The sequence below is a fragment of the Blastococcus sp. LR1 genome, assembly GCF_020166105.1.
In the GTDB taxonomy this organism is placed as follows: Bacteria; Actinomycetota; Actinomycetes; order Mycobacteriales; family Geodermatophilaceae; genus Blastococcus.
The window spans coordinates 56,718-113,288 of the sequence record NZ_JAIUJY010000007.1; the positions used below are offsets into that span (position 1 = coordinate 56,718).

The window sequence follows — 56,571 nt, forward strand, 5'->3', positions numbered from 1 at the left end:
CAGGCTGTCGGCCGGAGCGGGGCGGCCGGTGAGGGCCGCGGTCATCCGGTCGCGCAGCTGGCCGACCCGGTCCTGCAGCGTCCGCATCCACTCCCCCGTGCCGACGAACTCCTGCCAGCGGGCGAGCACCTCGCCGCGCAGCAGGGTGCCGCTGCGCACGCCCTGGTCGACGCCGTCGCGGGCGGTGTCGTAGGCCGCGGCGGCGGCGGCACGGAGCGCTCCGGCGGCGACCGCCTGCTCCTCCACCGCCGCGACGACGACGCCGGTCCGCTGCTCCAGGCTGGCGAGCGCGCCGACCAGCGTCTGGCGCACGACCGCGGCCCGTTCCTCCTGGTCCGCGGCGAGCGCGTGGAGCCAGTTCCGCAGCGGGCCCACCTGCGCCTCGGGGAGCAGACCGTCGGCCAGCGGCCCCTCCTCCACCACGAAGAGCCGGGCCCCGGAGAGGCCGGCGCGCTCCAGCATCCCGCCGAGGTCGGCGGCGATCTCGGCGCTCGCCTCCGGCGGCACCCGGTCCAGGACCACGGCCAGCGCCGTCCCCCGTTCCTGCGCGGTGCGCAGCAGGTCCCACGGAACGGCGTCGGCGTACCGGGCCGCCGTCGTCACGAAGACCCACAGATCGGCGGCCGCCAGCAGCTGCGCGGCCAGGTCCCGGTTGGTGGCGACCACCGAGTCGACGTCGGGGGCGTCCAGCAGCGCGAGCCCCTCCGGCACGTCGTCGCGGACCACGAGCTGGACCGTGCCGGGGCCGCCGTCCCCGCCGGTCACCCGGGCAAGCCCCGGGAGCACCCGCTCGCCGGAGAAGCTGGCCGCGTCGGCGCGCGAGCAGACCAGCACGGGGGCGCGCGTGGTGGGGCGGAGCACGCCCGCGGTGGTGACCGGCGTGCCGACCAGGCTGTTGACCAGCGTGGACTTGCCGGCGCCCGTGGAACCACCGACGACGGTGAGCAGCGGCGCGTCGAGATCGCGCAGCCGCGGCAGCAGGTAGTCCTCGATCTGGTCGACGACGCCCCGGGCCGCGCGGACGGCGTCGTCGCGCGCGGGGGTGGCCAGCAGCAGCGGAGCTCCGGCCAGCCGGTCCCGCAGCTCGGTCAGGGCCTCGGGCAGGCGGGGCGGTGAGGTCACGCCCCTGCACTGCCCCGGGAGGCCGCCCGCTACCCGCCGCTCACTCGGCCAGGCGGGCCCGCTCCTCGCGCAGCGCCTGGAAGACCCGGCGGCGGATGCGGTCCTGGTCCTTCTCCTCGATGGAGGAGAACGTGATGCTCAGCGTCCAGCGCGTTCCCCGGGTCTGCAGGCGGACGACCTCGCCCGAGGCGCGCAGCGCGCCGTCCCCCAGGGCGATGGTGAGCGACAGGGCGGTGCCCGCCTCGGGGGCCAGGCCGAACCCCTCGAACTGCGCGCGGGTGCCCCCCTCGCTGAGGTCCATGGTCTCGCCGGTGAGCTCGATCCCGGCGATCTCCGCCACGACGGGAAGGACGAGGCGACCGCGCACCGCGTCACGGCGCTGGCTGTGCTCGGCCGGTCCGGTGATGGTCAGCCGCCAGCGGACCACGCTGCCGTTCTCGACCTCGAGGACCTCGGCGGGAAGGGCGCGGTGGCCGTCGCCGGTCATCCAGTAGACCTCGACCAGGTCGCCGGCCGCGACGATCGAGCCGACGAAGTCGCCGGCCGAGGGGCGCACCGAGATGACACCGTCGTGGACGACCTCCACCCGCGCCGTCACCGAGACGTTGGCGCTGGCCAGCCTGATGTCGACCTCGCTCTGCTCAGCAGGCTGGTCGACGCCGGGAACGCTGTTCATGGGTCCTCTCCGATTCGGTGCTCGGGCAGCGGCAGTAGGCACGGCTCGCCCGCGGGGGGAACCGTAACCGGCGCGTGTACAGGGGCGCTTCCCCTCCGGGGTGACGCGCCGGTCGTGACACCCCGAGGGGGGAGGCGCTGGCAACACCCCTGGACCGCGCCGGCCGGCTGCCCGGCCGCGCGGTCCGGCGGTCAGCTGTTCCGGCGGGCGGTGAACCCCGCGACGAAGTCGCGCAGGCTCCGGGTCGGACGCAGCCAGGCGCCGTCCGCAGGCAGTGCGTCGAGGCGGACCCGGTCCAGCGGCTCGGTGAACGCGCCGGGCACGTCCTCGATGTCGATGAACTCCAGCAGGTCCGAGCCGATCGCGTACCCGGCCACCTCGCTGAAGGCGACGACGACGACGTGCGTGCCCTGCCGGGCGAGCTCCTCCAGCGGCTCGGCGAAGTTCCGCCCGTCACCGGAGAAGACCAGCAGCCTCCGCAGGTGGTGGCTGTGCGCCCGCACCGCGATGTGGTCGAGCATGTCCTGGTCGATGTCGTCGTCCGGCTGGCTCTTCGGCCGGGCGAACACCGAGTAGCCGAACCCGCGCAGAGCCTCGACCCAGCGCTGCAGCGAGCCGGGCTGCGGCGGGATGTTGGCGAAGACGCACGCCTCCACGTCCGGTGCGCCGGAAGCCATGGCTCCCCCGCCCACCCCACCGGCCCCCTCCACGAACCAGGCCGCGATCGCGTCGAAGCGCGGACGGGAGGCCGCCGTCGGGCGGGCGCCGATGACCGTCGACAGGGTCATGTCGATGTTCGGCGCGTCCCAGATGAGGAGGTCCAGCGCCGGGCGGCTCCGGCCGTCGTCGACGGCGGCAGCGCGGTCGGCCTGTTCGCCGTCGAGGGTCTCGGGAGTGTCCAGCACGGGGTCAGTCTGCCCGTCGGGGCCGGCGGGCGGGACCACGGGCGGCACTCCGACCCACTCCGGCCCATCCGGCGTCGCCGGTCGATCGGCTCGCGGTGGGCCGACGGGGGAGGTCGCCCGCCGCACACGGCGGCGGACGTTCACCCGGAGACGGGCACGGCCCGGCCGGCCTCGGCGAGGGCGCAGACGTCGCCACCGGCCTGCTGGATCTGGCGGACCCAGTCGATCAGCCGGTCGGCGGACATCGGGTGCCCGAGCAGCCAGCCCTGGGCCAGGTCGCAGCCGGCCGCACGCACCATCCGCAGGTGCTCCGGCGTCTCGATCCCCTCGGCCACCGACCGGATCCCGAGGGTCCGGGTGAGGCCGACGATGGCGGCGAGGACCGCGCCGGTGTCCCCGGCGGCCACCCGTTCGGCGGCGGCGAGCAGTGACCTGTCGATCTTGAGCGTGCCGATGGGCAGCGAGAACAGCTGCGCCAGCGACGACCAGCCGGTGCCGAAGTCGTCGATCGCCACCCGCACCCCGAAGCTGCGCAGCACCGAGAGCTGGTCCTCGGCGCGGGTGGGGTCCTCGGCGACGCTCGTCTCGGTCAGCTCGAGCACCAGCTGGTCGGCCGGCAGGCCCGACTGCTGCAGGGCGACGCGCACGTCGCGCACCAGCGTCTCGGCGGAGAAGTGCCGGGCGCTGATGTTGACCGACATCCGCAGGCGGAACCCTTCGGCGGCCCACTCGGCGGCCTTGCGGGTCGTCTCTCGCAGCAGCCACCGGGTGATCGGGATGATCTGCCCGGTCTCCTCGGCCACCGACAGGAAGGTGTCCGGAGGGAGGAGGCCGCGCTCCGGGTGCTGCCAGCGGACCAGCGCCTCGACGCCGTCGATCCGGCCGGTGTCCAGCCGGACCACCGGCTGGTAGTGCACGACCAGCTCCCCGATCGCGTCACCGCGCAGCCGGGTGGCGACCTCGAGCCGCCAGCGGGCGGCCTCGCGCAGCGACGGGGAGAACAGGTGCACGCGGTCCCGCCCCGAGCTCTTGGCGGCGAACATCGCGGCGTCGGCGTCGCTGAGCAGGTGGTGCGCGTCGGTCACCTCCGGCCGCGCGACGGCGACGCCGATGCTGGCGCTCAGCGGCACGGTGATCGCCCCGACCTGGAACGGCAGGGCGAAGACCGTCTGCAGGCGGAAGGCCAGCGCGGCGGCCTCGGAGGCGTCGCACCCGTGGGCGAGGACGACGAACTGGTCCCCTCCCAGCCGGGCCACGGTGTCCCCCGGCCGGATCTCCTCCGAGAGGCGACCGGCCACCTGGCGCAGCAGCTCGTCACCGATCTGGTGGCCGAGCGAGTCGTTGATGGTCTTGAAGCCGTCCAGGTCGAGCATGAGCAGCGCGCCGTCGGTCCGGCCGGCCTCGGCGAGGGCCTCGCCGGTCAGCTCCAGCAGCCGCGAGCGGTTGGGCAGGCCGGTCAGGTCGTCGTGCCGGACCTTCCACTCCAGCTCCTCGCGCGCCCGAACCTGCTCGGTGACGTCGGTGTGCGTGATGACGACGCGTCCACCGTGGTCGACGCGGGTGGCCCGGAGGTGGAACCACACGGTCCCCCGGGGGCTGTCGGCGGAGTAGTCGAGAGAGAAGGACCGGCCGTCGGAGCGCGAGGTCTCCGACAGCAGCTCCCGCAGCCCCTCGGTGAGCTCGGCGTGCGGCCGGGCACCCAGACCACGGGTCATGGCGGTCAGGTAGTCCTCGCCGGGGCGCCCCGGCCAGGCCGGCCCGGGCAGCACCTCCACCCCGCTGCGAGCCCAGGCGCCGTTGGCCGACAGGATCCGCCCGTCGGGGCCCACCAGGACGGTGGGCGAGGGCAGCGCCTCCAGGACGGCACTCAACCCGCGCAGCTGGTTCTCGCGCTCCTCGTCGCTGCGGCGCCGGCCGTCGATGTCGCGGAAGAGGACCGCGGCTCCTGCTGGGTCCGGGAAGATCCGGACCTCGAACCAGCGGCTGCTCGGCTCGTAGAAGTACTGGAACTCCCGGGACCGGCCGTCCTCGAGCACCTGCTGGTACTGCTCCTGGGCGAGCGAACCGCGCAGGGCCGGGAACTCCTCGACGGCGGCCCGCCCGATCAGCTCCTCCGCCGTCCGGCCGAGCATCTTCTCGGCAGCGGCGTTCACGTAGGCGAAGCGGCCGTCCGGGTCCAGGCGGTAGACCGCGTCCGGGACGTTCCCCAGCGGGTCTGGCCGGCCTCCCGGGGGCCGGTCGTCACCTGGTTGCACGCTGCCCGCTCTCGTCACTCATCCGGCCCGCAGCTGCGGGGTCCGGGCACGCGCCGCCCACCCCGGAGGAACGGGCAGCACGTGGGTCGCTCCCGAGCGTAGTAGCTCGCGGCCCTCGTCAGGGTGCCGAGACGCCAGCCCGTTCCACGATCCCCGGAACGGCGGGGGTCGCGGGCAGCATGCCCAGCACGCTCCCGGCCTCTCCGCCCAGGCGGGAGGCGCAGAAGGTGTCGGCGACGGCCGTCGGCGCGTACCGCAGGAGCAGCGAGCCCTGCAGGCAGAGCGCCAGCTGGCCGGCGATGCGGCGGGCCCGGAACGGCAGCCCCTCGCGGTCGCCGAGCTCCGCCGAGAGCCGCTTCACCGCGTCGTCGAAGCGCCGGTCGGCGCCGCGGGCGAGCTCCAGTTCCGCGACGACGGCCGCCAGCGACTCCTCGGAGCGCTCCAGGGCGCGCAGGACGTCGAGGGCGATGACGTTGCCCGAGCCCTCCCAGATGGAGTTCAGCGGCGCCTGCCGGTAGAGCCGCGGCAGGCCGGACTCCTCGACGTACCCGTTGCCGCCCAGGACCTCCATCGCCTCGGCGACGACGCCCGGCGTCCGCTTGCACACCCAGTACTTCGCGGCCGCCCCCGCGAGCCGGAGGAACGCCGCCTCGCCCTGGTCGACCGCGGCCGCCAGCCGGATCGCCAGCGCGGTGGCCGCCTCGCTCTCCACGGCGAGGTCGGCCAGCACGTTCTGCATCAGCGGCTGGTCGACGAGCAGCGCGCCGAAGGCCGACCGGTGACGGGCGTGGTGGATCGCCTGGGTCAGCGCCGCCCTGACCGTCGCCGCGGAGCCGAGGACGCAGTCCACGCGGGTCATGTTGACCATCTCGATGATCGCCGGGACGCCGCGACCGGGCTCTCCCACCAGCCAGCCGGTGGTGCCGTCGAACTCGACCTCGCTGGAGGCGTTCGACCGGTCGCCCAGCTTGTCCTTGAGACGTTGCACGGAGAACACGTTGCGGCTGCCGTCCGGGAGCACGCGCGGAACGGCGAAGCAGGAGACCCCGTCGTCCAGCTGCGCCAGGACCAGGAACAGGTCGCTCATCGGGGCGCTGGTGAACCACTTGTGGCCGGTGAGCGCGTAGCTGCCGTCCGGCCGGGCGACCGCGCGGGTGGCGTTCGCCCGCACGTCGGAGCCGCCCTGCTTCTCGGTCATGCCCATGCCGGCGATCAGCCCGGCCTTGCCGGTGGGCTCGGTCAGGCCGAACTGGTAGGCGCGCGCGGTCAGGCCGGGCTCGTACCGGGCGGCGAGCTCCGGGGCGCGCCGGAGCGCGGGGACGACGGCGTAGGTCATCGTCACCGGGCAGCCGTGGCCCATCTCCACCTGCGTCCAGCCCAGGTAGCCGACAGCGCGGCGCACGTGTGCGTGGCGCGCCCCCGCGGACTGCTCGGCCCAGGGCGCGCCCGCCAGGCCGTGCTCGACGGCGCTGCGCATGAGCTCGTGCCAGGCGGGATGGAACTCCACCTCGTCGATCCGGTGGCCGTAGCGGTCGTGGGTGCGCAGCCGGGGCGGGTTCTCGTTCGCCAGCCGGCCCCACTCCTGCGCCTGCTCGCTGCCGGCCAGCCGGCCGAGGTCGGCCAGGGAGGCGAGGGTCCCGGCGTCCGCGTGCCGCACGCAGGCCTCGGCGAGGGCGGCGTCCCCGGCGATCGGGTCGTGGCCCGCCAGCGGGGGGACCTGGTTGAGGACCTCGTGCGTCGCGCTCATGGGCGCACCGTAACGCGGCCCGGCTGCGATCCGGCTCCTTCAGGCGGGCGGACCACCCAGCAGCAGCTCGCGCAGCAGGTGCATCGCCATCGTGACGGATCGGTCCCGCACGGCCGACCGGGAACCGTGCAGGCGCAGCGCCCGCTCCCGGACCCCGTCGGGGCCGACCACGCAGACGTGCACGGTGCCGACCGGCTTGTCCGGTGTTCCGCCGCCGGGGCCGGCGACGCCGGTGATGCCCACCCCCACGTCCGCGCCGAACCGCGCCCGGACGCCGTCGGCGAGCGCGCGGGCCACCTGCGGGCTGACCGCCCCGTGCTCGGCCAACAGGTCCGCCGGGACCTCCAGCAGCTGCTGCTTCGCCGAGTTCGCGTAGGCGGTGACTCCGCCCAGCACGTAGGCCGAGGAGCCGGGACGCTCGATGAGCCGGGCGGACAGGAGCCCCCCGGTGCACGACTCGGCGGTCGCGATCGTCAGCCCGCGGTCGGCGAGAGCTCCGGCCACCAGCTCGTCGAGGGTGGGCCCGGTGGAGAAGAGGGTGTCCGCGTACCGCTGGGTGAGGACGTCGGAGAGCCGGTCGTAGACCGTCTGCGCCTCGGGCGCGAACCGGGTGACGATCTCCAGCTCGCCCTCGCGCAGGCAGGTGGTGACCTCCAGGCCGTCGAGCCCGGCCCCGGTCCCGGCCTCGCGCAGGGTCGACGCCAGCTGGGCCTCGAGCGTCCCCCACAGCCGCAGGGTCCGCTGGCGCAGCTCCGGCGCGCCCTCGAGCAGCTCCCGGACGCCCGGCGCGGCGACGGCTGCGGGCCACATCCCCTGCAGCTCGCCCGGCGGACCGGGGAGCACCACCACCGGCGGTCCGTCCCGTCCCTCGGCCGGCGGCACCACGAGGCCGGGCGCCGTGCCGACCGGCTCGAGCACCGTCGCGCCGTCCGGGACCACCGCCTGCTTGCGCACCCCCGCCGCGGTGGCGTCCGGATCGGCCCGCCAGCCCCGGCGGGCCATCAGCCGCTCGACGACCGCGGCCACCCGCTGCTCGAGCGCCGGGTCCACCGCGGTCGGACGGCCCTGGAAGTCGGCGACGACCTGCGCGGTCAGGTCGTCCGCGGTCGGGCCCAGCCCACCGGAGGTGATCAGCAGGTCCGTGCCGAGCCCGGCGAGGAAGCCCAGCGTGGCGCGCAGGTCCTCGGGCCGGTCCCCGACGACGACGACGTGGCCGACGTCGACCCCGAGCAGGCGCAGCTGCTCGGCCAGCCACGGCCCGTTGCGGTCGGTCACCCGGCCCGTGAGCACCTCGGTTCCCGTGACGACGATGCCGGCGCGCGTGACCACGGGGCCGACCCTAGGTGCGGCGGCTCCGGGCGGCAGGCCCGGGCCGTTAGCGTGGGAACGAAACCCGCACCGACCGGCGATCCGCCGGAGCCCGCGAGGAGGCACCGATGAGCACGCCGTCCGACCCGCAGTCCCCCGACTCGCCTCCCGGCCCGCGTCAGCCCAGCACGCAGGAGATCCCCGTGGTGACGCCGCAGCCGGCGGGGGCCACCTCCGTGCAGCAGCTCCCTCCGCCGTCGGCGCCGGCCCACGCGGCGGCGCACGCGGCACCTCCCGTGCCGGCAGAGCCGCAGCCGATCGCACCTCCGGAGCCGACCGCACCCCCGGAGCCGAACCAGCCCCCTCAGGCGACCGGCCCGGTGGACTTCGTGCCGGGGCTCCCCGAGCTCGGCACACCGCCGCCCCCGCCACCCGCGGCCGAGGGCTCCTGGCCGCAGACGCTGGAGAGCGACGCCGCCACGGCAGCGACGCCGAAGAAGGTCCGCGCCCCGCTCGACCGGACGCAGCTGGCCGCGGCCGGACTGGTCGTCCTGTCGCTGGTGCTGCTGCAGCTCGGACTGTCGCTGGAGTTCGGGACCGAGCGCTTCTGGTCCGCCGTCCCGCTGTGGTCGGCCTTCGCCACGCTCTGCGTGGTCCTGGGGCTGGCCGCCGTCGCCGAGCTGATCCCCGGCGCGCGCCGGCTCGGCAGCTCGGGGTGGACCATCGCGGCCGCGGGCCTGGTCGGGCTGGCGATCTTCTGGGTGCTCGTCGTGCTGCCGAACGCCGACAGCGACCGCGGCTTCCTGCACACCGCGGCGCTGGGTGCCCTCGGCGTCGCCCTCTGGCTCACCGCCGGACGACGCCCTGCCTGAATCCGGGGCCTGAACGGGCCTGGTCAGCCGTCCTTGCCCCGGCCGTTCCCCTTGCCGTTGCCGTTGCCGTTGCCGTTCCCGCGGCCGTTCTCGCTCCCGCCCCGCTCCCCGTTCCCCGCGACTGGGGCCGGAGCAGGAGCGGGGGCAGGCGCGACGACCACCGGCACCGGGACGGGAGCGGGCGCCGGAACGGGCGCCGGGGCCGGCTGCACCGGAACCGCCGGCGCGACCGCGGAGACGACGGTGACCACCGTCCCCGGGGACAGGGGGCCGACCGGGCCGACCTCGATCACCTGACCGGCGGGGATCTCGGCCGTCTCCCGGCCCTCCCGCCGCACCCCGAGGCCGCGATCGACGAGCTCGGCCGCCACCTCGTCGACAGGGCGCCCGACGAACTCCTCCGCGGCGATCGCGACCGACGTCGGCTCCGCGGCCTCGGCCACCGCCTCGGCGGGCGGGGCACCACCGAACTGCAGGGCAGCGACGCCGAGGCCGACGCCCGCGAACAGTGCGACGGCGGGGACCAGCAACCGCCGGCGCAGTGACGGGCGGCCGCTGCCGGGAGCCGTGAACGGACGGGTGCGCGGTGCGCGCGGAACCGGGGCCAGCGGACGCCCGGCCCGGACGTCCTCGACGGCGTCCCGGAAGGCGGCCGCGTCGGAGAACCGTTCGGTGGGGTCCTTGAGCAGCGCCCGCTCCACGAGGAGGCGGACCTGCTCGGGCACCTCGTCGGGCAGCGGCGCCGGTACCTCGCGCAGCTGACGCAGGGCGATCTGCACCGAGTTGTCGCCATCGAAGGCGCGGTGCCCGGCCAGGCACTCGTAGCCGATCATCCCGAGCGCGTAGACGTCGCTGGCCGGGCCGGCCTTCTCACCGGCCGCCTGCTCCGGCGAGAGGTAGTGCGCGGTGCCGACGACCTGACCGGTCTGGGTGAGCGGGGCGCTGCCGGCCGACCAGGCGATGCCGAAGTCGGTGACCTTCACCGTGCCGTCCCGCGCGACCAGCAGGTTGCCCGGCTTCACGTCGCGGTGCACCAGCCCGGCGACGTGCGCGGCGGCGAGACCCGCGGCCGCCTGTTCGAGGACGGCGAGGGTGAGGTCGGCATCCAGCCGGCCCTGACGGTTCAGGAGCTGGGCCAGCGACTCGCCCTCGACCAGCTCCATCACCAGGTAGGCCAGGTGCTCCCCGTCGGCGGCCGGTGTCTCGCCGTAGTCGAACAGCGCGGCGATGTTCCGGTGGGCGAGCGCGGCGGTGTGCTGCGCCTCGGCCCGGAAGCGGGCCAGGAAGGTGGCGTCGCCGGTGTACTCGCTGCGCAGCACCTTCACCGCGACCGGACGGCCGAGCACGGTGTCCCGGGCCCGCCAGACCTGGCCCATCCCGCCGGTGGCCAGCAGTGAGAGGAGCTCGTAGCGGCTCCCGAGCAGCGGAACGCCGTCCGGGTCGAACCGGCGGGTCACGGCTCTTGAGGCGTCGAGGTGACCGGAGCGGTGGTGGCGGGCGGCGGGGTGGAGGTCTCCGACGCGGTCGACTCGGCCGGCTCGCTGGGCTCGGGCTCCTCCGGGGTCGGGGAGGCGGCCAGGGTCGGGGTGGGGGACGACTCGGCCGGAGTGGGCTCGGCCGGCGCCGGCTCCTCGACGGACTCCTGCGTCGCGGGTGCGACCCGGTCGACGGCGGCGCCGGTCATGGCCGACCCGGGGTTCTCACTGCGCCGCTGGGCAGCGGCGGCGTAGTAGACGACCACCCGGTCGCCGGCCTGCATCCGCTCTCCGGCCGGCTCGATGCCGGTGACGCGGTCCGGCACCACGTCGTCGCGCACCTCGGCGCGCACGGTGACGATCAGCCCGAGCGCGGTGAGGCGGTCGGTGACCTCGCCGACCGGGCGGCCGACGTAGTCGTCCTCGGACAGCTCGAAGCTGCCGTTGATCCGCTGCTCGGCCACGGTCGTGGTGGACGACGGCGGGTCCGAGGTGAGCGCGTTCAGCACCGCCGCGGTGATCCCGGCACCGGCCAGCAGGCCGACCAGCGGGAGGAGGAGGACGGCGACCCGGTTGCGGCTCCGCGCGGCCGGCGGACGGGAGATCCCGGGCTCGGTCAGCGGTCCGCCGGAGTGGAGGTCGTCCGCCCTGCGGCGCCGCCCGGCTGCGGGAGCCGGCACGTGCCCGGCCACGACCGGGACCCCGACCGTGCCGTCCAGCGGCGTCAGCTCGCGGCCGGCCTCGATGTCGGCGATCGCGGCGACGAAGGCCGTGCCGTCGGGGATGCGTGCGGACGGGTCCTTGAGCAGAGCCCGCCCGATCAGGGTGCGCACGCCCGCGGGGAGCTCCTCGGGGAGCGGCTCGGGGTCCTGCTGGACCTGCTTGAGGGCGATGGTCACCGCATTGTCGCCCTCGAAGGCCGGCCGGCCGGTGAGGCACTCGTAGCCGATCAGGCCGAGCGCGTAGACGTCGCTGGCCGGGCTGGCGTGCCGGCCCTCCGCCTGCTCGGGGGAGAGGTACTGCGGCGTGCCGATGACCTGCCCGGTGCGGGTGAGCGCCACGCTGCGGGCCGACCACGCGATGCCGAAGTCGGTGATCTTCACCGTTCCGTCGGGGCGGACCAGGATGTTGCCCGGCTTCACGTCGCGGTGGACCATGCCGACCCGGTGCGCCTCGGCCAGCCCTGCGGCCGTCTGGCGGAGCAGCGCGAGCGTGGTCGGCGCGGGGAGCGCCCCCTCCCGGCGCAGCAGCGCCGACAGCGGCTCACCCTCGACGAGCTCCATCACCAGGTAGGCGAGCGTCTCCCCCGACCCGTCCTGCGCCGTCTCCTCGCCGTAGTCGAAGACCGCGGCGATGTTGGGGTGGCTGAGCGCGGCGGCGTGCTGGGCCTCGGCGCGGAACCGGGCGACGAAGGTCGGGTCGCCGGTGTACTCGCTGCGGAGGACCTTGACGGCGACCGGCCGGTGCAGGGCGATGTCCAGCCCCCGCCAGACCTGCCCCATGCCGCCGGCGGCGATCAGCTGGTGCAGCTCGTAGCGGTTCCCCAGGCACCTGCGCCCTGGTTCCACCACGGAGGCCACTCCTCGTCCTGAGCCCGGATTCTCGGGCTCCCTCGCCGTTCGGGTGCCGTCCGGCGCCCCACGGTTGCTGTCCACTCTGCCGTGCGGCTACACATGGCTGCCTGCCCATCGTCCCCGACCGGGGGACGTGCTCAGGACACCCACCCGATCGGGCGACCCTCCTCCGGCGCGCCGGTTGCACGGCGTACGCGGGGGAGCACAGGGCCTGCCGCGGGGACGAGCGGCTCCGGCGCCCCTCCGGAGCCGTGGCAGGGTTCCCGGCGGAGCGGGGAACGCGGCAGGCGCGGTCCTCCGGACGAGCCGGGAGGCGGGACGACGATGTCCGACACCGTGACCAGGGAGGACGCCGGGGGCGTCGCCACGCTGACCCTGCTGCGGCCGGGGCTGACCCACGCCGCCCGCCACGACCTCCTGGCCGCCGTCCGCGCCGTCGCCGAGGACGAGTCGGTGCGCGCGGTCGTGCTCACCGGCACCGGCCGCGCCTTCTGCGTCGGGCAGGACCTCGGCGAGCACCTGGCGGAGCTGCAGAGCGGCGTTCCGGCGCTGGCGGTCGTCGAGGAGGAGTACAACCCGCTGGTGCTGGCACTGGCCGCGCTGCGGGTGCCGGTCGTCGTCGCGATCAACGGCGCCTGCGCGGGTGCGGGCCTGGGGATCGCCATGGCCGGCGACATCCGAGTGGCGGCCGCCGGGGCGAAGTTCACCACCGCGTTCACCGGCATCGGCCTGTCCAGCGACTCGGCGCTGGCCGCACGCCTGGTGCACAGCGTGGGTGGCTCACGCGCCGCGGAGCTGCTGCTGTTCCCGGAACCGTTCGTGGCGGAGAAGGCGGCCGAGTGGGGCCTGGTGCACCGCGTGGTGCCGGCCGAGGAAGTGCTCGGCGAGGCCCGGGCGCTGGCCGAGCGGCTGGCCGCCGGCCCCACCGCGGCGTTCCGGGCGGTGAAGACGGTGCTGGCCACGGCGGCGACCGACTCCCTGGAGGAGACGCTGGCGCTCGAGGCCCGGCTGCAGACCGAGGTGGGCCGGAGCGCCGACCACCGGGAAGCCGTCGACGCGTTCCTCGCGAAGCGGCCGCCGGTCTTCACCGGCCGCTGATCCGGCGCACGCCGAGAACCCCCTCCTCCTGGCCCCGATGCCGGGGCGAGGAGGAAGGGGTTCTCCGACGGGGCACCTGCCTCCGGGGTGGGCCGGACCGACCCGGCGGCAGGGCGTTCGGGAGGGTCAGTCCGCGAGGACCGCGCAGAGCTGGCAGACGTCGGTGGCCACGAGGGGCCACTGCTGGTCAGGGGTGACCCGGGCCAACGTGCCGCAGACGGTGAGCTCGCAGGCGCCGTCGATCTCGGTCGGCGGCCGGTGCAGCTCCACGGCGTGCCACAGCGCGGCGGTGGAGCCGTGGGCGCGGCTACGGGCGGCGACGTGGACGGTCGTCTGCAGCATCATGCAGACGACGTCGGCAGGAGCCGCGCCTGCGGTTACGGGTTCCGGCGCCGGCCTCACCCCGAGGGGTGAGACGGGTGCAGGATGCGTCCATGCAGCTCACCAAGCACGGGCACGCCTGCGTCGTCCTCACCGACGGGGAGCGGCGCCTGGTCATCGATCCGGGCGCCTTCACCGACCCGGGCGCGCTCCAGGGCGCGACGGCGGTGCTGATCACGCACGAGCACCCGGACCACTTCGTCGCCGACCGCATGCGAGCGGCCCTGGCGGAGTCGCCGGGGCTCGAGATCTGGACGAACCGCTCGGTGGCCGCGCAGCTGGAGGGCTCCGGGGAGCGCGTGCACGTGGTGGGGAACGGCGACGTCGTCGACGCCGGAGGGTTCGAGGTGGCGGTGCACGGGGAGCTGCACGCCGAGATCCACCCGGAGATCCCACGGGTGGCGAACATCGGCTTCCTGGTCGCGGGGCGGGTCTTCCACCCGGGCGACGCCTTCACGGTCCCGGAGGTGCCGGTGACGACGCTGCTGGTTCCGCTGCACGCGCCGTGGTCCCGGACGGCCGAGGTCATCGAATACGTGCGGGAGATCCGGGCCGGCCAGGCCTTCTCCGTGCACGACGGGTTGCTCAACGACACCGGGCTCGGCGTCGTCGGGGGTCTGCTGGGCGAGCGGGGTCCGGGGATCCCCACGCCGCTGCGCCGGCTGGCGCCGGGGGACGCGGTCGAGCTCTGAGGCCCGGGCCGCGTCCCCCGAGCGGTCAGCGGACGGCGCCGCGCGAGCGACCGCCAGAGAGGGACTCCGCGACACCGATCAGGAGCACCGCCGCGATCACCGCGATGATGAAGCCGACGATGTTCAGCTCCCAGATGCTGGTGTTCCGGTTGAAGAGGTGGCCGATCATGCCGCCGATGACGGCACCGACCACGCCCAGGAGCAGCGTGGCCAGGATGCTCAGCCGCTGCTTACCGGGCTTGATGAGCCGGGCGAGCGCGCCGATGATGAGGCCGACCACGATGAGGCCGAGGATCTGCACAGCGTTCTCCTTCGTTCGTACCGGTGTGGCCCCGTCCCGGCATTCGCCGGTTGCGCACACCGGTGCACGACGAGCTCTGATACCCCGTGATCGCCCGCCGAAGCGCCAGATCCCCCGATCGGGGTCAATTCAGGCTGCGCGCCCGGCCCGCTCGACGTGCGCCGGGACCTTCGCCAGCTCGGCGTCCACGGTCCGCTGCACCAGCCGGCGCAGGGCTCCGCGCTGCAGCCTGCGCACCACCCGTCCCCCGGTGGTCGGCTCGTGGGTGATCGTGATCGTCACCCGTGTGCCGCCGGCGGCGTCCGCCAGCTCGATGCGCGTCGTCCACGTCTCGGGGGTGAGCCGCAGCCGGGTGGTCACCAGCCGCGTCGGCTCCCACTCCACGATCTCGCCCTGGGGCGAGCCCGCGGCCGGAGAGCCCTCGAGCCGACCGGGGGCGCAGACGAACGTCGTCCCGACGCCGGGTGCACCGGCGGCGCCGCCGAGGTCGTAGGAGACGTCGCAGACGGAGCAGTAGGGCTCCAGCACCGCCAAAGCCCGCCACACCTCGGCGGGCGGCTGCGGCACGTCGCACGAGCCGGTCGCCGAGGTCGCGGAGGTCCGGGAGGTGATGGCCATCAGCGGCCGCCCACCGAGACCTCGAACTCCACCTGGCTCACGTCCGGGCGCAGCCGCGAGAAGCTGTGCACCAGCGGCTCGCCGGCGCTGTCGCGCACCGTCGTCCGCACCACGAGCAGCGGCGAACCCGCCACCACCTGCAGCATCACCGCCTCCTCGGGCGCCGCGGTCCCGACGTCCACGACGATCCGGGCGTGGGCGAGGTCGGCGCGGTACTCGCGCCGGAGGTAGGCGTAGAGCGAACCCTCGCTGAAGTCCTCCTCCGCCGCCCGCGGGTAGAGCGTGGCCGGCAGGTAGCTGTGCGCGACGTGGTTGGGGGCGCCGTCCACGCTGCGCAGCCGCTGCAGCTCGATGACGTCGGCCGCTCCGTCGAGCCCGAGTTCCGCGGCGACCGCGGCGGGCGCGGGGACCACCCGCTGGGCGAGCACCGAGGTGCCGACCTGGGCGCCCTGCTCGGTCATCACCGAGCTCCATCCGGCGATGCGGTGCACGAAGCTCTCGCGGTACTCGTGCCGGATGGCCGGGCGGGTGACGTAGGTGCCGCGGCCCTGCTCGCGCACCAGGTGCCCGTCGGCCACCAGCCCGTCCACGGCCCGGCGGAGGGTGATGCGGCTGACGCCGTACTCCGCGCAGAGCACGGGCTCCGGCGGCAGCAGGGTCAGTTCCGGGAGAGAGGCCACCCGACGGCGGAGGTGCTCCCGGACCGAGAGGTACTTCGGTCCGGGTACTGGGCTGACCACGGCTCAAAGGTACTGGGAAACCAGACGTCTGGTCGTCATGTCGTATGAGACGTCACATCCGGTGGCGACGCGACGCCACGAAACGGCAGTCATCGAGACGTCATGACGTATGGTCGGGGCTTCCGACCCGGAGGGAGGGCCGATGCGCATCGGAGTCCTCACCGGCGGGGGTGACTGCCCCGGCCTCAACGCCGTGATCCGGTCCGTCGTGCGGACCGCTGACCACTCCTACGGCAGCGAGGTGATCGGCTTCCGCGACGGCTGGCGCGGGCTGCTGGAGGACCGCACCATGCCGCTGGACGTCGGCCGCGTGGACGGGCTGCTCACCCGCGGTGGAACGGTGCTCGGGTCCGCCCGGGTCGCACCCGAGCTGCTGCGCGACGGCCTGGACCGGATGAAGGCCGTGCTCGCGGCGCACGACGTGGACGTGCTGATCCCGATCGGCGGCGAGGGCACGCTCACCGCGGCCGCCATGCTCTCGGAGGCCGGGGTCCCCGTGGTCGGCGTTCCGAAGACCATCGACAACGACATCGACTGCACCGACCTGACCTTCGGTTTCGACACGGCGGTGAGCATCGCCACCGAGATGATCGACCGGCTGCACACCACGGCCGAGTCCCACCAGCGCGTGCTGCTGGTCGAGGTCATGGGTCGGCACGCCGGCTGGATCGCCCTGCACGCCGGGCTCGCCGCGGGTGCCCACGTGACGCTGGTGCCCGAGGAGCCGTTCGACGTCGACGAGGTCTGCCGGATGGTGACCGCCCGCTTCGAGCGCGGCGCCTCGCACGTCATCGGCGTCGTCGCCGAGGGAGCCACCCCGAAGCCGGGCACCATGTCCATCCGGGACGGCGGGGTCGACGAGTTCGGCCACCGCCGCTTCACCGGGGTCGCGCAGCAGCTGGGCGAGGAGCTGGAACAGCGCACCGGCAAGGAGGTGCGCACCACGGTGCTCGGCCACGTGCAGCGCGGCGGCACACCCACGTCGTTCGACCGGGTGCTGGCGACCCGCTTCGGGCTGCACGCGGCGATCGCGGCCCACGAGGGCCGCTTCGGGGAGATGGTGGCGCTGCACGGCACCGACATCGAGCTCGTGCCCCTCGCCAAGGCCGTCGCCCGGTTGAAGACCGTGACGCCGGCCCGGCTCGCCGAGACCGAGTCCTTCACCGGCTGACCGGGCACCGGAGCCCGGTCGCCCTCCCGGCCACGCCCCCGCCGCCTCGGCCCTCCGGCGGGGAGGGGAGGATCCCGGCCGTGGGAGACCGGGCCGGGGGGCCGAACCGCAGGTGGGAGGCCACCCACGAGCGGATCGCCGACGTGGCGCTGCGCCTGTTCCGCGACGAGGGCTACGGCCAGGTGTCGATCGCGCGCATCGCGGACGCGGCCGGTGTCTCGGTGCCCACCCTGTACGCGCACTACCCGAGCAAGGAACACCTGGTCATGCCCCCGCTCGAGCCCGAGCAGATCATCGAGATGCTGAACGACCACCCGCCCGACCGGCCGCTCGGGACCCGTATCCGGCTGGCGGCAGTGAGCGCGCTCCTGGGATTCGACGCCGACCAGCGCGCCCAGCTGCTCACGCGCTGGCGGATCATCGCCGGGAACCCGGCGCTGCGGCTGCGGGTGGGCGAGTTCGACCGGGAGCGGGCGGCCGTGGTGGCCGGGTTCCGCGCCGGGGGCGGCCCGATGCGGCCGGCCGAGCTGGTGGTCGCGGGCGCGCACCTCTCAGCGCTCACCTCCGGGCTGCTGAGGTGGGCCGACGGCGACGGGCGGCGCGACCTCGGGGAGTGCCTCGCCGAGGCCTTCGCCGCCCTCCCCGCGGCGGCGCCCTCCCCGGCCGACCGGCGTCCGCCCCTGCCGGACGGATCCGAGCAGCCCGACCCCGTGTGAGCGAATCGCCCCTCTGACGTGCGTGTTCACCGACCGCGGCGGGGAAGACTGGACCCGTGAGCGATGAGGACGGGCGGAGCACCTGGTGGGAGGGCACCCCCCCGGGGCGGAGCGCGCGGTGGGAGGAGACCCACCACCGCATCGCGGCGGTCGCCGTCGAGCTCTTCCAGGACAGGGGCTTCCTCGCGGTGGGCATCGCCCAGATCGCTGCCGCGGCCGGGGTCTCCGTGCCGACGTTCTACGCGCACTACGCCGGCAAGGAGCACGTGGTCCTGCAGCTGCCCACCCCGGAGCAGACCGCCGCCCTGCTGGCCGCGCAGCCGCACGAGCTCCCGATGGGTCAGCGGATCCGTCGGATGTGCGTGCAGGCGGTGACCGCCATGACCGGCACCGAGTACGAGGGCGTCCTGGCCGCCCGGTGGCAGGTGATCGCCTCGACGCCCGTCCTGCGCCACCGCACCGGCGAGTTCGAGCGCGCCACGGCGGCGCTGGTCCTCCAGCAGCTCGCGGTGGCCACCGGCCGGCCGGTCAGCCCCGCTGACGAGGTCATCGCCGCGGCCTATCTGTCGGCGTACACCGTCGGCCTGCTCGTCTGGGCGGACAGCGCCGGGCAGCGCGAGCTCCTCGAGTGCATCGAGGAGTCGTTCGACGCGCTCGACGCCGGCTGAGCCGGGCTCACCGCCCGGGCGCGCGGAGCTCCACCACGGTGACCTCCGGGCGGGCGCCGATCCGCATCGGCGGCCCCCAGAACCCCGCGCCGGCGCTCACGTAGAGCTGGGTGTCGCCGTGCCGGGAGAGACCCTCCACGGCCGGCTGGTCCAGCCGGATCGCGTAGTCGAAGGGCCAGAGCTGGCCGCCGTGGGTGTGCCCGGAGAGCTGCAGGTCCACTCCGGCCCGCGCCGCCTGGTCGACCATGTACGGCTGGTGGGCGAGCAGCACCACCGGCGTGGCGTCGTCGCGGCCGTCCAGCGCGGCGTCGAGGTCCGCGCCATGGCCGGCCAACCCGGAGGCGGCGGCGGTCCGGTCGTCGATGCCGGCGAGGTCGAACGAGGCCCCCCCGCGCACGATGGGCACCCGCTCGTTGCGGAGCACCTCGACGCCCAGGGTCGGCAGGTGCCGCAGCCACGCCTGGGTCTCGGTGAAGTACTCGTGGTTGCCGGTGACGAAGTAGACGCCCTGCTCGCTCACCAGGTCGGCCAGCGGGGCGACATCCTCCCGGAGCTCCTCCACGGTGTCGTCGACCAGGTCGCCCACGATCGCGACGACGTCGGGGCGCTGCTCGTTGATGATCTCCACCAGCCGCTCGAACCGGCGCCCGCCGTAGGTGGCCGAGAGGTGGCCGTCGGAGAAGGTGACGATGCGCAGGCCGTCGAGGGCCGGGTCCAGCCGCGGCAGGGTCACCGGGACGCGGCGGACGACCGGGGCGCTGTTGGCGAAGTACGCGCCGGTTCCGGCCGTGCCGAGCGCGACGGCGCCCGCCGTCACCGCCAGGCTCCGCGCGAGGAACAGCCGCCGCGACGGATCCGGGGGAGCGGGGCTCTGCACATCGCCGTCCTGCCGGACGGCACCGCTCTGCACATCGCCGTCCTCAAGGACGGCACCGCGGCCAGGTGCCGTTCCCTCGTCGGGCTGAGCCGTTTCGTCGTCGCTGCGCGGGCCCCTCCGGGGACCACTCGCGACGACCGGGTCTTCATTCTGCCGTCGCCGGATCAGGGCGGTGCCCAGCGCGCGGACGGGCTCCAGGGCCAGCAGGGCGAGGAACGCGTAGAACGCGACGCCCAGCAGGCTGAAACCCACCCAGCTCAGCGGGGCGGCGGCGTCCAGGGGCAGCCGGCCCCGGAGGACGACGGCCAGCACGGGCAGCACGGCGAGGACCACGGTGAGCCAGGTCAGCCGGCGCCGCAGCCGTCCCCGGCCGGTGGTGCTGCGCACGAGGCGGAACCACAGGTAGCCGTACAGCAGCCCCACGGCGAGCAGGACGCCGGTGCCGAAGCCCAGCAGGCCGATGAGCGACAGGACGGCCTCCGGGCCTCGGGGGTGGGACGACGGACTCCGACATCGTGCCCGCCGGTCCTCCTGGACGACGACGGGGCGCGGCGAGAGGTTCCCCTCACCTCAGCCGGACAGCCGGGACCCCAGTGCCGTGGCCAGCTTCGACGCCCGCGGCGACGACTGGGCGCCGGCGCCCACCAGCCGCTCCCCCACCGCCGTCAGCAGCGAGTCGTCCCCCGCGACGAGCTCCACCTCGACCTCCCGCCAGGTCCGCTCCTCGGGCGCCTCGCCCGGGAGGGCCGGATGTCGGGTGGCCCGGACGGTGTCGTCGGCGAGCTCGGCCAGCTCCCGGCCGGCGGCGTCGGAGAGGGCGGTGACCACCCGCCGGGTGCGCAGGGTGACCACCGGGGCGAGCTCGGCCCCCTCCAGCAATCCGGCGACCTCGGCGAGCAGCTCGGCGGGCACCTCGTCGCCGGAGTCCAGCGGGACGTGCAGCTCCCGCCGCGCCGCCCCCGCCGGCAGCTTGAGGTGCCACCCCTCGTCCGGGCCGCCGGTGCGGCGGCGGAGGGTGATCCGCGACCGGGCGAGCCGGAGCTCGGCGGTGTCGAGGTAGACCGCGACCAGGTCGTGGGTCACGGGCGTAGCGGCTGCCGCCACACCGGGCAGGCCGCCGAGATCCGGGACGACGAACTGGGGGTCGACGTCGAACTTCCGCTCGACCTCGAGCTGCTCGGTGACCATCCCCCGACGGTAGGGCCCCGCCGCCGGCCGGTCGCGCCGGTGGCCGTCCCCGCCACGCCTGGCTACCTTCCGGGCATGCGACCCCGACCCGCCCCGCAGCGACGCTGGGCGGCAGTCGCGGGCCTGCCCTGGGCGGTGTGGGCCGTGCTGCGGGCCGCCGGCGCGGAGCGCGGTTTCCCCCTCGTACCGGCGCTCGCCTTCACCCCGCATGCCGCGGCGAGCGCCGTCCTGCCGCTGGCGGCGGCCGTGGTCGCCCGCTCGCGCAGCGGCGCCGTCGTCGCCGGTCTGGCCGCGGCGACGCTGGCCGGCGCCGTGCGGAGCAACCGGGGAACCCCGCGGCCGGCCCCGCCGGCCGGGACCACGCTGCGGATCGCGACGGTGAGCCTGCGCAAGGGGCTGGTGCCCGCCGCATCGGTCGTCGACCTCGTGCGCCGGGAGGTGGTGGACGTCCTGGCCGCCCAGGAACTGACGCCGGACGCGGAGCGGCAGCTGCGGGCCGCGGGACTGGGCGAGCTCCTGCCGCACGGACACGTCGTCCCCGCGCGGCCGGGTTCGGTCGTCTCGGGCTCCGGCGCGATCTGGAGCCGCCTCCCACTGCACGCCCTCGGGAACGTGCCGGGCGAGTTCGAGCAGCCGTCCGCGCGGCTGAGGGTCGACGACGGCCTCGAGGTCGAGATGGTGTCCGTGCACTCCGCGCCCCCGGCCACCTCCCCCGGCGCCGTCCGCACCTGGGCCGCCGACCTGGCCACGCTGCCCCGACCCACCCCGGACGTGCTGCGGGTGCTCGCCGGCGACTTCAACGCGACGTGGGACCACGCGGCCCTGCGCGCCGTCCTCCGCCGCGGCTGGGTGGACGCGGCGCGGACCCTCGGACTCGGCAGCACCTGGACCTGGCGCCCGCTGCGGCTGCCGCTCCCCCGGCTGGTGCTGGACCACGTGCTCGTCGACCCGCGGCTGGGCGTCGTCTCGTGCTCGTTCGTGGCTGTTCCGGGCAGCGACCACCGCTCCGTCGTCGTCGACCTCGTGGTGCCCGTCCGAGCGCGGTGATGTTCACCGATCGGCCGCACGGGGAAGGCCTAGCGGCAGCGGCGCCCGTCGGAGCGCGCCGCTGCGGAGAGGAGCGGCCATGTTGAGCCAGCGCGAGGTCACCGCTGCGATCGGGAGCACCGCGTACGGGAGCGGCGGCGACAAGCTGGGCACGGTCGAGCACTTCTTCGTCGACGACCGGACCGGCGAGCCGACCTGGGTCGCGGTGACCACGGGCCTGTTCGGCACCCGGCACTCCGTCGTCCCCGCCCGTGAGGCCACCTTCGCCGAGGGACACCTGCGGCTCCCGGTGACCGCCGACGCCGTGAAGAACGCCCCCGCCATGGCCGGCGACCACCTCGACCCGGGCGAGGAGGCGGAGCTGCGCCGGCACTACGGACTGGGCGAGAGCACCGCGCCCGACCTCACCGCGCCGGCCAGGTCCGCCGACGCCGACACCGTGGCGGTGCCCGTGACGCCGCCGGTCCCGGCCACTTCCGAGACGACGGCGCGGCACGCCGCCCCCGACGTCACCGCGCCCGACGTCACCGCGCCCCACGCGGCGCCGAACCCGGCCCCGGCGTCCGACGGCGCGATGGTCCGCAGCGAGGAGCGGCTCCGCGTCTCCACCGAGCTCGTGCCCGAGCGCCGGGTCCGGGTGGTCAAGTACGTGGTCACCGAGGAGGTGCAGGTGACGGTGCCGATCCGCCGCGAGGAGATCCGCATCGAGGAGCTGCCGTTGGGGGCGACCGACGGGGTGCCGGCCGGCAGCCTCGCCGCCGGCACGCTCCCGGAGGAGATCGTCCTGCACACCGAGCGCCCGGTGATCGGCGTCGAGGTGGTGCCGGTCGAGCGGGTGCGGCTGCGCACCGAGCTGGTGCAGAGCCAGGAGACCGTCAGCGGCCAGGTGCGGCGCGAGCAGGTCGTCGTCGACCAGGACACCCTGCCGCCGCGCGACGCCGTCTGACGCCTCAGCCCCGGCGGTCGGCCAGGAAGCGGAAGCGGTCGCGGGTGGCCGCCACCTCGGCGGGGTCGACGTCGGCCAGCACGATCGTCTCGACGCCGGCCGCGGTGGCCAGCAGCTCGCCCATCGGACTGACGATCCGGCTGTCACCGGCGTGCTCGGTGCCGTCGCCGGCGGTGCCCACCCGGTTGCAGCCGACGACGTAGGCCTGGTTCTCGATCGCCCGCGCCTGCAGCAGCGTCTGCCAGTGCAGTCGGCGGGCCGCCGGCCAGTTCGCGACGACGACGTAGAGATCGGTGTCGGGGGCGGCCCGCCAGAAGACGTCGGCGAAGCGCAGGTCGTAGCAGATGAACGGCGTGATCCGCACGCCCCCGACGGTCACGGTGAGCGGCCCCTCGCCCGCCCGGAAGCGCTCGTGCTCGCCGCCGTGGCTGAACGGGTGCAGCTTCCGGTAGCGGTGCGTGGTGCCGTCGGGACCGGCCAGCACGAACGAGTTGTAGGGGAGCGGCTCGCCGTCGGCGATCTCCGGGCAGCTGCCGCCGACCCAGACGCCGCTCTCGGCGGCCTGAGCGGCGAGGAACGCCGCGGACGGGCCGTCCTCCGGCTCGCCGATGCCCGGCGTCATGGAGAACCCGGTGGAGAAGGTCTCGGTCAGCAGGACCAGCTCCGCGCCGGCTGCCGCTGCCCGGGCGACCTGGGGCGCGAGCCGGGCGTAGTTCGCCTCGCGGTCCTCCCAGACGATGTCGTGCTGCACCGCTGCGACCTTCATGCCGACAAACCCTTCAGCCGCTCGACGGCGTCGGCGAGGACGCCGTCGCTCTTGCAGAACGCGAACCGGACCAGGTGCCGGCCCAGTTCCGCGTGCTCCGGCGTGTAGAAGACCACGGTCGGGATCGCGACGACGCCGGCCAGCCCGGGCAGCTCACGGCAGAACGCCAGACCGTCGCCGTCGGAGCGCACCGGGCGGACGTCGACCGTGGCGAAGTAGGTGGCCTCGGGGCTCACCACCCGCAGCCCGGCCTCCCGCAGCCCGGTGACCAGGACGTCGCGGCGGTACTGCAGGTCACGGGCGACGCCGGCGAAGTAGTCGTCGGGGAGCCGGAGCCCCGCGGCGACCGCGGGCTGGAACGGTCCACCGTTGACATAGGTCAGGAACTGCTTGGCGGTGCGGACGGCGGCGACCAGCGGCGCGGGACCGCAGATCCAGCCGATCTTCCAGCCGGTCACGTTGAACGTCTTGCCGGCGCTGGAGACGACGAGGGTGCGCTCGCGCATGCCGGGGAGCGTGGCGGGGGAGAGGTGCCGGGCGCCGTCGAAGACCAGGTGCTCGTAGACCTCGTCGGTGAGCACGGTGAGGTCGTGCTGCTGCGCCAGCCCGGCCAGCACCGCCAGCTCGTCGGCGGTGAACACCTTGCCGGTGGGGTTGTGCGGGGTGTTGACCAGCAGCAGCCGGGTGCGCGGGGTGATCGCGGCACGCAGCTCGGCCTCGTCGAAGGTCCAGGCACCGGAGCCGTCCACCGGCGGGTGGAGGGGCACGGCCCGCACCACCCCACCGGCCATCGCCACCGAGGCGCTGTAGCTGTCGTAGATCGGCTCGAAGAGCACGACCTCGTCGCCGGGCTCGAGCAGGCCGAGCATCACCGACGCCAGCGCCTCGGTGGCCCCGGCGGTGACCAGCACCTCGGTGCCGGGGTCGTAGCTGAGTCCGCGGAAGCGCTGGACGTGCTCGGCGATCGCGGCCCGCAGCTCGGGGATGCCGGGGCCGGGCGGGTACTGGTCGGCGCCGGTGCCGATGGCCGAGCGGGCGACGTCGAGCACCTCGGGCGGGCCCGGGTAGTCGGGAAAGCCCTGACCGAGGTTGACCGAGCCGGTGTCGATCGCCAGCGCGCTCATCTCGGCGAAGACCGTCGTCCCGAAGCCGTGCAGCCGGGAGGCCAGCGGTGCGCTCACGGTGCTCCTCCCCGGTTCCACGTGGAACCGCTGGTCGCTCAGCGGATGCGGACGTCCTCGTGACCGACGATCGAGACGACGTCGCCCTTGTGGAGCTGCCGGCCCCGGCGCTCCTCCTGGTCCCCGTTCACGGCCACCGCGCCGGAGAGCAGGACGTCCTTCACCTGGGCGCCGGTGGGCACGGCGTCGACGAGCTTGAGCAGCTGGCCGAGCCGGATGGTGTCCTCGCCGGGACGCAGATCGATGGTGCGCACGGTGCTCAGTCTGCCGTCGGCGCCAGGACGTCGCCGACCCGGACCGTCCCGGACCCGAGGACGGCGGCCCGCACGGCGAGCAGACCGTCCCGTTCCCGGTGGATCGTCTTGAGCACCGAGGTGTCCCGGCCGAGGCCGCCGGGCTGCGGTCGGGTGGTCATGACGCAGCGGGGGATCGGCGCGCCGACGCGCAGCCGGACGCCGCCCACAGTGGCCTCCAGCCCCCGCAGCCGGTCCTCCCCCTCGCCGTCCAGGACGACGTTGGCGCGGAACCGGCGGCGGTCCCAGCCGCCGAGCGTGCCGGTGGAGACCAGCGACAGCCGGATCCGTGGGCTGTCGTGGAACGGGCCGGCAGCGCCCTCCCACTGCAGCCACTCGCTGGGATCGGGCGCCTCCTCGTCTGCCGGCGTCTCGTAGGTCGGCGCCACGTCGTCAGCAGCTTCCCGCAGCTCCACCCGGCGGCCGAGCCAGCCGGAGAGGACGGCGTCGTCGCTGGTGACCGTGCCGTCGGGGAGCACCACCTCGACGCGGCCGTCGTCGCGCAGCCGGGCGGCGCCGAACAGCAGCTCGGGCACCCGCCGCGCGGTGAGTCCCAGCCCGGTGTCCCGGTCGAACAACGCCCACCGCCGGTCGCCGGCGATGCCGAGCGGGTCGATCTCCGCCACGGCCAGCCGCTCGCCCTGGAGCGACTTCACCGGATGGCGCCAGAGCTCGTGCACCCGCACGTCAGGCGGGCTTCCAGCTGAGCGCCCAGGTGCCCGCCCACTCCTCGCCCGGCTCGAGGACGACCAGGTCGGCCCCGTCGGCGAACGCGTTGGGCGGGCAGGTCATCGGCTCCACCGCGAGGCTGCGCCGCCACTGACCGGGCGGCAGGGTGTCACCGCTGTACACCTGCAGCCACGGCCACGAGCCGTCCAGCGCGACCTCGAGCTCCCCCGCCGCGCCGGCCAGCCGCACCCGGGCCCAGCCGTCGGCGTCCCGGTCGAGGTCGGTGAGCGGGGTGTCCAGGGCGCGGTCGCCGATCCGGCCCACCGCGCCGTCGTAGGGGCGCCGCTCCCCCGTGGGCATGCCGCCGTCCAGGACCAGCTCGGTGCGGGCCGGGAGCGTGAGGTCGGCGTCGCCGATCCCGCCGTCCTCGGTCGCGCCCACCGACAGGTACGGATGGACGCCGGCGCCGAACGGTGCCGGCCGGTCGCCGACGTTGCGCACCCGGACCGTGCAGGTCAGCCGGTCGCCCTCGAGGACGTGGTCGACGGCGGCCGCGAGCCGGAACGGATAGCCGGGTTGCGGCTCGACCGTCGTCCCGATCGTGACGGACCGGTCCGCTCGGTCCAGCAGCGTCCAGGGCTGCCAGGAGAGCAGGCCGTGGATGGCGTGCGGCTCGGCCGGCGACTGGACCTCGAGCTGCAGCTCCTCGCCCTGCCAGCTCCACCGGCCGTCGCGGATCCGGTTGGGCCAGGGCAGCAGCATCGCGCCGCGCCAGCCGGGAAGCACCCGGCCGGCCGGATAGCCGTCGAGCACCTCCCAGTCGCCGACCGCCAGCCGGCGCAGCGCACCGCCGCGCAGGTCGACGACGAGGCGGGCGTCCCCGGCGGTGAGTTCCACCTCGGCGGGCGTGGTCGGCGGCCAGGTGTCGGGCATGCGGCCACCTCACCACATCCCGGCACCCGGCCGCCTCGGCGCCCTCAGGGCGTGTAGGTCACCCCTCCGGCGATGGTGAGCACGTCGTCCGGCGAGAACTCCTCCGGTGTCGTGACGGTGCACACCGTGCCGTCGGGAAGCTCCCACGCGGCCATCCAGAACCGGATCGTCGGGTCGACGTCGTCGTGCGCGCGGACGAGCTGCGCCGGAACCCCGCCGATCTCCGTGGGAACGACCGGGTCGATCGGCGTGACCGCCGCGATGCGCTGCTCGGCGGAGCCGTTGTCCATCTCGTGGACCCCCGCCGGGGCCTGCGGCAGGCACTGCACCCCCAGCACCCGGGCGGGGTCCTCGTCGTCGACGAAGGTGACGGCGCCGCTGCTCTCGTGCCAGTCGACCAGCGACCAGCCGGCCGGTGCCAGTTCCACCTGCAGACGGATCGGCTGCGGCCGGTCGACCAGCGACCCGCCGACCGCGGCGAGCGCGGCCAGGTCGCCGTGCCTGCCCTCGCCGTAGAGGTTCACCCACTGGCCGGGCGCCCGCTCCCAGACCAGTTGCGCGAAGGCCAGGTCCTCGAAGCAGACGTTGGCGAGCGTGCAGGTCCGCTCGGTGGACCCGACGACGTAGTGCGCCTCGGCGCCACCGACGGTGGTGGTCCCGCTGTCGGCGATCTCCGAGGGCTGGAACTGGTCGGCCGCCCACACCGGCTCCGTGGGCGAGAGGTAGACGGTGAAGCCGGTTCCGTCGGGGAACGTGTACCCCGCGATGGCCTCCGTGCTGCCCGCCGAACCCGTGAAACTGGGCGTCATCCCCGGCGGCGCGGGATCCGGGGAGAGCGGGAAGGTGATCGCCTCGGTGGCCACCATCGAGAGCCCGCCGGGCCCGGGCCGGGGACCGTCGACCGCTTCCGGACCGGTGATCACCACCGCCGCAGTCCAGGCGGCCGCGGCGGTCACCGCGGCGACGCCGACGCGGAACACCGCCGTCCGGCTCGGCCGGCGGGAGCGACGGGGCGCGGGCCCGTCGATCTCGGCCAGCAGCGCGGCGCGGGCGGTCGAGCGGGCCGCCGGGGTCAGGGGCGGGCCCTCGGGGCCGAGTTCGCGGAGCAGCGTGAGGTCGTTCATCGGTCCTCCTCCTCGGAGGTCGGCTGGAATGGGGAGACGTCGCCGAGTGCGGCGCGGGTCTGCCGCCGGGCGCGGTGCAGGCGGGAGCGGACGGTGCCGATGGGCACGTCGAGGACGGCGGCGATCTCCTCGTAGCCCAGCTGAGCCCAGGCCAGCAGCAGGAGCGCGTCGCGGTCGTGGCCCTTCAGCGTCGCCAGTGCGGCGGCGAGCGGGCCGCGCAGCGCCTCGGCGTCCAACCGGTCGGCGGAGTCGCCGGGATCGGCGGCGTGCCCCGGGGAACGGCCGGCTTCCCGGGCCAGTGCCCGGTAGCGGCGCTGCTCGGTGCGGACGTGGCCGTGCACGAGGTTGGTGGCGATGCCGAACAGCCAGGGGCGGACCTCCACGTGATCGGCCCGGTAGGCCGCGCGGCGCCGAAAGGCGACGAGGAAGGTCTCGCTGAGCAGGTCGTCGGCCAGCTCGCCCACACGGCGGCCGAGGTAGCGGTGCACCGTCGCCGCGTGCCGGTCGAACAGCGGGGCGAACTGCTCGGGATCGTCCAGCGAGCGGGCGATCAGCTCGGCGTCCGACGGGGCCGCGTTCGGCAGCGCACGCATGCGGGGTGGTTCGGGCGGTGGACCGGCGGACCGGTGCAGCGCCGTCGGGGTCACGGAGCGGAATGATCCGGCCGCGAACGGTGAAGTCGTCACACCCCTCCATGTCCGGAGCGGTGGATCCGGTTCACGGGCCGGAACGGAACGGCGGCGACCCCTCGGTCAGGGGCCGCCGCCGGGAGCTCAGCTCCCGCAGTTCTCGTCGCCGTAGGACTGGACGGTGTCGGCGGCCGCGGCGAACTCCTCCGCGTCCTCCTCGCTGAGGTCACCGTTCTCCACGGCTGCCTCGAAGTCCCCGTCCTCCGGGAAGTTCTCGGCCAGGAACTTCGCGGCCTCCTCGACCTCGTTGCCGGCGTCGTCGGGCACGTTGCCGGCCAGCTCGTCGAAGGCGTCCTTGGCCTCGTCGGTCTCGTCGTCCTCCATCTGGTCGATGGCCTCGTACTGCTCGCAGAAGTCCTCCACGCTGGCTCCACCGCAGGCGGTGAGGCTGAACGGCAGGGCGGCGACGGCCGCGGCCAGGGCGAGCTTCCGGATGCGCATGGGGATCCCTTTCCAGGCTGCGGCCGAGGGAGTTCGGTCCGGCCGCGAGGATGACGTCGGGCTCACCCTCACACACCCGGCGGGCCAGCCGCCTGCACGCGGCCGGAGCCTGTGGATCCGGCGATCCCTCGTTCGAAGAAGAGCGAGCCCACCGCAGCGAGGTCGCCGACGTAGGCCCCGAAGGCGCCGACCTCCCGGTAGCCGGCCCCGCGGTACAGCGCGACCGCCTCCGGCTGGAGCGGGCCGGTCTCGAGCCGCAGCGTCGTCCACCCCCGCTCGCGGGCCGCCTGCTCGAGCCCGGCCAGCACCGCCTTCGAGACACCCCGCCCGCGCGCTGCCGGCACGACGTACATCCGCTTGATCTCGGCCGCTCCGCCGCCCAGGTCCCGCAGCGCCCCGCAGCCCACCGGCGTGCCGTCGTCCTCGCGTGCCACCAGGACGACGGAGATGTCAGCGGCGGAGGGGTGCGTGCCCGGCTCCCCCTTGCCCCCGTAGCGGACCCGGAGCTCGGCCTGCTGGTCGTCGGTGAGGCGGCGGACGTCGGCGTCGTCCCACGCGGCGGGCTCGATGATCACGCTCCGATCCTCACAGGGCGCCGGAGGTACGGTCCGAGGCAGTACCCACCGCGAAGGAGCACCGTGCCGGTCGACCGCGAACTGCCCACCCCCGAGGCCGCCGATCTGCTGGCGCTCACCCGCGAGATCGCCGACGCCGAGCTCGCGCCGAAGGCCGCCGCGTACGAGCGCGAGGAGCGCTTCCCCCGCGAGGTGTTCCGCACCCTCGGCGAGGCCGGGCTGCTGGGGCTGCCGTTCGCCGAGGAGGTCGGCGGAGGCGGTCAGCCCTACGCGGTCTACCTGCAGGTGGTCGAGGAGCTCGCCGCCCGCTGGGCCAGCGTCGCGCTCGGCATCAGCGTGCACACCCTGGCCTGCTCCCCCATCGCCACCTACGGCACCGAGGCCCAGCGCCGCGACCTGCTCCCGGAGATGGTCGGCGGAACCCTGCTGGGCGCCTACTCCCTGTCCGAGGCGCACGCCGGCTCCGACGTCGCCGCCATGAAGGCCTCGGCGACCCGGGCCGACGACGGCTGGACCGCCCGCGGCGAGAAGGCATGGGTCACCCACGGCGGGCACGCGGACTTCTACTCGACGTTCCTGCGTACCCCCGATGACGGCCCCCGGGGCATCTCCTGCTTCCACCTGACGCCCGATCTCCCCGGCTTCAGCGCCGCGAAGCCCGAGGAGAAGATGGGCCTGACCGGCTCGACGACCTCGGCGATCCGGCTCGACGACGTCGCCGTCCCCGCCGACCGGCTCGTGGGCGAGCCCGGCAAGGGCATGGCGATCGCCCTGGGCGCGCTGGACTCCGGGCGGCTGGGCATCAGCGCGGTCGCCGTCGGGCTGGCGCAGTCGGCCCTCGACGTCGCCGTCCGGTACGCCGTCGAGCGGGAGGCGTTCGGCCGGCCGATCGCCGAGCACCAGGGCGTCTCCTTCCTGCTGGCCGACATGGCCGCGGCCGTGGAGTCCGCCCGCGCCACCTACCTGGTCGCCGCCCGCCGCAAGGACGCCGGCAAGCCGTTCTCCCGGCAGGCCAGCATCGCCAAGCTGGTCGCCACCGACGCGGCCATGAAGGTGACCACCGACGCCGTCCAGGTGCTCGGCGGCGCCGGCTACACCCGCGACCACCCGGCCGAGCGATACATGCGCGAGGCGAAGGTCATGCAGATCTTCGAGGGCACCAACCAGATCCAGCGGATGGTCATCGGCCGGCACCTCACCGCGGAGGCCGCGCCGCCGGCGGGCTGAGCCGGTTCCACGTGGAACCGGCCCAGGGGTGGACCGGAACGCCTCGGCGCACGACACTGGATGCCCCGTCCCCGGAGCGCCCGATGACCGAACCGCACCTGCGCGCGGCCGACGCCGACCGCACCGCCGTCGCCACCACCCTCGGCGAGCACATGGCCGCCGGGCGGCTCACGGTCGCCGAGTACGAGGACCGGCTGAACCGGGCCTACTCGTCGAAGACGTACGGGGAGCTGGCCGAGCTCACCGCCGACCTGCCGCCCGGGACGGCCGTGGCGCCGGTCGCGGCCGAGCGGGCGCCGGAGCCCAGCGCCTGGTGGCACGCCCGGCTCGATGCGTCGGAGTGGCGCGACTGGGCCGGCACCGCGGTCATCGTGATCGGCATCTGGGCCGTCATGAGCCTGGCGACGCAGGAGTTCCTCTACTTCTGGCCGATCTGGGTCTTCGGCCCGTGGGGCGCGGTCCTGCTCGCCCAGATGTTCTTCGGGAACGACGAGGAGGGCGACCCACCGGCGCTGCCCTCGCACTGAGGCGCCCGGACCCGCGGACGAGGAGGCGTGGAAACGACGAAGGGCTCCCCGGGGGGAGCCCTTCGGTCTGGTGGGCAAGGGGGGACTTGAACCCCCACGTCCTTTCGGACACACGGACCTGAACCGTGCGCGTCTGCCATTCCGCCACTTGCCCTGGCGAGGGAAGACAGTAGCAGTCGTGACCCGTACCTCGCGGCGGGGGTGCGTCGTTGCCCTGTCCGCGGGTAGACGTCCGGGGCGTCGCGGTTCACTGGACGGTCAGCCACGTCGCACCCCGCTACGATCATCGATGGCACAGCTGGACCCGACGAGCGCAAAGGAGCGACTGTGGGCGTGCTGCAGCGCTTCGAGCGCCGTCTCGAAGGCATGGTGGGTCTGGCGTTCGCCCGGCTCTTCAAGGGCAAGGTGCACCCCGCCGAGATCGCCAAGGCCCTCCAGCGCGAGGCCGACGAGCAGCGCTCGGTGATGGGCGAGGGCCGCGTGCTCGCCCCGAACGTCTACGTCGTCCGGCTGGGCGAGACCGACTTCGGCCACCTCGGCCAGTGGTCCGACCAGCTCGCCGGTGAGCTCGCCGACATGGTCACCGAGCACATCGAGGACGAGGGCTACCAGGTCTTCGACAAGGTCACCGTCCACCTCGAGCAGGACGACGAGCTCACCACCGGCGTCTTCGAGGTCAGCTCGCACGTCGCCGACCCGGCCCGTCCGGCCCCTCGGCCCGACGTCGCACCGATGGCCTCGGCGCCGATGGCGCCCGGCATCCCCCCGCTCCCCCCGCTGCCCGCCCTGCCGCCGCTGCGCGGGCGCAGCGCCACGGACACCGGCAACCAGGGCCCGTCGATGGTCGGCCGCGCCGGCTCCCGGAAGACCGCCACCCACGTGCTGGTGGTCGACGGGCCGGGTACCCGTCACGAGCTGTCCACCGGCCGCAACGTGATCGGCCGGGGCACCGAGGCCGACATCCGCCTGCCCGACACCGGGGTCAGCCGGAAGCACGTCGACGTCGTCCTCGAGGGCGGCGTCGCCACCGTCGAGGACCTGGGCTCGACGAACGGCACGCTGGTGAACGGACGTCGCATCACCCGCCAGGCGCTCAGCGACGGCGACGTCATCCGCATCGGCCACTCGGTCCTGGTCTACCGGCAGGACGGCGCGTGAGCGGATCCGCGCGCTCGCGACGGCTCGAGGCTGGACGGCACCTCCTCCCCGGGGTGGTCGACCGGTGAGCGAACTCGTCCTCCAGATCTTCCGGTTCGGCTTCCTGCTGCTGCTGTGGCTGTTCATCTTCGCGGCGTTCCGCGTCGTGCGCGCCGACCTGTTCGGTGGCCGCCCCGGCCGCGTCGCCTCGGTTCCGCCGCGCGCCTCGGCACCGAAGAAGCGCGGGCAGCGCGGGTTCCGCACCCTCGTGGTCACCGCCGGCCCGCTCAGCGGCACCAAGATCACCCTCGGTGACCAGCCGATCCTCATCGGCCGCGCCGACGACTCCACCCTCGTCCTGACCGACGACTTCGCCAGTTCCCGGCACGCCCGGCTCACCAACCGTGGCGGCCAGTGGTACGTCGAGGACCTCGGTTCCACCAACGGCACGTACCTCGACCAGCAGCGCGTCCAAGGGCCGCTGCTGGTCGCCCCCGGCCAGCCGATCCGCATCGGCCAGACCGCACTGGAGCTGCGTTCGTGACGCTGGTTCTCCGCTACGCCGCTCGTTCCGACCGCGGCCTCATCCGCGGCAACAACCAGGACTCGGTCTACGCCGGGCCCCGGCTGCTGGCCGTGGCCGACGGCATGGGCGGCCACGCCGCCGGCGACGTCGCGAGCAAGGTCGTCATCGCCGCACTCGAGCACCTCGACGACGACACCCCCTCCGGCGACATGCTGCAGTCGATGCGGTCGGCCGTCTTCGAGGGCAGCGAGCACCTGCGGGAGGTGATCCGCGAGTCGCCGCAGCTCGAGGGCATGGGCACGACGCTCACCGCGATCCTCTTCGCCGGCGGCCGGCTGGCGCTCTGCCACGTCGGCGACTCCCGCGCCTACCTGCTCCGCGACGGCCAGTTCTCGCAGATCACCCATGACGACACGTTCGTGCAGACCCTGATCGACGACGGCCGGATCACCGCCGAGGAGGCCAACCACCACCCGCAGCGGTCCCTGCTGCTGCGGGCGCTGAACGGCCAGGAGGTCGAGCCTGACCTCTCCATGCGCGAGGCTCGGGCCGGCGACCGCTACATGCTCTGCTCCGACGGCCTCTCCGGCGTCGTCAGCGAAGAGACCCTGGCCGAGGCGCTCCTCGATCCCGATCCGCAGGCGACCGCCGACCGGCTGATCGAGCTGGCCCTGCGCAGCGGTGGCCCGGACAACATCACCGTGATCGTCGCCGACGTCATCGAGGACACCGGTGGTGGCGGCCGCCTCGACCCGGTCGTGGACGGCGCAGCCGGCGACAACATCGGGCAGCGCCAGGTGGACGGCCGTTCGGCCGCCGGTCGGGCCGCCCTCGCCGACACAGGTCCCGCCTCCGCTCCCCCGCCGACAGCGACACTGCCGACGGGCGGCGGCCCCTCCGCCCGCCGCCGCCCGCTACGCGCTCTCCTGGTGGCGGGGGTCCTCCTCATCGTGCTGGTGGCGGGGGCGATCGGCACGTACGTGTGGGCGCTGAACCACTGGTTCGTCGGCGTCGAGGGCGACGGCGAGAGCCAGGAGGTCGCGGTCTTCCGCGGCCTCGACGTCTCCGTGCTCGGGCTGGACCTCTACCGGCTCGACCGGAGCGCCGACCTCGCCGTCTCCGATCTCACCCCCGCGGCCCGCACCCGGGTCCGGGACGGCATCACCGCCGACGACGCCGGCCACGCCGACCGCATCCTCGACGCGCTCCTCGACCAGCGGCTGCCGGTCTGCAGCACCTCGGACCGCGACGAGGCCGAGCCGACGCCGTCGGCCGCGCCCTCCCCCATCCCCGCGTCCCCCGCCGATCCCCAGCAACCAGTCCCCGGCGAGCCGGCTCTTCCCGAGCCACCGGCCCCCGAGGAGGCGACGACCTCCTCGTCGTCGGCCCGGACGACGACGTCGTCCGAGCCGGGGGTGAACTGCCGAGAGGCGGGCTGATGCCGGGCCCCGTCACCGATCCCCGCGGCACCGCCGCCGGGGACACCCCGACCCGCCGGAACACCGAGGCGTGGCTCCTGGGCTTCGCCGTCCTGCTCACCGTCGTCGCCCAGGTCATCGTCGACCTGACCGTGACCGGCTCACTCCGCCCGGAGATGGCCGGCTTCAGCGTGTGGATCTCCGCGCTGTGGGTGGTGGCGCACCTCGTCGTCCGGAAGTGGGCGTCCTACGCCGACCCGCTGCTGCTGCCGGGCGTCGCGCTGCTGGTCGGCCTCGGGCTGACCGTGATCCACCGTCTCGATCTGGCCGCGGAGCAGGTCGGCAGCACCGTCACCCGTGAGGACGCCCCGGTCCAGCTGGTCTGGGCGACCCTCGGCGTGGCCCTGTTCGTCGCCTTCCTGGTCGTCGTCAAGGACCACCGCTCCCTGCAGCGGTTCGCCTACACCCTGGCCCTGCTGGGCATCGTGCTCCTGGCGCTCCCGGCGGTCCTGCCCGCATCGATGTCCGAGGTCAACGGCGCCAAGATCTGGATCCGCGTCGCCGGCTTCTCCATCCAGCCGGGCGAGTTCGCCAAGCTCTGCCTGGTCGTCTTCTTCGCCGCCTACCTCGAGGACAAGCGCGACGTGCTGGCCCTGGCCAGCCGCAGGGTCGCCGGGCTCGAGCTGCCCCGTGGCCGCGACCTCGGCCCAGTGCTGCTCGCCTGGATCCTGTCGATCCTCGTGCTCGTCTTCGAGCGCGACCTGGGCAGCTCGCTGCTGCTGTTCGGCATCTTCGTGGTGATGCTCTACGTGGCCACCGAGCGGGCCAGCTGGCTGTTCATCGGCCTGGGTCTCTTCGCCGGCGGCGCGATGATCGCCTACCAGATCTTCGGGCACGTGCAGCAGCGCGTGGACACCTGGCTGTCCCCGTCGGACTACTACGACGGCGCCGGCTACCAGGTGATGCAGTCCCTCTTCGGCCTCGGCACCGGCGGCCTGTTCGGCGCCGGCCTGGGCGGAGGGCGCCCCGACCAGGTGCCGGTGGCCAAGAGCGACTTCATCGCCTCGGCGGTGGGCGAGGAGCTCGGGCTCTTCGGCCTGGTCGCCGTGATCGTCCTCTACCTCATCCTGGTCGAGCGCGGCCTGCGCACCTCGCTCGTCGTCCGTGACTCCTTCGGCAAGCTGCTCGCCGCCGGCCTCGCGTTCGCCATCGCCTGGCAGGTCTTCGTCGTCCTCGGCGGGGTGACCGGCCTGCTCCCGCTCACCGGGCTCACCACGCCGTTCCTCGCCTACGGGGGTTCCTCGCTCGTGGCGAACTTCGTGCTCGTCGCGGTGCTCGTCCGCATCAGCGATGCCGCCCGTCGCCCGACCGTCCAGCACGCCGCCCCGATGCGCCTCGGCGACGCCCCGACGGAGGTGGTGATGCCGTGAACGCACCCCTGCGCCGGGTGGCGATCAGCGTGCTCGTGCTCTTCACGCTGCTGATCGTCAACGTGAACATCATCCAGGTGGTGCGCTCCGACGATCTCCGCACCGACAACCGGAACACCCGGGTGCTGGCCGAGGAGTACGACCGGGAACGCGGCTCGATGGTCGTCGCGGGCAACGAGATCGCGATCTCCGTGCCCACCGACGACCGGCTCGAATACCTGAGGACGTATCCGCAGGGGCCGTTGTACGCGGCCGTCACGGGGTACTACTCGCTAGTGTACGGGAACACCGCCCTCGAGGACGCCGAGAACGACGTCCTCTCCGGTGAGGACGACCGGCTCTTCGTGCGCCGCATCGCCGACCTGTTCACCGGGCGTGACCCCGCCGGCGGCGACGTCGTCCTCACCCTGGACCCCGCCGTGCAGCAGGCCGCGATGGCCGGGCTGGAGGGCGTGACCGGCGCTGTCGTGGCTCTGGATCCGCAGACGGGGGCGATCCTGGGCATGGCCAGCACGCCGACCTACGACCCGACGGCGCTCTCCTCCCACGACCCCGACGCCATCCGTGCCGCCATGGAGCAGATCACCGCCGGTGACGGCCCCGACCCGCGGGTGAACCGGGCGATCGCGGACAACTATCCGCCCGGCTCGTTGTTCAAGGTCATCGTCTCGGCCGCCGCCCTCGAGGAGGGCTACGCCCCGGACACAGTCGTGCCGGCGCCGGACATCATGACCCTGCCGCAGACCAGCCAGCAGCTGCGGAACTTCAACAACTCCCGGTGCGACCCCAGCCAGGAGCAGCGCCTGATCGATGCGCTCACGATCTCCTGCAACACCGCCTTCGCCCAGCTGGGCATCGACCTCGGCGAGGACAAGGTCCGGGCGATGGCCGAGGCGTTCGGTCTGGACGACGAGCGCTCCGAGATCCCGCTCCCGGTCGCCGCCAGCCACGTCGGCGAGATCGAGAGCGACGCGGCGCTGGGCCAGACCTCCATCGGTCAGCGCGACGTCCGCATGACGGTGCTCCAGGCGGCGATGGTGGCGGCCACCGTCGCCAACGACGGCGTGCAGATGAAGCCCTACCTGGTCGACCAGCTGCTCGCGCCGGACCTGTCGGTCATCGACGAGACCGACCCCGAGGAGCTCCGGGAGCCGATCTCCGCGCAGGTCGCCGACCAGCTCACCGAGATGATGATCAGCGTCGTCGCCCGTGGCTCGGGCCGGTCGGCGCGCATCCAGGGCATGGACGTCGCCGGCAAGACCGGCACCGCCCAGGTGAAGGAGGGCGTGCCCGACCACAACTGGTTCATGGGCTTCGCCCCGGCCGACGACCCGCAGATCGCCGTGGCGGTCTTCGTCGCCAACGGCGGCGGCACCGGCGGCGACACCTCCGCGCCCATCGCGCGCGAGGTCATGCAGGCGTACTTCGAGGGGCAGGGCGGCTGATGGCGCTGGGCATCGGAAGTCTGCTGGCGGGGCGCTACGAGATCACCGCACCCATCGCCACCGGCGGCATGGGCGAGGTGTGGAAGGCCCGCGACCAGGTACTGGACCGCATCGTCGCGGCCAAGGTGCTCAAGACCGAGTACACGAACGACCCGAGCTTCCTGGCCCGGTTCCGCAACGAGGCCCGGCACACCGCGGCGCTCTCGCACCCGAACATCGCCTCGGTCTACGACTACGGCGAGACCACCGACGACAGCGGCCTGCAGACGCTGGCCTTCCTCGTCATGGAGTTCGTCGAGGGCCAGCCGCTGGTGACGATCCTCCACGACGAGGGCCGGCTGCCCGTCGACTGGACGCTGCACGTGCTCAGCCAGTCCGCCGACGGCCTGTCCGCCGCGCACCGGGCCGGCGTCGTGCACCGCGACATCAAGCCGGGCAACCTGATCGTGCGCCCCGACGGCGTCGTGAAGCTGACCGACTTCGGCATCGCCCAGGCCCGGGACGCCGCCCCGCTGACCCGCACCGGCATGGTCGTGGGCACCGCCCAGTACCTCTCCCCCGAGCAGGCACAGGGCATGGAGGTCAACGCCTCGTCCGACGTCTACTCCCTCGGCGTCGTCGGCTTCGAGTGCCTGACCGGCGCGCGGCCGTTCGACGGCGCCTCCCAGGTGGCCGTCGCGCTGGCGCACATCAACCGCCCGCCGCCCCCGCTGCCCGGCGACATCCCCCCGGCGGTGCGGATGCTCGTCGAGCGCGCCCTGGCCAAGGACCCGGCGGACCGGTTCGCCGACGGCGGCGCCTTCGCCGAGGCCATCCGTGCCGTGGCCAGCGGCGGCAGCGTCCCCGTCGGGGGCCGGATGGCTGCGGCGGCCACCGTGATCGCGCCGGCGACGGCGCCGACCCAGGTCGTGGACCTGGCCGCCGACGGGCACACCCAGGTCTTCGCCACCCCGGCCGCCGGGATGCCCGCCGTCTCGCCCGCGACGGGCGGCCGCCCCATGCCGCCGCTGCACGCGCCCGCGGACGACGACGAATGGCTGCCCGACGAGGAGGAGCCGGCCCGCCGGCGCCGCTGGGTCTGGCCGGCCGCGGCACTGGTCCTGCTCCTGCTGATCGGCGGGGTGACCTGGGTGCTGCTCAGCAACGGGGACGGCGACCGGAACCGGTCCGCCGATCCCACGACGACCTCGGCCAGCACGAGCGCCGCGGGCCCCACGGGCATGTTCCTCGACCCGGCCCAGTTCGTGGGCCTCGACGTCGCCTCGGCCGAGCGGATGCTGCGCGCGGCCGGGCTCGTCCCCGTGACGGCGGTGGCGGACGACGACGTCCTGGAGGGCGTGACCCAGACGCTGGACGCCGGCGAGGTCGCCGCGATCGACCCCTCCGGCCGCGCGGCCGCCCCCGGCGAGGAGGTCACCCTCTACGTCACCGAGGAGGCCTGGGACCCCGACGCCGAGGAGGAGCAGGAGCCGACGGAGACCGTGCAGCCGACGACGACGGCTCCGGCACCCACCACGACCAGCCAGGCCCCGGCGCCGCCCGCGGACGAGCCGGAAGAGGACGAGCCGCCGGCGGACGAGCCCGCTCCCGGCACCCCCGCCCCGCCGCCGTCGACGACCAAGCCCCCCGCGCCGACGACGACCGCAGAAGCGACCGAACCCGGGGCCGGGGGCAACGCCGCAGGTCCCACGGGCGACGGCCTGTGACGTCGCTGATCTCCGCTTCCCCGGATACCGGCTCCCGGGCGGTTAGGCTCGCCGGCGGCCCTTCGTCTGCCGGGCCCGCACCCGCGCCCTCCCGGGCGCGGACGCCTCGGTGCACGCACCGAACCGCCCGAGAGGACCGTCGATGACCACGCCGCAGGTGCTCGGCGACCGCTACGAGATCGGCGGCGTCCTGGGCCGCGGCGGCATGGCCGAGGTGCACCTCGGCCGCGACCTGCGTCTCGGCCGCGAGGTCGCCGTCAAGGTCCTGCGCAGCGACCTGGCGCGCGACCCGTCCTTCCAGGTCCGCTTCCGGCGCGAGGCGCAGGCCTCGGCGTCGCTGAACCACCCGGCGATCGTCGCCGTCTACGACACCGGCGAGGACCGCACGCCCAGCGGCGCGACGCCCTACATCGTCATGGAGTTCGTGGAGGGGGAGACCCTCCGCGACGTGCTCCGCCGCGAGGGGCCGCTGCCCATGGAGCGGGCGATGAGCCTGTCCGCCGACATCTGCGGCGCGCTGGACTTCAGCCACCGCAACGGCATCGTGCACCGGGACGTGAAGCCCGGGAACGTGATGATCACGCCGCAGGGCACGGTCAAGGTCATGGATTTCGGCATCGCCCGGGCGGTGTCGGACTCCGCGGCCACGATGACCTCCACCGCGGCGGTGATAGGTACCGCCCAGTACCTCTCCCCGGAGCAGGCCCGCGGCGAGGGCGTGGACGCCCGCTCCGACGTCTACTCGATGGGCTGCCTGCTCTACGAGCTGGTCACCGGAGCGCCCCCGTTCACCGGCGACTCCCCCGTCTCCGTGGCCTACCAGCACGTGCGCGAGGACCCCAAGCTCCCGTCGTCCATCAACCGCGAGGTGCCGCCGGAGCTGGACGCGATCCTGCTCAAGGCGATGAGCAAGAACCCGGCCAACCGGTACCAGTCGGCCGCGGACATGCGCAACGACCTGCTCCGGGCGCTGGCCGGGCAGCGGGTCGAGGCCACGCCGGTCATGGGCGAGGACGAGAAGACCGCGATCATCGGCGCCCCGGTGGGGGGCTACGGGAACTACGGCGACGACTGGGACGACGACGACTCCGCGCGGCGCCGCAAGCGCCGCATCATCGCCATCGTGTCCGTGCTGGCCGTGCTCCTCATCGGCGGCGCGATCGCCCTGGCCGTCGCCATGAGCGGTGGGGACGAGAAGGACCCCGTCGCCCGGGTGAGCGTTCCCCCGGTGGCGAACGTGCCCGAGGCCGAGGCCCGCGCGCAGATCGAGGCCGCCAAGCTGGTCGTCGGCGACGTGACGATCCAGCCGAGTCCCACGGTCGCCGAGGGCAGCGTCATCGAGACCACCCCGGCCGCCGGCGTGCAGGTGGACGAGGGCGACGACGTCGACCTCGTGGTCAGCTCCGGCCCGGACACGCTGCTGGTCCCCGGCGTCTCGGGGCTCACCGAGGAGCAGGCGCGGGCGAACCTCCAGCAGGCCGGCTTCACCAACGTCTCCAGCCGGCGGGTGGACTCCATCGAGGTCGACGAGGGCCGGGTGGTCTCCGTGTCGCCCGAGGAGGGCAGCCAGGCCGGCCGGAGCCAGCCGATCACGCTCAACGTCTCCACCGGCACCATCGAGATGCCGAACGTCATCAACCAGACGGAGACCCAGGCGCGCGCCGCCCTGCAGGAGCAGGGCATCGGCGCCGGTCAGATCACGGTGGAGAACGCGGAGAACGACACCGTCCCGGCGGGCACGGTCCTCGAGACGGATCCCACCGCCGGCACCGACGTGGGAGGCGACGACATCATCACGCTGGTCGTCGCGGTCCCGACGCCGGAGGAGCCCGCCGATCCCGTCGTGCCCGACCCCGGCACCACCGGGCCGGGCACGGGGCCCGGGACCGGACCGGGCACCGGCACCGGCACCGGACCGGGTGCCGGCACGGGAACCGGCCCAGGCGCCGGCAACCCGTAACAGCCGGTCATGACGCAGCAGGGCCCCTCCCGTCCGGGAGGGGCCCTGCTGCGTTGCTGGGGAGCCGATCAGGCGGTGGCGGTGGACAACCGGCGGGCGGCGGTCTCCGCGGCGCTGACGAGCTCCTCGTCGGGCGCCAGGCCGCAGGACCGCAGCCAGGTCGCGAGCATCCGGTGGCCGCCCTCGGTCAGGACCGACTCGGGGTGGAACTGGACACCCTCGATCGGGAGCTCGCGGTGGCGCAGCGCCATCACCAGACCCGACGGGGTGTGCCCGGTGACCTCGAGCTCGTCCGGGACGGTGGCGGGGTCGACGGCGAGCGAGTGGTACCGCGTCGCGGTGAAGGGGGTGGGCAGTCCGGCGAGGACCCCGTGCCCCTCGTGCACGACCTCGCTGGTCTTCCCGTGCAGCAGCTCCGGGGCGCGGACCACCACGGCCCCGAACGCCTCGGCGATCGCCTGGTGGCCGAGGCAGACCCCGAGGACGGGCGTGCCCTGCTCGGCCGCCGCCCGCACCATCGGCACGGTCACACCCGCATCGGCGGGGGCGCCGGGGCCGGGGGAGAGCAGCACCCCGGCGACGTCGAGGTCGGCCAGCTCGTCCACGGTGACGGCGTCGTTGCGGCGGACCACGCAGCGCACGCCCAGCTGGCCCAGGTACTGGACCAGGTTGTAGACGAAGCTGTCGAAGTTGTCGACGACGAGGACCGGTCGGTCGTCGGTGCCCATCGGAGTCGCTCCTCGTCGGTGCTCGCCGGGCCACGGCCGGACAGCTGGTCAGCCGGCGGCGGCGTACTGCAGGGTGAGGCCGCCATCGTAGGCGGGGACCGACACCTCGGACCGCTCGCGTACCTCGAACGTGAGGCCGAACGCGGTGGCTGCCTCGCGGAGGATGGCGATCTGCCGCGAGGAGTTGAGTGCGCTGCGGACGGCGGACGCGTCCACGACGGCGGAGACGACGAACGGCGGGGAGTACGTCCGCCCCTGCAGCAGCAGCGTGTTCCCGACGCACCGGACCGCGCTCGTGGAGATCAGGCGCTGGTCCATGACGGCGACCCCCTCGGCGCCGGCGGCCCACACCGCGTTGACGACCGCCTGGACGTCGCTCTGGTGGATGACGACGTCGTCGGGCCGGGCGTTGCTGGGCAGGCTGCCGTCGGAGCGCGGGGGTGCGTCGTCGAGGGTGATCACCACGCCGGCGCCGGCCACCGGGGTCAGCCCGGCCGCGGGTCCACCGGCGGCCCCCTCGGCCGTCGCCTCGGCGACGACGCTGTTGCGGGACGCCGCCTCCTCCGTGAGCTCCTGGACCTGCCGCTGGAGCGCCGTCAGCTGATCCGCCTGGCGGGCGACGGCGGAATCGCGCTCCTCGATGAGCTCGGAGAGCTGGGTGATCTCCCCTGCGCGCAGATCGGTGCCCTGAGCGGTCCGGCCGGAGGTCGCGAACAGCAACCCCGCCGCGAGCGCCACCACCGGGACCAGCACGCTCCAGGCCGAGGGCCGGCGGCGCAGGATCGACAGGTCCACGGGCACCTCCTGAGGGTCGGCGGGCGACGCGGGACGGCTCGGTCGGGTGCGGGAGCGCCGTCCGCGTTGCCAGGAAGTTTAGGCTGGTCCTCGAAGCGGTCCGGGGAAGACGAGCCCCGCCCCCGGGAGGGAGTACGCGTTGCCCAAGTCCAAGGTGCGCAAGAAGTCGGTGTACACCCCGCCGGAGGAGGCCCTCCGCGCCCGGGGCGGCCAGGCGAAGGTCCTGCAGCCGAGCCCGCGCTGGTACGCGCCGGTGATGGTCGGGCTCATGCTGATCGGGCTGCTGTGGATCGTCGTCTACTACGTCGCCGGAGACCGGATCCCGTTCCTGGTGTCCCTGTCGGCGTGGAACTTCGCCATCGGCTTCGGCGTGATGGTCGCCGGCCTGCTCATGTCGATGCGCTGGCGCTGAGGAGACACCCTCCTGCGGAGGGTCACTGCGCGACGGTCATCGAGGCCCTCGTCCCCCAGCGGGACGGGGGCCTCGTCCGTTCCGGGAGCCGTCCGGGCAGGTCGCGGCGGCGCTGTGGACGATGTGCACAAGGCGGTCGCCGTCATCCACAGGTCGACATGGCGCTCCACCCCCAGGGTTGTCCACCGAGTGTGGAGGGACGCCGGGCCACGGAACCGCGCTGACCTGCGGTTTCTCCTCTGATGGGACTCGTGTGACAGGACGTCCACCCGCGTAACTACACCTGTGTGAGTCTGTCCCCAGCTGTGTACCCAGCTGTGGACGAGTCGACATGTCCGTCCCCCGGGGACGGTCGATGCACACCGGGGGTACCCCTCTGACCTGCGGATACGCCGGTTACACGCGGCATGTGGACGGACCCGTCCGGTCACCACCACCCGGCTCCGCCGGACCGGGACGCCGGGACGCGACAGCCCCCGGCCATCGGGTGGCCGGGGGCTGTCGTGGACGCGGTCGTCGCCGCGGGGATCAGGCGTCGAGCAGCTCCAGCACGGTGGCGTTGGCCATGCCGCCGCCCTCGCACATCGTCTGCAGCCCGTACCGGGTGCCGGTGGCCTGCATCTGGTGGATCAGCGTGGTCATGATCCGGGCACCCGAGCCACCCAGCGGGTGGCCGAGGGCGATGGCCCCGCCGACCGGGTTCAGCCGGTTCGGGTCGGCGCCGAGGTCGGCCAGCCAGGCCAGGGGCACCGGCGCGAACGCCTCGTTGACCTCGAAGATGCCGATGTCGTCGACCGACAGGCCGGAGCGGGCCAGCACCTTCTGCGTCGCCGGGATCGGCGCGGTCAGCATGATGACCGGGTCGTCGCCGGCCATGACGGTGGTGTGGATGCGGACGATCGGGCGCAGGCCGAGCTCACGCGCCTTCTCGCTCGTCGTCACCAGCAGCGCCGCGGACCCGTCGGAGATCTGGCTGGCGTTGCCGGCGCTGATGACGCCGTCCTCCTTGAAGGGGGTCTTGAGCGAGCCGAGCTTCTCCAGCGTGCCGCCGGCCCGGATGCCCTCGTCTGCGCGGATCACGGTGCCGTCGTCCAGGGTGACCGGCGCGATCTCCTCGTCGAACGCCCCGTCGGCCTGGGCCTTCGCCGCCTTCTCGTGGGAAGCGAGGCTGAACTCGTCGAGCTGGGTGCGGGAGAGCCCCCACCGCTCGGCGATCATCTCCGCGCCGATGCCCTGGTTCGGGTGGACGCCGCCGTAGCGCGCCATGAACCGGGGGCCCAGTGGCTTCCCCGCCGAGCCGTCGCCGCGGGCGGCCCCCATGGGGACCCGGCTCATCGACTCGACGCCACCGGCGACGACGACGTCGGCCTGGCCGCTGATCACGGTGGCGGCGGCGAACGCGACCGCCTGCTGGGAGGAGCCGCACTGGCGGTCGATGGTGGTGCCCGGGACCGACTCGGGCCAGCCGGCGGCGAGCGCGGCGTTGCGGCCGATGTTGAAGGTCTGCTCGCCGACCTGGCTCACACAGCCCCAGAACACGTCCTCGACGACGGCGGGGTCGATGCCCGACCGCTCGGCCAGCGACTCCAGCACGTGGGCGGAGAGGTCGACGGCGTGCACGCCGGAGAGCCCTCCTCCGCGCTTGCCCACCGGTGTACGGACTGCGGCACAGATGACGGCATCACGCATGGACCCACTCCTCGTCGACGACCCGAGCGACCGATCAGTCACCCCTGACCGCGATCGTATGTGCCGCAGGCCACTGGCAGGGTGGGGGCCGTGCGCTGGTCCCCTCCCCTCGTCCTGCCCGTCGTCCTCGCCGCCTGCGGGCTGGTGCTCGGCGCGGTCGCCGGAATGCTCGAGGACGCCGGCCGCGTCCTGATCGGGGCCGCGGCGCTGCTGCTGATCGTGCTGGCCGCGCGGGACGCCGTGCTGCGCCCACGCCTGCTCGCGGCCGAGGACGGGCTTGAGGTCGCGACCCTCACCGGTCGGCGGGTCCTGCCGTGGGGCCGGCTGCAGGTGCGGGTGCGGAAGACGCGGCGGTGGGGAACGACGGCGCGCACGCTGGAGCTGGACACCGCCACGGGCCCGGACGACGACGGCGTCCTCGTCGTCCTCGGCCGCTGGGAGCTCGGCGCCGACCCCGAGGAGGTCGCGCGGGACCTGGCGGCGTGGCGGAACGGCGGCTAGAGGCCGAGCACCGCGACGGTCGGCACGGTGAGCGCGACGCCGCCCAGCACCAGGGCGAGGACCCCGAGGCCGAGTCCTTGGACGGCCGGACGGCGGCGGGTGGCCACCAGCACACCCGCCGTGAGGGCCCCGGTCACCAGACCGCCGAGGTGGCCCAGCAGCGAGATGCCGGGCAGGAAGCTGAAGACGACGTAGACGGCGACCAGGGTGAGCACCCCCCGCACGTCCTGCCTCCTGGCCAGCGCGAGGACCGCCAGGGCGCCCAGGAGGCCGTAGATGGCCCCGGAGGCGCCCGCGACGGGTACGCGGGGGTCGCCGAACAGCTGGATGGCCACGGCCCCGCCCAGCGCGGAGACGAGGTACAGGGCCAGGTACCGGACCCGGCCCAGCGCGTTCTCCAGCTCCGAACCCAGGAACAGCAGCGCCAGCATGTTCATGAGCAGGTGGACCGGGCCGATGTGCACGAACGCGGCGGTGACCACGCGCCACCACTGGTCGAACAGCGAGACGCCGTAGGGCCACTGGGACAGCGCGTCGAAGGCTGGGGAGTCGGAGTTCGACAGCGGCGCGTTGCCCACCGTCACCGCGGACACGGCGGTGACGACGAAGACGGCGACGTTGACGGCCACGAGGCCGACGCTGACCACGCCCCACCGACGGCCGGCGGAGCGCCAGGCCCCCTGCTCCCGCGGCGTGCGGACCGAGGCGTTGCCCTCGCGGACGCACTCCGGGCACTGGAACCCCACCGAGGCGGGGACCATGCACTCGGGGCAGATCGGGCGGCCGCAGCGGGTGCAGGAGATGCCGGTCGGCCGGTCCTGATGCCGGTAGCACGTGCGCGGAGGGGGCACCGGCTGCCCGCCGGCGCCCCCTCCGAGCGGACCGGTGCTCAGCTGCGCTGAACCTCGACGGACTCGATCACCACGTCCTCGACGGGGCGGTCGTTCCGGCCGGTCTGCACGCCGACGATGCGGTCGACGACGTCACGGCTCTCCTGGTCGGCGACCTCACCGAAGATGGTGTGCTTGCCGGTCAGCCAGGCGGTGGCGCCCACGGTGATGAAGAACTGCGAGCCGTTCGTGCCCGGGCCGGCGTTGGCCATGGCGAGCAGGTAGGGCTTGGTGAAGGCCAGGTCGGGGTGGATCTCGTCGCCGAACTGGTAGCCGGGACCACCGATGCCCTGACCGAGCGGGTCGCCGCCCTGGATCATGAAGCCGGAGATGATCCGGTGGAAGATCGTGCCGTCGTACAGCTTGGCGGTGGTCTTCTCGCGGGTCGCGGGGTGCGTCCACTCGCGGAGGCCCTCGGCCAGGTCGGCGAAGTTGGCGACCGTCTTCGGAGCGTGGTCGGGGAACAGGTCCACGGTGATGTCGCCGTGGTTGGTGTGCAGGACCGCGCGGCGGGCGGGAGTCGATTCAGTCACGGCTCCACTCTCCCACCGTCACCGGGGACGCGACGCCGCACCCCGTCGTCCGGTGCTCCACGTGGAACATCGGACGTCGGGATCTACCGCTCGAGCACCGACGGCCCTACCGTGCTCGCCCATGTTCCTGACGACGGCGCCCGACTCCGCCGGAGCCGATCGGCTCTACGACGACGACAGGCGCGAGCAGGGTTTCGTCATGAACGGATCCCGGCTGTGGGCGCACTCGCCTGCGCTGCACGACGAGCTGTTCGCGCTGCTGCGGGGTGCCGCGGAGGAGGCCGGACTGGGCACGCGGGAACGAGGGGTGCTGGTCACCGCCTGCGCGTCGACGCTGGGCGACGCCTACTGCAGCCTGGCGTGGGGAACCAGGCTGGGACAGGTGGCCGGCGACGAGCTGGCGGCCGCGGTCCTCTCCGGCACCGACAGCGGCCTGGATGCCCGGGAGCAGGCCCTGGCGCGCTGGGCGCGCCTGGTCGCCGCCGATCCGAACGGCACCGACGCCGAGGACGTGCAGGCCCTCCGGGACAACGGGTTCGACGAACGGCAGATCCTGGCGATCACCGCGTACACCGCGCTGCGGCTGGCCTTCAGCACGGTGAACGACGCGCTGGGCGTGCGACCGGAGCCCGAACTCGTGACGGGTGCGCCGGAGGCGGTGCGGGAGGTGGTCACCTGGGGTCGCGTTCCGGAGGGGACCTGAGTGTGTGGAGACGAGGGGAATCGAACCCCTAACCCCCGCCTTGCAAAACCGGACGAGGCGTGGTTTGGCGCAGTGGGCTGTGACTGAAAAACCGTTCTGACCAGCGCTTTTATCGTTGGCCGTTGTCGGGCGTCGTTGGCCGATTCTGACCGTTTTGCGGACTATCTGCGGACTGTGTGCGGACTCGCCGCCTCGCCCACGGCCACTCTCGGACGCCCCGCCCCGGGCCCCCGAGCCCGATCGCGGTCCGCAGCGCAGTGAGGGCACCCGCCCCATCCCCCGCGGGAGCCTCTCCGACTGCACCGGCCGCCGGAAGGGCGCTGCGCGTCCCTGCGGGATGGGCCTACGGCCCACCCTTCCCCCGGCGCGGCACAGTCGGAGGAGAGCTGGTTATGGGGAAGCGGGGTGCGCAGTGGGCTGATCGCCGACATCTGCCTGTCACGCTCCGCTCCCGGGCGCGCCCACTGCCTCGTGCTTCGACCCACCAGGGACGGGGGTCAACGGCCGGCTGCCGGCGGCGGGTCCTCTGACCAGGATCGGTACAGCTGGTGGATGCCCTCCGACTCCGCCACAACAGTTCGCCACTGGGCGTTCTGCGGCTCCGCGCCCATCTCGATGCACCACTGCACCGCCGACTCCAAGGTCTGGCGCGGCGTGACGAAGTGACCGTCCGGACGGACGGTGTAGAGGTGAAGATGGGGAAAGGTGGCGTGGCTCTTGCCGGCCGGATGCCAGTGCATCGCCCAGAGCTTCTCGTTGTCCGGTGACCGGAACTCGTACAGGTAGGCCAAAGTGGTGACCCGCCAGCGCCCCTGCTGGATGTCGTACTTCTCGGGGTCGGTAGGGATGATCCTGTAGTGCATGGACGCCTGGAACCGGCAGCCGGCCGCGCCACCGCGCAGCACAAGGCCGTCTCCGCCGTTCAGGCTCCAGACGTGCGTCTTGCCCGTGCCCGCGCGGCCGTCGGGTGAGACGACGACCTTGCCCGTGCCCAGGCAGGCCACGGCACGTTCGATGGGCGCCAGGAACGCTTCAACGGCTCGGTACGGCGACGCTCCCGGCACGAGGCGTCAGCGTACGAGAGGCAGTGCCATGAGCACGTCGAGCAGTCCCGGGTGGACATCGGGGTCGACGTCCTCGAACTTGCCACCGTCGAGGGCCGCGAGGAACTCTTCACCGCTCACGTCCAGGGCGGTGCGGGCGATTCGGTCGAAAGCTGCGGCGGCTTCCTCCGGGTTGAGCTCGCTGACTTCGACAGACGCACTGCTCTCTGCGATCGACACGGTCACCCTCCCTTCTCCGTCCACAGGTCCATCCACAAGTATGTCCACACCCACGTGTCTACAGGGTGCCACCGACGGAAACGTCGCGGCGAGCCGAGGCGTATGCGCGTCACACGTTCGGGGCCCGGCCGTTGCCGACAGGCACCAAGCAGGTCCGGGCGATGAAGCTTCGGCGGACGCTCAGCGCGACCGGCCTTCTTCGGCCTCGACGGGGCCCTGCGCATCGGCACGATCACCTTCTCTGGCCGGTTACAGCCGCACACCCAGGTGCTCGGCCACCAGGCCACGGAGCTCGTCGTAGGAGCTGATCTCCCCCTGCTCGACGTGGACGACCGTCCCGTCGGCGGATAGGAACACCGAGTGCGGCAGCCCGCGCAGCCCGAGCTCGGCGGCCAGCTCGCCGTCGCCATCGAACGCGCTCGGAAACGTGAGCCCCGCGTCCGCCGCGAACGAGGTGCCCTGCTCAACGCCTTCATGGCTGACGACCCCGAGCACGCGCACCTGGTCCGCGGCCGCGTCTGACAGCTGCTCGAAGAGCGGCAGCTCCGCACGACACGGCGGGCACCAGCTAGCCCACAGGTTGAGGACGGTCGGCACACCCGGCGCCTGCGCCAGGTCCAGGCGGCCGCCCCCGAGGCAGTCGAAGGAAAGCTTCAGGGCTCCCTCGACAGCCGGCTCACCGCCGGACTGGTCGGGGCACGGCGACAAATCGGTTTCGACTGCGGGGCCGGCCAACGCTTCGCGGTCACCCTCGGAGCCACAACCGGCCAAGCTCAGCAGCACCGCAGCCGCCAGGACGATGAAGCGGATCACTCGGCGTCCGAGGCCGTAGCAGTTGCGCCCTCGGGCGCGCAGCCTCCGACGTGAGCGGACACAGTGGCTCCTTGCTTACGGGCGTCGCGGGCGGTGGCGCGGTCACGGTACCGACAGCCCGGCGTCGCGCGGCCCCGCCGAAGGATGAGCGTCGCCCAATCGAGACGAGTCAAGCCGCCCGGTCCTGTCATGTGCCGGCAGCAACCCGGGCCTGTAGGCGAGCGCTGAACTCGACGCCGTAGGGCACCGCCCGGAGTTCCTCGGGCGATGTCTCTATGCCCTGAGCACGCAGAAGGTCAGCGAGCCACGTCCAGGGGTGATCCTCGCCGGTGGCCTCGGCATCATCTGGGAGGACGGTTGCGCGCACGTCGGCCTCCAGGCTCTCCAGGGTCAGGTGCTGCCAGGGGTCGACCTCGGCGCTCAGCCCGGGCCCCCGCTCGGCGCTCAGCGTGAACCCTCGCTCGGCGTGCAGCCGGACGCGACGCCCGTCGGCCAGGACGGCGAACTCCTCGACACGGAAGCGGATGGCGCCCGGGGATAACACCGGCACCCCAGGTTGGGGAACGAATGGGGCGAACGTGAACCCGCTGACCGGAACGCCGTGAACGCCCATGCCCTCAGGCCCGTCGTCCGCTGCCGCGGCGAGGAGCCGCTGACGAGCCTCCTCCTCGGTCACGAGGTCGCACCACGCGCCCAAGCGAACCACCGGCGAATCGATGGTTGGACCGTAGCGCCGACTATGCACGTCCTACCGCCTTCGCGAGTGCCGCAGCTCAAGCAGGGCAACGACAATGCCGCTGCTCAACGTGGTACTCGTCCGGAGAAGTCCATAGTGCCTACGACAGAGCCGTCGGCGGCGTATCCGGTCAGTACGCCGTCGGACCCAGCCGGATACCACCCGTGCAACCACCCGCGCGCGAGCACGGTCGGGTAGATCGACCCGTCGGGTAGCCGTAGTTCGCCGCGCACGGCGGTTCCGGCACTCACCCCATAGACGACGTACGGGGTGGTCCCCAGGATGCCCGTCTCCACCGCGAAGTTGTTCGGGAACCCGCCCGGCCCGCACAGTCCGCCGCTTTGGTCAAAGTCGGCGGGTAATGGTCCGGTAGCGCTAGCCGCCGTTTCGAACACGGCTGAGGTGCACCAGGCGTAGTCGTTTCCGGGTTCTTCTTCCCATGTCACCACAGTGAAGACCCGTCCGTCGGGGCCAGGAGCGGTCCCGGCCCGCTGGACAGTTGCAGCAGCGGAATCCGGGTCGGCGGACATTGAGCCCAGCAGGTCAAGGAGTCGTTCTGGTAGGTCCATCGCGGCCGCAGTCCCGATGCCACCGGCGAGCAGCGCCCCGGACAAGGCAACGGACACGATCCTCCGGCGGTAGCGCCTCGGAAACCGCTGCTCCGTCGGGGAGGCTGTAGTGGAAGCGGTGATGCGGGTGAGTTCAGCCGCCGACCAGTCCTCGTCCAGCGTAGGAGCCGGGCGAAGCGCCTTGAGGCGGGTGAGCGGATCGGTCGTCTTGTTCACGAGGCACTCCTTGGACATGGCGTCTGGATGCGGAGGGAGGCTGGTTCAGGATCGGCGGTCGCCTCCCGCAACCGACGGCGCGCGCGGTGCAACCGAACGGCGAAGGTTGGGGCCGAGCAGCCAGCCACGTGCGCGGCTTGCGCGGTGCCCAACCCGTCCCAGGCGACAAGCAGAAGCGCCTCACGCTCGGTAGCGGTCAGCGCGGCCAACGCTGCCAGCATCGCCTGGCGCTCGACGGCGGGGATCTCTGCTGCGGGGCCGTGCCCGGCGACGTCGGTCAGCCGCTGCAACTCACTCTGGAGCATGGCCTGCCGGTACCCCGAGCGACGGTGGTTGGCGAGCGTGTTGCGGGCGACGACGAGCAGCCAGGGCAGCGGCTCGCCTGGGACATCTGACAGTCGCCGCCAGGCCACGAGGAACGTCTCCGACACAACCTCGTGCGCAGTCTCCGGGTCGGTGTGCCGCTGCGCGTAGGCCAGCACCCGAGGGGCGTGCTCCTTCCAGAGCGCGGTGAACCGGCTGGCCTCGGGTTCCGCCGCCGGAACGCTTCTCGTCACTCTCACACCTTGCAATGTCCAGCACCTGGCCGTTTCTTACGTCCTCAGCCCGTGCCGTCCTGCCAAACCCGCCCGGCCGTTGGTTGCTCCAGCGCTCCCGGTGGCTGCTTTGCGAATCCTTGACGGCCGCCGGCAGGACACCGAAGCCCCCGACCTGTCCCTCAAGGCGACTTCAGGGCCAGGTCGGCCGCTATGTCTGCGACGGTGCCTCCAGGTCGGCGTTACCTCGCACGCCTCCCGTGAGGAGGTCGCGAAGGGCCTGGGTCTTCCATACGACGCCGAGGTCGGACTCAGGGTTGATGCGGCCGGAGTACACGCCAAGCACGTGTACGAGGGTGTCGTCGCTGAAGGTGAGACCCGCAGGCGTCCGGTGCCCGCCGGCGGGGGTGCTGTACAAGATCACGGGCGAGCCGGATTGGCCCTTGCGCGTTCTGCTGTCGACGAGGAAGCACGGGAGGGCGTCGAAGTCGACCTCCGGTTCGCTGGCGATAGTGCCGCGGGACCAGACGGCCATCGAGCCGCTGCCGCGGATGCCGAATGGAAATCCAACGATGTTCACGTCTTCGGTGATGCCGATCGCTAGTGGCGTCGTCAGGTTGTCGACCGGATACGGGTAGTACGAGAGCTCGCTCGGATGGTCCACACGTAGGGCGACCACGTCGACGCGGCGGCGCAGTTGCGGGTGCTCGAACCACCTGGGAGCGCCCTGCTCGTCGAACAGGTCGTATTCGACCGCTCGCCACTGATGTCGCCCCACTGTTGAGGAGTGGGCGTTGTGCCAGACGACCAGCTTGTCGGGGGTCGCACCGGAGCTGTGCATGGGCTGACCGTTGAGACGATTCCGTCCCGCGGCGATATGCCAGTTCGTGATGAGCCAGTCCCAGCCGGCCCACTTGACCATGAAGGCCGTGCCCAGCCCAAGCTCCTGTTCGCCGAGCTTCGCACTGACGAATAGGGACATGACGGACGGCAGGGCGACCACTGGCGGCGTCATGGCTGGGCATCGTCGCACGCGACCTCGGGACTCAGCTCCGCGATTAGCCGTCTGCGTTCGCACGGGCTGCCCAGTCGTCGACCGCATGACGCGTTTCTGTAGCCCTCCGCGGCCACGATTGCCGTCTCGGTAGGGGGACCCGTCCGAGAAAGACGCGGGCAGCAAAGCCCCTGCGTGGGCAGGCTAGGCCTTCGGGCGTCGGAGCAGGTACTCCTTCATCAGACCGCCCTGCGACGGCGTGACGGCCGGCGGCCCGAGCAGTTCCCAGCCGTCCGCCGACAGGACGTCGAGGGCGTCCATCTGACGTCGGAGGCTGGCGCTCTCAGGATTCACGGTCTCGTCGTCTCCGGTCGTCAGGAAGTCGATCTTTCCCGGACGGCCTTCGGTGATGGTGACCAGCAGGGTTCCGTGTTCGTAGTGGGTCATGACCCCGAGAGTGGACCAGCGCCCGGCCGTTCACCGCAGTGGACGCCCGTCAACACGCCGCAGCGGGCGTGGGTCGCCCCTGGCACCCGCCGTAGGACCGTCACCGCGAACGGTGACGCCGAGCTCCAGCCGGGTGAGCCCTCGACGGTGTGCCGTAAGGGCAGCCCAGTGACCATTCCCGCAAGGGGGCCACAACCGGCGCACGAGCGGAGTCCCCGCCACAGCGAGCCCTGGGCAAGGCAGTTCCTTCGTCGGCGCGCCGGCGCCCAGACCACCAAGGCCAACCGAGGTACCAGGAGAGCCCAGGCGGACGGCGGCTGCGCTGGCAGCCACGCCGCAGCCCCCAGCATCTGTCGCTCAACCTTCTTGACGCGACTCAACCACTCAACGGCTATCAACGCCTCCGATCAACCCTAACTCCAACACTTCGCACATTGACATACATAGGCCTACTCTGTCGCATTAGAAGCTCTCCCGACAGAACGGCACGCATGCTACCTTCGGAAGTAGCTCGGGCCCCGCTTCGCGGGGCCCATTGGCGTTTCTAGGGGTGACTTGTTGGTCATTGTTGGGTGGCGTTGAGAATGCACGGTGGAATGAAGATCTACGCCGGCGCGCCGGTGGCTGCCCGGCACTACGTGGAGGCCGACCGCGGCCGGGCCGATGACTACTACCTCACCGAGGGCATCGGCCTCGCCCGCCGCTACACCGCCACCGACGGACGGGTGACCGAGCTGGCGCCGCTGACCGGCGACAGCTACGAGACCTGGGTCGCCGGCCGCGACCCCGAGACGGGCGAGCCGCGAGGGCAGCTGCGCGGCGACGAGCACGCCGTTCGGTTCGCCGAGGTGGTGGTCAACGGCCCGAAGACGTGGTCGCTGGCCGCCGCGCTGCACCCGGACATCAGAACGGCGTACGAGGCGGCGCAGGACCGCGCCGCCGAGCAGATCATCACCTGGCTGTCCGTCCACGCCACCACACGCGTCGGCCCGCGCGGCGGGCAGGTGCAGGTACCGGTGGAGGTGCTGGAGGCGGCGACGGTGCGGCACTACACCTCCCGGGCGAACGACCCGCACTGGCACCTGCACCTGCAGCTGCTCTCCCGGGTGTTCGCGGCAGGGAAATGGCGCGGGTTGCACACCGTCGGGATTCGCGACTTCCTGGGCGCGATCAACGGGATCGGGCACGCGGCGATGGCGTGTGACCCGGAATTGAACGCCGCCTTCGCCGCACACGGCTACACCAAGGACGCTACTGGAGAAATACGGGAGCTCGCCGAGTACACGGGGCCGTTCAGCGCGCGGCACGCGCAGATCGCCCGGAATGTGGACCGCTACGAACGTGTTTGGGCCGCGGCGCACCCCGGCGAGCATGCCGGGCCGGCGTTGCGCCGGGCCTGGGATGCCCGGGCGTGGGCCGACGGCCGCCCGGACAAGGTCACTGCCCAGCCCGGGGTCGGGCTGGAGGAACGCTGGCGGGCCGAGCTGTCCGTCCTCGGCTACCGCGACCCGGGTCGGCCGGTCGCCCTGGCCCCCACCCCGATCGGCGCCCTCGATCGAGACGAACTCGCACAGCGCGCGCTGGCCCGGCTCGCGGCGGCACGGTCGGCGTGGAACGCCGCCGACATCCGCGGCGAAGCCGAGCAGCTGATCGCCGCCGCAGGCGTCGTCGCCGACGCAGGCGTGCGCATCGAGCTGGCCGAAGACCTCACCGCCCGCGCCCTGCAACGCTGCCTGCCGCTGCTGGACCGGGACGGGGTGCCCGAACACATCCGCGCCTGGACCTCCCAGCCGGTCCTCGACGTCGAAGCCGACCTGACCACCCGGCTCGCCGCCCGCGCCGCGCGCGGCGTGCCGGACACCTGCCCGGCCCTCCCGGCCGAGCGCGCGGCCGCCGCCGGCCGGCTGGATGCCGGCCAGGCCGCGGCGGTCGCCGCGCTCACCGGCGACACGCCCCTGGTGGTGGTCGAGGGCGCAGCCGGTGCGGGCAAGACCACCACTCTGGCCGCCACCCACCACCTGCTCGAGGCGCAAGGCCGCCGGCTGGTGGTGGTCACCCCCACGCGCAAGGCGGCCACGGTGGCCGCCGCCGAGGTAGGTGCGGCAGCCGGATCAGCGGCGTCCCTGGCCTTCGCGCACGGCTGGCGGTGGAACGACGAGGGGCGCTGGATTCGGCTCACCGTCGGCGAGGACGACCCGGTGACCGGCGGTGTCTATGCCGGGCCGAGCGCGGCCGCGCGGCTACGGCCCGGCGATCTGCTGCTGGTGGACGAGGCCGGCATGCTCGACCAGGACACCGCCCGCGCCCTGCTCACCGTCGCCGACGAGTGCGCGGTCCGGGTGGCGCTGCTCGGCGACCGGCACCAGCTGTCCGCGGTCGGCCGCGGCGGTGTCCTGGACCTCGCCATCGGCCAGGCCGACCCGGCGGCGCACCTGACGCTGGAGGCGGTGCACCGCTTCACCCGCACCGACGAGGAGGGCCGCACCACACCCGACACCGGCTACGCCGAGCTGACCCTGGCCATGCGCACCGGCGAGGACCCGGGTGCGGTCTTCGACGCCCTCCTGGCCAGCGGCCAGATCCAGCTGCACCCCGACGCCGCCACGCTGCGCGACGTAGTGGCCGCCACCGCCGCCGAGTCTTACGGCGCAGGCCACCGGGTTGCCGTGGTGGTGGACACCCGCGACCAGGCCGCCGAACTCAACACCGCCATCCGCGAACGGCTGGCCGCGGCCGGCCGCGTCGATGACCGGACAGTGGCCGTCACCGGTGCCGGGGAGAGGATCGGCGCCGGGGACCGGATCGCCACCCGGCGCAACGACCGCCACCTCGACGTCGCCAACCGCGACTCCTGGGTCGTCACCGCCGTCGGCCGCCGCGGCGGGCTGCTTGTCACTTCTGCTGTCACCCCCGCCGGATCCGTCGCCGGGAACGGGTCCGGCGGTGTCACCCCAGACGCGGGAGAGGCCCGGGTGCTGCCCGCCGGCTACGTCACCGAGCACGTCGAGCTCGCCTACGCCACCACCGCCCATGGCGTGCAAGGCGACACCGTCACCGCCGCGCACGTGGTGATCGGCGACCACACCGGCGCGGCATCGGCCTACGTCGGCATGACCCGCGGCCGGGAAGCCAACACCGCCCACCTCGTCGCCGCCGACGCAGACGAGGCGCGGGAGCAGTGGCTCGCGGTCTTCGCCCGCGACCGCGCCGACCTCGGCCCCACCCACGCCGCCCAGCAGGCCGCCGCCGAGGCCGCCCGCTACGCCCCATCCCGCCCACTGGCCGACGTGCTGGCCGAGCTGCGCGCGGCGTGGACGGCCGAGCAGCACTGCCTTCAGCGACTCACCTACTGGGAGCCGCAGCGCGAGACGCTGCGCGAGGTGGTCAGGCTCGAAGCTCCCCACGCCGGCGAACTGGCCAACCTCCAGGCCGCCTGTGAGCAGACGGCGATCACCGCCGAACAGGCCCGGCAGAAGGCCGCAGCCAGCGGCGCGGCCCTCACCGCCCACGCCGATCGGGTCCGCGACACCCTCCTCGCTCGCTGGGACGGCGAACGCGACGCCGCGCGCGCGGCCGCACGAGTCGTGCTCGACGGCCCAGGCCGGCTCAGACTCCGGCGAGGCGCGGTCGCGCGGGCCGGCCAAGAGCTCACCGACTGGGCCGACCGGTGGCGGCCACACGTGCCGTCCCTGCCCGCCGACCCGTCCGACCTCGCGCAGGTGGCCGGCTGGTTCGACGACCGCCCCGCCCTGTGGAGGGCGCTCGACACCTCCGCCCGCCAGGCGGGCGAACAGGCTCACCCAGAACACGCCCAGCTCTGCGCGGCCGCCGACGCCGCCAGGGACGCGCACGAGCAGGCCCGGCGCACCCTGGCCGAGGCCAGCCGGCGGCGCGAGGAGCGGCTCGACCCGCTCGGACCCGTCGCCTGGACCCCCGACCCGGCCGGCCGGCTCGCCGACCTCCACCGCGACATCGCCGCCACCCGCCAGGAACTGACCGACGCCCGGACGCGCATCGCGACCCTCACCGCCGAGCCAGCTCTCCTCGCCCAGCCGCCCGACCAGCTCGATCGCGAACGCGAGGCCTGGCGCACACGGCGCACGGCCGGCTACGACCAGCGCGAATCGGCGCGCCTGCGGCCAACCGCCCCCGTCCCCGGCGTCCCCCGGCCCGAGGAGGAGCGCCTCGGTCCGTCCCTCATCCGGCGTGACACCGCTCCAGGCGTCGGCCGATGAGTGGAGTGGCCGCCGCCGACGCCGCCGTGGACTTGGACTGCGGAGGCAGGAGAACAACTGGAGGTTT

Annotated in this window: 57 protein-coding genes and 1 tRNA gene (1 of these 58 cut by a window edge); 21 read left to right on the top strand and 37 right to left on the bottom strand. The window is 73.7% G+C overall.

Translation table 11 applies throughout. The annotated features are described in order from the left end of the window. The 6 genes from LBW97_RS18810 to LBW97_RS18835 form a co-directional block, all read right to left on the bottom strand. Positions 1-1,122, bottom strand: partial view of a GTPase domain-containing protein gene (locus tag LBW97_RS18810; RefSeq protein WP_224500903.1) — the 5' portion only. Its footprint begins 576 nt before the window's first position; 1,122 of the gene's 1,698 nt are visible here — the first part of the coding sequence; it begins with the start codon at positions 1,120-1,122; its stop codon lies off the left edge, out of view. Positions 1,123-1,162: 40 nt separating this feature from the next. Next, a complete protein-coding gene (locus LBW97_RS18815) occupies positions 1,163-1,798 on the bottom strand; it encodes a flagellar brake protein (RefSeq protein ID WP_224500904.1) in 636 nt (211 codons plus the stop codon). A 191-nt stretch (positions 1,799-1,989) separates the two neighbouring features. After that, a complete protein-coding gene (locus tag LBW97_RS18820) occupies positions 1,990-2,703 on the bottom strand; it encodes an NYN domain-containing protein (RefSeq protein ID WP_224500905.1) in 714 nt (237 codons plus the stop codon). Between the two features lie 140 nt (positions 2,704-2,843). Then, entirely contained in the window at positions 2,844-4,958 is a 2,115-nt protein-coding gene (locus LBW97_RS18825) for an EAL domain-containing protein (RefSeq protein WP_224500906.1), read from the bottom strand. Positions 4,959-5,076: 118 nt separating this feature from the next. Then, the gene (locus LBW97_RS18830; RefSeq protein WP_224500907.1) at positions 5,077-6,705 is read right to left on the bottom strand and encodes an acyl-CoA dehydrogenase family protein; all 1,629 of its coding nucleotides are present in this window, start codon (positions 6,703-6,705) and stop codon (positions 5,077-5,079) included. Between the two features lie 39 nt (positions 6,706-6,744). Next, positions 6,745-8,034: a competence/damage-inducible protein A gene (locus LBW97_RS18835; protein WP_224500908.1), complete on the bottom strand. Its 1,290-nt coding sequence runs from the start codon at positions 8,032-8,034 to the stop codon at positions 6,745-6,747. A 107-nt stretch (positions 8,035-8,141) separates the two neighbouring features. Between LBW97_RS18835 and LBW97_RS18840 the strand changes: the two genes are divergently transcribed. Then, positions 8,142-8,885 carry a hypothetical protein gene (locus LBW97_RS18840; protein ID WP_224500909.1) on the top strand — a complete coding sequence of 248 codons (744 nt, stop codon included), beginning with the start codon at positions 8,142-8,144 and terminating at the stop codon, positions 8,883-8,885. Positions 8,886-8,908: 23 nt separating this feature from the next. Here LBW97_RS18840 and LBW97_RS18845 read toward each other — a convergent pair whose 3' ends face one another. Together LBW97_RS18845 and LBW97_RS18850 are read right to left on the bottom strand one after the other, a co-directional pair. Then, entirely contained in the window at positions 8,909-10,342 is a 1,434-nt protein-coding gene (locus tag LBW97_RS18845; protein WP_224500910.1) for a protein kinase, read from the bottom strand. Further along, entirely contained in the window at positions 10,339-11,931 is a 1,593-nt protein-coding gene (locus tag LBW97_RS18850) for a protein kinase (protein WP_224500911.1), read from the bottom strand. The genes LBW97_RS18845 and LBW97_RS18850 overlap by 4 nt, the downstream gene beginning before the upstream one ends. A gap of 327 nt (positions 11,932-12,258) precedes the next feature. Here LBW97_RS18850 and LBW97_RS18855 point away from each other — a divergent pair, with 327 nt between their 5' ends. Further along, on the top strand, positions 12,259-13,032 hold the full coding sequence (locus LBW97_RS18855) for an enoyl-CoA hydratase-related protein (RefSeq protein ID WP_224500912.1): 774 nt from the start codon (positions 12,259-12,261) through the stop codon (positions 13,030-13,032). Positions 13,033-13,158: 126 nt separating this feature from the next. Here the strand turns inward: LBW97_RS18855 and LBW97_RS18860 are convergent, their stop codons facing one another. After that, complete coding sequence (locus tag LBW97_RS18860; RefSeq protein WP_224500913.1) at positions 13,159-13,377, bottom strand: hypothetical protein; 219 nt, start codon at positions 13,375-13,377, stop codon at positions 13,159-13,161. Between the two features lie 89 nt (positions 13,378-13,466). On the opposite strand from LBW97_RS18860, the gene LBW97_RS18865 reads away from it, so the two are divergent. After that, entirely contained in the window at positions 13,467-14,105 is a 639-nt protein-coding gene (locus tag LBW97_RS18865; protein ID WP_224500914.1) for an MBL fold metallo-hydrolase, read from the top strand. A 25-nt stretch (positions 14,106-14,130) separates the two neighbouring features. On the opposite strand, the gene LBW97_RS18870 is transcribed toward LBW97_RS18865, so the two are convergent. The 3 genes from LBW97_RS18870 to LBW97_RS20530 form a co-directional block, all read right to left on the bottom strand. Next, positions 14,131-14,406, bottom strand: a complete 276-nt coding sequence (locus tag LBW97_RS18870; protein WP_224500915.1) for a GlsB/YeaQ/YmgE family stress response membrane protein — start codon at positions 14,404-14,406, stop codon at positions 14,131-14,133. Positions 14,407-14,535: 129 nt separating this feature from the next. Then, positions 14,536-15,024, bottom strand: coding sequence for an SRPBCC family protein (locus tag LBW97_RS18875; protein WP_224500916.1), 489 nt, complete (start codon positions 15,022-15,024; stop codon positions 14,536-14,538). Beyond that, positions 15,024-15,764 carry a GntR family transcriptional regulator gene (locus LBW97_RS20530; protein ID WP_224500917.1) on the bottom strand — a complete coding sequence of 247 codons (741 nt, stop codon included), beginning with the start codon at positions 15,762-15,764 and terminating at the stop codon, positions 15,024-15,026. Before LBW97_RS20530 ends, LBW97_RS18875 begins: the two co-directional genes overlap by 1 nt. A gap of 142 nt (positions 15,765-15,906) precedes the next feature. Here LBW97_RS20530 and LBW97_RS18885 point away from each other — a divergent pair, with 142 nt between their 5' ends. From LBW97_RS18885 to LBW97_RS18895, 3 genes are all read left to right on the top strand, one after another. Then, positions 15,907-16,935, top strand: a complete 1,029-nt coding sequence (locus LBW97_RS18885) for an ATP-dependent 6-phosphofructokinase (protein ID WP_224500918.1) — start codon at positions 15,907-15,909, stop codon at positions 16,933-16,935. Between the two features lie 80 nt (positions 16,936-17,015). After that, positions 17,016-17,651 carry a TetR/AcrR family transcriptional regulator gene (locus LBW97_RS18890; RefSeq protein ID WP_224500919.1) on the top strand — a complete coding sequence of 212 codons (636 nt, stop codon included), beginning with the start codon at positions 17,016-17,018 and terminating at the stop codon, positions 17,649-17,651. 56 nt (positions 17,652-17,707) lie between these two features. After that, positions 17,708-18,319 (top strand): TetR family transcriptional regulator, encoded by a 612-nt coding sequence (locus LBW97_RS18895; RefSeq protein ID WP_224500920.1) that lies wholly within the window; start codon positions 17,708-17,710, stop codon positions 18,317-18,319. Positions 18,320-18,326: 7 nt separating this feature from the next. Here the strand turns inward: LBW97_RS18895 and LBW97_RS18900 are convergent, their stop codons facing one another. Both LBW97_RS18900 and LBW97_RS18905 read right to left on the bottom strand, forming a co-directional pair. Continuing rightward, entirely contained in the window at positions 18,327-19,619 is a 1,293-nt protein-coding gene (locus tag LBW97_RS18900; protein WP_224500921.1) for a metallophosphoesterase, read from the bottom strand. A gap of 147 nt (positions 19,620-19,766) precedes the next feature. Beyond that, complete coding sequence (locus LBW97_RS18905) at positions 19,767-20,384, bottom strand: CYTH domain-containing protein (protein WP_224500922.1); 618 nt, start codon at positions 20,382-20,384, stop codon at positions 19,767-19,769. 75 nt (positions 20,385-20,459) lie between these two features. On the opposite strand from LBW97_RS18905, the gene LBW97_RS18910 reads away from it, so the two are divergent. Next, a complete protein-coding gene (locus LBW97_RS18910) occupies positions 20,460-21,431 on the top strand; it encodes an endonuclease/exonuclease/phosphatase family protein (RefSeq protein ID WP_224500923.1) in 972 nt (323 codons plus the stop codon). A 79-nt stretch (positions 21,432-21,510) separates the two neighbouring features. Continuing rightward, positions 21,511-22,377 (top strand): PRC-barrel domain-containing protein, encoded by an 867-nt coding sequence (locus tag LBW97_RS18915; protein ID WP_224500924.1) that lies wholly within the window; start codon positions 21,511-21,513, stop codon positions 22,375-22,377. 4 nt (positions 22,378-22,381) lie between these two features. Here the strand turns inward: LBW97_RS18915 and LBW97_RS18920 are convergent, their stop codons facing one another. From LBW97_RS18920 to LBW97_RS18960, 9 genes are all read right to left on the bottom strand, one after another. Beyond that, complete coding sequence (locus LBW97_RS18920; RefSeq protein WP_224500925.1) at positions 22,382-23,143, bottom strand: nitrilase-related carbon-nitrogen hydrolase; 762 nt, start codon at positions 23,141-23,143, stop codon at positions 22,382-22,384. Then, a complete protein-coding gene (locus LBW97_RS18925; RefSeq protein ID WP_224500926.1) occupies positions 23,140-24,324 on the bottom strand; it encodes a pyridoxal phosphate-dependent aminotransferase in 1,185 nt (394 codons plus the stop codon). Before LBW97_RS18925 ends, LBW97_RS18920 begins: the two co-directional genes overlap by 4 nt. Positions 24,325-24,362: 38 nt before the next feature. Further along, positions 24,363-24,578, bottom strand: coding sequence for an RNA-binding S4 domain-containing protein (locus LBW97_RS18930; RefSeq protein ID WP_224500927.1), 216 nt, complete (start codon positions 24,576-24,578; stop codon positions 24,363-24,365). 5 nt (positions 24,579-24,583) lie between these two features. Next, positions 24,584-25,303, bottom strand: coding sequence for an MOSC domain-containing protein (locus LBW97_RS20535; RefSeq protein WP_224500928.1), 720 nt, complete (start codon positions 25,301-25,303; stop codon positions 24,584-24,586). A 1-nt stretch (position 25,304) separates the two neighbouring features. Further along, on the bottom strand, positions 25,305-26,219 hold the full coding sequence (locus LBW97_RS18940) for an aldose 1-epimerase family protein (protein ID WP_224500929.1): 915 nt from the start codon (positions 26,217-26,219) through the stop codon (positions 25,305-25,307). Between the two features lie 44 nt (positions 26,220-26,263). Further along, positions 26,264-27,343, bottom strand: a complete 1,080-nt coding sequence (locus tag LBW97_RS18945; RefSeq protein ID WP_224500930.1) for a hypothetical protein — start codon at positions 27,341-27,343, stop codon at positions 26,264-26,266. After that, positions 27,340-27,936, bottom strand: a complete 597-nt coding sequence (locus LBW97_RS18950) for an RNA polymerase sigma factor (protein WP_224500931.1) — start codon at positions 27,934-27,936, stop codon at positions 27,340-27,342. The genes LBW97_RS18945 and LBW97_RS18950 overlap by 4 nt, the downstream gene beginning before the upstream one ends. A 180-nt stretch (positions 27,937-28,116) precedes the next feature. Beyond that, a complete protein-coding gene (locus LBW97_RS18955) occupies positions 28,117-28,473 on the bottom strand; it encodes a hypothetical protein (protein ID WP_224500932.1) in 357 nt (118 codons plus the stop codon). 68 nt (positions 28,474-28,541) lie between these two features. Next, positions 28,542-29,048 (bottom strand): GNAT family N-acetyltransferase, encoded by a 507-nt coding sequence (locus tag LBW97_RS18960; RefSeq protein ID WP_224500933.1) that lies wholly within the window; start codon positions 29,046-29,048, stop codon positions 28,542-28,544. Between the two features lie 63 nt (positions 29,049-29,111). Between LBW97_RS18960 and LBW97_RS18965 the strand changes: the two genes are divergently transcribed. Further along, a complete protein-coding gene (locus LBW97_RS18965; RefSeq protein WP_224500934.1) occupies positions 29,112-30,275 on the top strand; it encodes an acyl-CoA dehydrogenase family protein in 1,164 nt (387 codons plus the stop codon). An 83-nt stretch (positions 30,276-30,358) separates the two neighbouring features. Continuing rightward, positions 30,359-30,802, top strand: a complete 444-nt coding sequence (locus LBW97_RS18970; protein ID WP_224500935.1) for a DUF1707 domain-containing protein — start codon at positions 30,359-30,361, stop codon at positions 30,800-30,802. A 68-nt stretch (positions 30,803-30,870) separates the two neighbouring features. On the opposite strand, the gene LBW97_RS18975 is transcribed toward LBW97_RS18970, so the two are convergent. Further along, positions 30,871-30,956 (bottom strand) — tRNA-Leu (locus LBW97_RS18975). Positions 30,957-31,135: 179 nt separating this feature from the next. On the opposite strand from LBW97_RS18975, the gene LBW97_RS18980 reads away from it, so the two are divergent. The 7 genes from LBW97_RS18980 (at position 31,136) to pknB (ending at position 40,424) form a co-directional block, all read left to right on the top strand. Further along, positions 31,136-31,960: a DUF3662 and FHA domain-containing protein gene (locus tag LBW97_RS18980; RefSeq protein ID WP_224500936.1), complete on the top strand. Its 825-nt coding sequence runs from the start codon at positions 31,136-31,138 to the stop codon at positions 31,958-31,960. A 64-nt stretch (positions 31,961-32,024) separates the two neighbouring features. Then, a complete protein-coding gene (locus LBW97_RS18985) occupies positions 32,025-32,483 on the top strand; it encodes an FHA domain-containing protein (RefSeq protein ID WP_224500937.1) in 459 nt (152 codons plus the stop codon). Continuing rightward, positions 32,480-33,904: a PP2C family serine/threonine-protein phosphatase gene (locus LBW97_RS18990; protein ID WP_224500938.1), complete on the top strand. Its 1,425-nt coding sequence runs from the start codon at positions 32,480-32,482 to the stop codon at positions 33,902-33,904. Before LBW97_RS18985 ends, LBW97_RS18990 begins: the two co-directional genes overlap by 4 nt. Then, positions 33,904-35,313: an FtsW/RodA/SpoVE family cell cycle protein gene (locus tag LBW97_RS18995; protein ID WP_224500939.1), complete on the top strand. Its 1,410-nt coding sequence runs from the start codon at positions 33,904-33,906 to the stop codon at positions 35,311-35,313. The genes LBW97_RS18990 and LBW97_RS18995 overlap by 1 nt, the downstream gene beginning before the upstream one ends. After that, positions 35,310-36,758, top strand: coding sequence for a penicillin-binding protein 2 (locus LBW97_RS19000; protein ID WP_224500940.1), 1,449 nt, complete (start codon positions 35,310-35,312; stop codon positions 36,756-36,758). Before LBW97_RS18995 ends, LBW97_RS19000 begins: the two co-directional genes overlap by 4 nt. Further along, entirely contained in the window at positions 36,758-38,464 is a 1,707-nt protein-coding gene (locus LBW97_RS19005; protein WP_224500941.1) for a protein kinase, read from the top strand. Before LBW97_RS19000 ends, LBW97_RS19005 begins: the two co-directional genes overlap by 1 nt. Before the next feature lie 142 nt (positions 38,465-38,606). Beyond that, positions 38,607-40,424: a Stk1 family PASTA domain-containing Ser/Thr kinase gene (gene pknB, locus LBW97_RS19010; RefSeq protein ID WP_224500942.1), complete on the top strand. Its 1,818-nt coding sequence runs from the start codon at positions 38,607-38,609 to the stop codon at positions 40,422-40,424. 68 nt (positions 40,425-40,492) lie between these two features. On the opposite strand, the gene LBW97_RS19015 is transcribed toward pknB, so the two are convergent. Together LBW97_RS19015 and LBW97_RS19020 are read right to left on the bottom strand one after the other, a co-directional pair. Continuing rightward, positions 40,493-41,152: an aminodeoxychorismate/anthranilate synthase component II gene (locus tag LBW97_RS19015; protein WP_224500943.1), complete on the bottom strand. Its 660-nt coding sequence runs from the start codon at positions 41,150-41,152 to the stop codon at positions 40,493-40,495. Positions 41,153-41,200: 48 nt separating this feature from the next. Then, positions 41,201-41,947 (bottom strand): DUF881 domain-containing protein, encoded by a 747-nt coding sequence (locus tag LBW97_RS19020; protein WP_224500944.1) that lies wholly within the window; start codon positions 41,945-41,947, stop codon positions 41,201-41,203. Between the two features lie 139 nt (positions 41,948-42,086). On the opposite strand from LBW97_RS19020, the gene crgA reads away from it, so the two are divergent. Further along, complete coding sequence (gene crgA / locus LBW97_RS19025; protein WP_224500945.1) at positions 42,087-42,359, top strand: cell division protein CrgA; 273 nt, start codon at positions 42,087-42,089, stop codon at positions 42,357-42,359. A gap of 528 nt (positions 42,360-42,887) precedes the next feature. On the opposite strand, the gene LBW97_RS19030 is transcribed toward crgA, so the two are convergent. Then, positions 42,888-44,048, bottom strand: coding sequence for a thiolase family protein (locus LBW97_RS19030; protein ID WP_224500946.1), 1,161 nt, complete (start codon positions 44,046-44,048; stop codon positions 42,888-42,890). A gap of 90 nt (positions 44,049-44,138) precedes the next feature. Between LBW97_RS19030 and LBW97_RS19035 the strand changes: the two genes are divergently transcribed. Continuing rightward, entirely contained in the window at positions 44,139-44,549 is a 411-nt protein-coding gene (locus tag LBW97_RS19035; RefSeq protein ID WP_224500947.1) for a PH domain-containing protein, read from the top strand. Here the strand turns inward: LBW97_RS19035 and LBW97_RS19040 are convergent. Both LBW97_RS19040 and LBW97_RS19045 read right to left on the bottom strand, forming a co-directional pair. Continuing rightward, positions 44,546-45,310, bottom strand: coding sequence for a rhomboid family intramembrane serine protease (locus LBW97_RS19040; RefSeq protein ID WP_224500948.1), 765 nt, complete (start codon positions 45,308-45,310; stop codon positions 44,546-44,548). The genes LBW97_RS19035 and LBW97_RS19040 overlap by 4 nt on opposite strands. Before the next feature lie 128 nt (positions 45,311-45,438). Next, a complete protein-coding gene (locus tag LBW97_RS19045; RefSeq protein ID WP_224500949.1) occupies positions 45,439-45,972 on the bottom strand; it encodes a peptidylprolyl isomerase in 534 nt (177 codons plus the stop codon). Between the two features lie 121 nt (positions 45,973-46,093). On the opposite strand from LBW97_RS19045, the gene LBW97_RS19050 reads away from it, so the two are divergent. After that, positions 46,094-46,675 carry a carboxymuconolactone decarboxylase family protein gene (locus LBW97_RS19050; protein ID WP_224500950.1) on the top strand — a complete coding sequence of 194 codons (582 nt, stop codon included), beginning with the start codon at positions 46,094-46,096 and terminating at the stop codon, positions 46,673-46,675. A 497-nt stretch (positions 46,676-47,172) separates the two neighbouring features. Here the strand turns inward: LBW97_RS19050 and LBW97_RS19055 are convergent, their stop codons facing one another. The 8 genes from LBW97_RS19055 to LBW97_RS19090 all read right to left on the bottom strand — a co-directional run bounded on the left by LBW97_RS19055 (position 47,173) and on the right by LBW97_RS19090 (position 52,269). Further along, positions 47,173-47,739 (bottom strand): hypothetical protein, encoded by a 567-nt coding sequence (locus LBW97_RS19055; protein ID WP_224500951.1) that lies wholly within the window; start codon positions 47,737-47,739, stop codon positions 47,173-47,175. Between the two features lie 6 nt (positions 47,740-47,745). Continuing rightward, positions 47,746-47,964, bottom strand: coding sequence for a hypothetical protein (locus LBW97_RS19060; protein ID WP_224500952.1), 219 nt, complete (start codon positions 47,962-47,964; stop codon positions 47,746-47,748). Between the two features lie 243 nt (positions 47,965-48,207). Further along, complete coding sequence (locus tag LBW97_RS19065; protein ID WP_224500953.1) at positions 48,208-48,771, bottom strand: TlpA disulfide reductase family protein; 564 nt, start codon at positions 48,769-48,771, stop codon at positions 48,208-48,210. Between the two features lie 187 nt (positions 48,772-48,958). Further along, positions 48,959-49,447, bottom strand: coding sequence for a hypothetical protein (locus LBW97_RS19070; RefSeq protein WP_224500954.1), 489 nt, complete (start codon positions 49,445-49,447; stop codon positions 48,959-48,961). Between the two features lie 125 nt (positions 49,448-49,572). Beyond that, positions 49,573-50,292, bottom strand: coding sequence for a hypothetical protein (locus LBW97_RS19075; protein WP_224500955.1), 720 nt, complete (start codon positions 50,290-50,292; stop codon positions 49,573-49,575). Further along, complete coding sequence (locus LBW97_RS19080; protein ID WP_308010510.1) at positions 50,289-50,855, bottom strand: sigma-70 family RNA polymerase sigma factor; 567 nt, start codon at positions 50,853-50,855, stop codon at positions 50,289-50,291. Before LBW97_RS19080 ends, LBW97_RS19075 begins: the two co-directional genes overlap by 4 nt. A 184-nt stretch (positions 50,856-51,039) precedes the next feature. Beyond that, on the bottom strand, positions 51,040-51,843 hold the full coding sequence (locus LBW97_RS19085) for a serine protease (RefSeq protein ID WP_224500957.1): 804 nt from the start codon (positions 51,841-51,843) through the stop codon (positions 51,040-51,042). Between the two features lie 183 nt (positions 51,844-52,026). Next, positions 52,027-52,269 (bottom strand): hypothetical protein, encoded by a 243-nt coding sequence (locus tag LBW97_RS19090; protein ID WP_224500958.1) that lies wholly within the window; start codon positions 52,267-52,269, stop codon positions 52,027-52,029. Positions 52,270-52,865: 596 nt separating this feature from the next. Here LBW97_RS19090 and mobF point away from each other — a divergent pair. Further along, positions 52,866-56,504, top strand: coding sequence for a MobF family relaxase (gene mobF, locus LBW97_RS19095; protein ID WP_224500959.1), 3,639 nt, complete (start codon positions 52,866-52,868; stop codon positions 56,502-56,504). Positions 56,505-56,571: the final 67 nt, after the last annotated feature.

Coding starts and splice junctions, on each gene's coding strand:
- LBW97_RS18815 (WP_224500904.1), bottom strand. CDS start 1,798: ATGAACAGCGTTCCCGGCGTCGACCAGCCTGCTGAGCAGAGCGAGGTC.
- LBW97_RS18830 (WP_224500907.1), bottom strand. CDS start 6,705: ATGAGCGCGACGCACGAGGTCCTCAACCAGGTCCCCCCGCTGGCGGGC.
- LBW97_RS18840 (WP_224500909.1), top strand. CDS start 8,142: ATGAGCACGCCGTCCGACCCGCAGTCCCCCGACTCGCCTCCCGGCCCG.
- LBW97_RS18855 (WP_224500912.1), top strand. CDS start 12,259: ATGTCCGACACCGTGACCAGGGAGGACGCCGGGGGCGTCGCCACGCTG.
- LBW97_RS18860 (WP_224500913.1), bottom strand. CDS start 13,377: ATGATGCTGCAGACGACCGTCCACGTCGCCGCCCGTAGCCGCGCCCAC.
- LBW97_RS18865 (WP_224500914.1), top strand. CDS start 13,467: ATGCAGCTCACCAAGCACGGGCACGCCTGCGTCGTCCTCACCGACGGG.
- LBW97_RS18875 (WP_224500916.1), bottom strand. CDS start 15,024: ATGGCCATCACCTCCCGGACCTCCGCGACCTCGGCGACCGGCTCGTGC.
- LBW97_RS18885 (WP_224500918.1), top strand. CDS start 15,907: ATGCGCATCGGAGTCCTCACCGGCGGGGGTGACTGCCCCGGCCTCAAC.
- LBW97_RS18905 (WP_224500922.1), bottom strand. CDS start 20,384: ATGGTCACCGAGCAGCTCGAGGTCGAGCGGAAGTTCGACGTCGACCCC.
- LBW97_RS18910 (WP_224500923.1), top strand. CDS start 20,460: ATGCGACCCCGACCCGCCCCGCAGCGACGCTGGGCGGCAGTCGCGGGC.
- LBW97_RS18915 (WP_224500924.1), top strand. CDS start 21,511: ATGTTGAGCCAGCGCGAGGTCACCGCTGCGATCGGGAGCACCGCGTAC.
- LBW97_RS18920 (WP_224500925.1), bottom strand. CDS start 23,143: ATGAAGGTCGCAGCGGTGCAGCACGACATCGTCTGGGAGGACCGCGAG.
- LBW97_RS18940 (WP_224500929.1), bottom strand. CDS start 26,219: ATGCCCGACACCTGGCCGCCGACCACGCCCGCCGAGGTGGAACTCACC.
- LBW97_RS18945 (WP_224500930.1), bottom strand. CDS start 27,343: ATGAACGACCTCACGCTGCTCCGCGAACTCGGCCCCGAGGGCCCGCCC.
- LBW97_RS18950 (WP_224500931.1), bottom strand. CDS start 27,936: ATGCGTGCGCTGCCGAACGCGGCCCCGTCGGACGCCGAGCTGATCGCC.
- LBW97_RS18955 (WP_224500932.1), bottom strand. CDS start 28,473: ATGCGCATCCGGAAGCTCGCCCTGGCCGCGGCCGTCGCCGCCCTGCCG.
- LBW97_RS18970 (WP_224500935.1), top strand. CDS start 30,359: ATGACCGAACCGCACCTGCGCGCGGCCGACGCCGACCGCACCGCCGTC.
- LBW97_RS18995 (WP_224500939.1), top strand. CDS start 33,904: ATGCCGGGCCCCGTCACCGATCCCCGCGGCACCGCCGCCGGGGACACC.
- LBW97_RS19005 (WP_224500941.1), top strand. CDS start 36,758: ATGGCGCTGGGCATCGGAAGTCTGCTGGCGGGGCGCTACGAGATCACC.
- pknB (WP_224500942.1), top strand. CDS start 38,607: ATGACCACGCCGCAGGTGCTCGGCGACCGCTACGAGATCGGCGGCGTC.
- LBW97_RS19015 (WP_224500943.1), bottom strand. CDS start 41,152: ATGGGCACCGACGACCGACCGGTCCTCGTCGTCGACAACTTCGACAGC.
- LBW97_RS19030 (WP_224500946.1), bottom strand. CDS start 44,048: ATGCGTGATGCCGTCATCTGTGCCGCAGTCCGTACACCGGTGGGCAAG.
- LBW97_RS19040 (WP_224500948.1), bottom strand. CDS start 45,310: ATGGTCCCCGCCTCGGTGGGGTTCCAGTGCCCGGAGTGCGTCCGCGAG.
- LBW97_RS19050 (WP_224500950.1), top strand. CDS start 46,094: ATGTTCCTGACGACGGCGCCCGACTCCGCCGGAGCCGATCGGCTCTAC.
- LBW97_RS19085 (WP_224500957.1), bottom strand. CDS start 51,843: ATGACGCCGCCAGTGGTCGCCCTGCCGTCCGTCATGTCCCTATTCGTC.
- LBW97_RS19090 (WP_224500958.1), bottom strand. CDS start 52,269: ATGACCCACTACGAACACGGAACCCTGCTGGTCACCATCACCGAAGGC.
- mobF (WP_224500959.1), top strand. CDS start 52,866: ATGAAGATCTACGCCGGCGCGCCGGTGGCTGCCCGGCACTACGTGGAG.